The following is a 42,369-nucleotide window of genomic DNA, read 5'->3' as shown; positions in this document are numbered from 1 at the left end:
TCCCCCCACACCAAAAAATTATCTCCACCCCACCCCCCACCCCCCCGCGCGGCGGGGGCACTAAACAAACACAAACAGCACGGCGGGGGCGGGGCCCCCCCCCCCCCCCCCCCCCCCCCGCGCCCGGGGGGGGGCCCCCCCCCCGCTCCCGGGGACAACGCCTTCGCCGAGTGGCTCGCCGAAAAAACCGCCGCCGAGCTCGAACACTTCATGGCCAGGCCCGAGGCGCTCGCCTTTGCCGAGCTCATTCCCGCCGACCCGCTCCTTCTTCTTCCCGACCTCGTCGAGAAAGTCCAGGCGCTCGACACCTCCGCCGACGCGCCCGCCGACACCGCGCTCATCTGGACGCTCACCCGCGAAAACCCGCTCCACGAAGCCGGGCAAAACCCCGTGTTCGACGCCGTTGATGCCGCCCTCGCCGCCGCGCAAGCCGTCGCGCCCGGTGCCACGATTCGCTGGGCGGCGATCAGCCGCTTCGCCGCCGAAAGCAAACGCGGCATCATGCAAGAGCTGTTTGTTGGCACGCCGCTCACCCTGTTTGTCGTTCTCGGAATCGCCATCCTTTGCCTGCCGCGCATTCTCGGCGCGCTCAACCTCGCGCCGGTTGTTTTCGGCGCGCTGCTCGGCGCGTGCGTCGCGGTCACGCTGTGCTTCGAGCATGTGCATTTCCTTGTCTTCGTGCTCGGGCTGATGCTCGCGGGCGTCTCGATCGACTACGGATTTTATCTCTACCTGCAGCCGCAAAAAAATCCCGGCGAACCCTACGCCGCAAAAGTCCGCCGCCTGATGAAGCCGCTTCTCGGAAGCGCGCTGACAACCGTGCTCGGATTTTCGCTGCTCCTTTTTTCCGACCTCGCGCTCATCCGGCAGCTCGGCGTTTTTGTGAGCGCGGGGCTGCTCTGCGCGCTCGTCACCGCAGTGCTCTGGTTTGCGCAAATCAAAAACCCCAACATGCAAGCGCGCGCGTTCGCCAGCGCGCAACTCGCGCACACTCCGCGCACGCGCCGCGCCGCCATCGCGCTGCTTTGCGCCGGCGCGCTCGTGGCGCTGCTCGGCCCATGGCGTTTGCACTGGCACGACAGCACGAGGGAACTCCAGCCGCGCCTGCCGCGGCACGCCGACGAGGCCGCCGGCGTGCGCCAACTCTTCGGCGACTCGGCGGCGCGCACCGTTTATCTCACGCGCGGCGAGACAATCGCCGACGCTCGCGACTCGCTCGAAAAGTTCACCGCGTGGCACGGCGCGCAGTTTCCCGACGCCGCCACGGCCTCGCTTGGCTACGCGCTTCCGCTTCGCGCCGATTATGACGCGCTGCCGGCGCGCATCGAAACGCTGCGCGGGTTTCCCGACGCGCTGCGCGCCGCGCTCGAACGGCACGGTTTTGACGCGGCGGAATTCGCGCCGTTTTTTGCGGCGTGGGAGAAATTCTCGTCGTTCGAACGCGAGGGCGCGCGCAAGGCGCGCCCCTACGACGACGTTGTCGCCAATCTCTCCTCGTCGCTTCACGGGCAAACCGCGCTCCTCATGGCCGACACGCCCGGCGCGAGTTTTTTGCTCACCGTGGCCGACCATCCCGCGCCCGCCGACGATCCGCCCGCCGCGCTCGCCACCACGAGCCTCAACCAGCTCGAGTCGCTCAACAAACTCTTCGCGCGCTACCGGCTCTCCGCGCTGCGCCTCAGCGTCATCGGTCTCGTGCTCGTGGGCTTGAGCATGTGGGCGATTTACGGCGTGAGGCGCGGCACGCTCATTTTTACCACGCCGGTTTTTTCGTGCTTCTTCACCTTCGGCGTGCTCGGGCTGTGCGGCGTGACGCTGAACCTCTTTCATTTGCTGGGCGCGTTTCTCGGCGTCTGCCTCAGCCACAACTACGCCATTTTCACCGCCGAAAACGACGCGCGCAAGGAACGCCCGCCGCCCTCGATCCGCCTTTCCGCGTTCAGCACAGCGGGCTCGTTCGGCGTGCTCGCGTGCAGCGGCATCCCCGTCGTGTCCGCGCTCGGCGTCACCGTCGCGCTCATCGTGCTCTCCGCGCTCGCGATCGTTGAGTTGAAGCGCGCCGCAAAATCCGAACAACTGCAGCAAACGTAATCGAACTTTATGGAAACAAACCGTCCGCAGGGCGCCGCGCAGCCGCGCGTGTTGCTCGTCAACCTCAACACCTACGACCAGCCGTATCCCGTTTATCCGCTCGGGCTCGCCTACATCGACGGCGCGCTGCGCAAGGCGGGCTACGAGACGCGCCTTTGGGATTCGCGCACCAGCAGCGAGCCCGTCGATCAGTGCGCAGCGAAGATGAAACCCGACTATGTCGCGCTTTCGCTTCGCAACATCGACAACGCGCAAAGCCACAATCCGCTTTCCTTCGTGCGCAACCTCTCCGATTGCTGCTCGGTGTTGCGCAAGGTCACCACCGCGCCGCTCATCGTCGGAGGCAGCGCGTTTTCGCTTTTCCCGACCGAGCTCCTCGAGCTCACCGGCGCGGATTACGGCGTGCGCGGCGAGGGCGAGGCGCCGCTTGTCGAACTCCTTTCCGCGCTTCGCGACGGCCGCGCGCCCTCCGAAATCCCCGGAGTCGCGTGGAATGAATCCCCGCGCGACTCCCGTTGCAATGAATGCGCCGCCATGCAGGCCGGTTTCACCGCCGAGCCCGCGCACGATCCCGGCATCATCAGCGCCTATGTTTCCACCGGCTCGATCATCGGCGTGCAAACGCAGCGCGGCTGTCCGCTCAAGTGCTGCTACTGCGCCTATCCGCACATCGAGGGTCGCCGCAGCCGCTTCCGCACCGGCGCGCAAGTGGTCGAGGAGATGGCGCGCCTGCGCGCGCTTGGCGTGCGTTACACCTTTATCGTCGATTCCGTTTTCAACACCAGCGAGAGGCATATTGTCGATGTGTGCGAAGCCTTGATCGCCGCCAAGCTCGACATGGAGTGGGAATGTTTCCTGAGCCCGCGCGGACTCACGCGCGAACACCTGAAACTCATGAAACGCGCCGGCTTGAAGGACGTCGAGTTCGGCTCTGACAGCTTCAGCGACCCCGTGCTCGCGGCCTATGGAAAATCGTTCACTTTCGACGACATCCGGAGGGTGAGTGATGACGCGCAGGCCCTCGACATCAATTACAGCCATTATCTGATTTTCGGGGGGCCGGGGGAAACGCCCGGGAGCATTGAGGAAACCCTTGCCCGGGCCGCGGAAATGCCGCGCGCCTTCTTTTTCGCGACGCTTGGCATGCGCATTTATCCCGGCACGCGTCTTTGGGAAAAGCACGGTCCGCCCGCCACGGGCGAAACGCGCGAGGCTTTTCTCGCCACGCCGCGTTTTCACATTGAGCCGCCGCTTACCGTGCAAGGCATGTATGAGCGCTTGCGCGCCTTTCGCGAAACCGCGCCCAACTGGGTCGTGGGCGACCCGCCGCCGGCATTCGTGGCGACGATGAAAAAGCTCCGCGATCGCGGTCTCAGCGGTCCGCTCTGGGAATACATCGAATTGCTCCAGCGCTACCAGACACACGAGACACAAGGGTGACGTGGCGTTTGGCAGGGCGAACCCTGCCTGGTGAGCCGTAACTCGTAAGATGCGCCTTTCGTGAGCGTGAATTGTTTGTTCATTTGTCGCACGCCTTTGGCGTGCGGGAAACATAAAGCAAGCCAGCGCTTATGAGGGTGAGTCGTAACATTATCGGCTCACCCGGCGGGGTTTGCCCTGCCTTAAAATGCGACAGGGCAAATCAAGCCCGCGCTAACTTTCCACGCGCACTTCCTTGATGATTGCGTGCCCGGCGCCGTTGGTGGCGGCGATGTCGATGCGCACGGCTTTTGCAGTCACCGAATCGAAGGTGTGGACGCGGAGGTTTTGGTAATTGTTGCTCACCTCGGCGAGCGCGCGCTCGGAGCCGTCGGGAAGAATCGCGGTGATCGTGTAGTCGCGGACCAGTTCCGGCTGCACGCCCACGACCATGGTCTTGATCACGGATTGCTGGCCGGTTTGCGTGAGGCGTCTTTTGCCGCCGTCGAAGGCGAGGCGCACTTGGGAGATTCGCACGGGCGCGTCCCATTCCAGCTTGAGCCACGGTTTGGCGTCGGCGGTTGCGAGCCAGCGATTGTTGTTTGTTTTCGGACTGTCGAGCAGGGTTCCCGAAACCACGTTTTCGGGTTTCGATTCGAGCGCCGATTCCGAGGCGGTGACTTTCGCCTTCGGCGCGAGGTCGCGCGGGTCCTCGTTTTTGATGTCGAGGATGGTTTGGTTGTCGCGCAGGAGTTCCTGCTGAAGGCGTTTCACCATGGTTTTGTCGGCGCGCAGGCGGGCGGGCAAAATATTCGCGTCGAGACACATCGCGGCGGCGGTGCCCACGGCCTGGCCGATGGCGGCGCAGGTGGACATGACGCGCGTGGACGAGAAGGCCACGTGCGACGCGCTGATGTTGCGGCCCGCCATCATGAGGTTCGTGATTTTTTTCGAGTAGAGGCAGCCGAAGGGAATGTTGTAGTAGGGTTGTTTGCCGTGGATTTGACGGCAGCCGCGGCGGTCAGACGCCCAGAAGCCCTCGGCGGGATGGTCGTCCATGGGCCAGCCGCCGACGGCGATGGCGTCGTCGAATTGTTTCCAGCCGCCCTCGATGTCGAGCTGCGTCATCACGTGGTCGCCGACGAGCCGGTAGGTGTCGCGGCGACCGGGAACCATGCCGATGGTTTCGAGCACGCGGTTTGCGGCGTTGGGGAACTTGCCGCTGTTTTTCACGTAATCCCAAATGCCCATCACGATTGAGAGGAGTTCGAAGCGCAGTTGTTCATTGTCGCGGATGGCATCGTAAACGCCGCCGAGTTCGATCCACCAATAGCCGTATTCGAGGCTCTTGTCGGAGATGCGGCGGAGCTTGAGGTGCTCGGCGGTGATTTTTTTTGCCCATGTCGGCGGCTGGAACGGCATGGGTTTGTCGTATGCGCGCGATGTGATCATGAGCGTGGAGCCCTGGCGCGTGCCCTCGGGGTCGTAGCCCGAAAGCGATTCGCCAAATGTCTCCTTGGTCTCGCGGCCCGAGAACACCGGCGCGCCGGCTTCCCGTCCGAGCCGGCAGTCGCCCGTGGCATCGACGAAGAGCGCGGCCTCGATCCGGCAGGCGTTGAGCGTGGTGTCGCTGCGCGTCCAGGCGTGGGTGATTTTGTCGCCGCGCGTTTCCACGCGATAAACCGATGTGTCGAGAAGCAACTGGATGTTCGGCTCCGACACGACCTTGTCGTAGAGAATGAAGTCCCACACCTCCCAAGAGAGGCCGGGGTTTTTGCAGGCGTTTTCGAGTTTGAGCTCCTCGATGATGCCGCCCTCGCGCCAGCCGGTTTTGCGCGGATCGACGCCGAGCGGGTGCATTTTGATTTCGGATGAAGCGTTGCCGCCGAGTCGCGAGCGGTCCTGCACGAGAATGACTTTTTTGCCGCGCCGCGCCGCGGCCAGCGCGGTTGCGATTCCGGAAAGCCCGCCGCCGGCGACAAGCACGTCGCACTTGAGATCGAGCTGGCGCATCAACGGCTCGTCCGCGAGCGCCTTGTAGGATGCGTGGGCGCCGCCCTTGACGAGCGGCGGGAGTTTCGCGCTTTTGCCGCCGGACGCGGGTGTTGGCGCGGGCGCGCCGCCGCTTGCGGATGCCGCCGCGAGGGTTGCCGCGCAGAGTGTTTGCGGCGCGGTCACGGCAATCGTGCAGCCGATCGCGGAAACGGCCGATTGGGTTAGAAATTTTCTTCTGCTGATTTGGTTGGGTTTCATGAGGGGAAAGGGGAGGGTGTGAAGAGGGAATGTATTGGGGCGGTGAGTTGAGCGCGGCAAACAATTACTGGGCGGCGGATGAAAAAAGCCGCGGTTTTTATTGTTCCCCACGGGGGCTTGCAGACTCGACGCCAGGCGGTCGAATGGCAAGCTCGCCAGTCCCGCCGCCGGTTCCGGGCGGCGGTTTCTATTTCTCTGCCTGCATTTCGCGGAGGATCGACGTGATGTAGGGGAGGAGTTGTTTTTTGCGGCTGACGATTTCCGCGAGCTCGAAGATTTCGTTTTTCTCAAGGTGCGGGTAGGAAATGCGGCTGATGAGATCCTTGTCGCCGCGGACGAGCAGCAGCGAGTTTTGCGAGTTGATGTCGGTCACAAGCAGGCAGGCAAAGTCGAGGCGCTCGGTTTTGATCAATTCGCCGAGCGCGAGGGAAAGCTCCTTGGCGTGCTTCCAGAAGTTGGCGAAGCCGAGCTCCTCGACTTGCGAGACGGCAAAGTGGCTTCCGTTTTCCTCGTAGATTTTCAGGTCGGCGCGGATCACCGATTCGGGGGTGTTGGCGAGGATGACGGAGCCGGAGCTGAAAATCTCATCGGCAAGCGCGCGCGAATCCACGCCCGCGATTTCGGAAAGCCAGGCGAGCAGCTCGGTGTCCTTGGGCGTGGTGGTGGGGCTGTTGAGATGGAGTGTGTCGGTGATGATGCCGCTCATCATGAGCCCGGCGATGTCGGGCGCGGGGCGGAGGTTGTCGCGGCGGAAGAGGTCGGCGATGATTGTGCAGGTGGAGCCGACGGGTTCGTTTATGAAGAGGATGGGTTGTTGCGTGTTGAGCGGGCCGAGCCGGTGGTGGTCGATGATCTCGGTGATGGTGACTTCGTGCGCGCCGGGGACCGCCTGGTTCATTTCGTTGTGGTCAACGAGCACGAGGCGCGTTTGCACGGGTTTGATGACGTCGGATTTGGAGATGATTCCCTGAAGGCGTCCGTCCTCGCCCGTGACGAGATAGGCGGGGATGTTCGAGGAGGCCACGCGGCGGCGCAGTTCGCCGAGGGGCAGTTCGGCGGAGATCGAGGCGAATTTGCGGTCGAGGAGCGGTTCGATGGTGCCGGCGGTGCGCACGACCCACGCGGTGGTTGCGGAATCGTAGGGGCTGCTGATGACGCTGACACCGGCGGCCCTGGCTTGCTCGACCACCTCGGTGTCGATGGGGAGGTTGCCCGTCACGATGAGCGCGCGGACTCCGAACTGGATGGAGCGTTGCTGGATGTCCCAGCGGTCGCCGACGATGATGATTGTTTTGTTGATGGGGATGCTGCCGCTTTCGGTTTGCTTGCCGAAGGAGCGTATGTCCATGGCGCCGATGCGCACGTAGAGATCCTCGGTGCGGTCGGGGTCGTGCAGGTGGAGGATGTTGGCGTTGAGGGCGCGGGTGACGTGGGCGAGGGTGGTTTCGACCTTGCGCATGTCGCGCGGCGCGCGCAGGCGCGGGGTGAAGTAGCCGCCGAGTTGGAAAATGGAGATTGTGCCGAGCACGCGCTGGTCGCCGGTGGTGACGGGGAGCACGCGCACGTCATGTTCGTCGATCAGCTCGAGGGCCTCGGCGCAGGTGGCGGTTTCGGGAAGCGAAATGACGTCGCGCACCATGACGTCGTGCACGCGCGGGGTGACGTCGCTCAGGTAGAGGGGCAGGGGTGTGCCGAACTTGCGCAGGACGGTGTCGATGCGGGCGTTGGAATTGCCGCAGCGGGCGGGGATGTAGCCGTGTTCGCCGCGCGCCTTTTTGTAGGCGGCGTAGGCGATGGCGGAGCAAATGGCGTCGGTGTCGGGGTTGCGATGGCCGATGACGTAGGTTGCCGCGGGGGCGGAGTTGTCGGAAGACGGAGGCATTGAGCGGGTGTGTGATTGGAAGATTTGTCCCTGACTGTGCGGACAATGTGCGGGCCGATTGGCCGAAAATCAATAATTCTGGCGCGCCGTGGCGGCAATCGGGATTTTTTTACCGCGATCATGACGGTCTTGGTAGACCAAGGGCGCGGGGTTTTTTGAAAACTGAGACGGCCGCGTTCAAAATTTTACGCAAAAAACGCAAAAATAATGTGCCGAACAAACGGAAATCGAGGCTTCGCATACCCGCGTTTTTCTATCTAATCGGCGGCTTTCCATAATTCCAACCTATGCAACAAGCTCCCCTCTCAGCTCATCAACGGGTCGTAGTCACCGGTCTCGGCGCAATTACGTCGATCGGCCATGACGTGGATACGTTCTGGAATAACTTGCTCGCGGGCAAATGCGGCATCGACCGCATCACGCAGTTCGACGCGACGAATTACACCACGCAAATCGCGTCTGAAGTGCGCGATTGGAATATTGAGGACCACTGGGATCCCAAGGAGGCGCGCCGCAACGACCGCTACACGCATTTCGGCATTGTTGCCGCGAAACAGGCGTTTGCCGACGCCAAGCTCGACATGTCAAAGGAGGACCCCGACCGTGTCGGCGTGCTCATAGGCTCGGGCATCGGCGGCATGGCCACGCACGAGACGCAAATGGAGCGCCTCCTCAAACTGGGCCCGCGCAAGGTCTCCCCCTTTACGATTCCCTCGCTTATCAGCAACATGTGCAGCGGATTGTTCGCCATCGAAATCGGCGCGCGCGGCCCGAACTTTGGCATCGTTTCGGCCTGCGCCACGGGCACGCACAGCCTCGGCGAGGCCATGCACATGATTCGCCGCGGCGACGCGGAAGTCATGATCGCCGGCGGCGCCGAAGCCACGATCACACCCTTCTCGTGCGCGGCCTTCTGCTCTATGAAGGCCATGAGCACGCGCAACGACGACCCGTTGCACGCCAGCCGTCCCTTCGACGCCGGACGCGACGGCTTCGTGATGGGCGAGGGCGCGGGCGTGCTCGTCCTCGAATCGCTCGCCCACGCGCAGGCTCGCGGCGCGCACATTTATTGCGAACTCGTGGGCTACGCGGCCACATGCGACGCGCATCACATCACCATGCCCGATCCCGAGGGCAAGGGGCTCTCGATGGCCATGAAGCGCGCGCTCGCCTGCGCCGACATCGGGCTCGACCAAGTCGATTACATCAACGCGCACGGCACCTCCACGCCCTACAACGACAAATTTGAGACGCTCGCCATCAAGAAAGTCTTCGGCGACCATGCGCGCAAACTCGCGATTAGCTCGACCAAGTCGATGACCGGGCACCTCCTCGGCGCCGCCGGCGGCATCGAGGCGGTGGTTGTGGTCAAGACGATCCAGACCGGCCAGATCGCGCCCACGATCAACCTCACCACGCCCGACCCCGAGTGCGACCTCGACTACGTGCCGAACGCCAAGCGCGCCGCCACCGTGAAAATCGCCATGAGCAACAACCTCGGTTTCGGCGGCCAAAACGCCTCCGCGGTTTTCAAGGCGCTGTAAGGGCGGGATTATAATATTCAAACAATTCGCCCCCGGATGTGTTGATTCGGGGGCGATTTTTTTGCCCAAACCTTGGGCCGTTTCCCCGGGAAAAGGTTCGATTCTGTAACTGCCTTGGATAGGGCGGGCGCGCCGAGAAATACGAGAGGCGACCGTCCTACCCAGGACGTCCTCGTTTTATTAACTGGTCCAACTCGCGCGACGCATAGCGCGTGCTGTGTCGCGCAAACTCACAGCCGCGCTTTCACCGTGCGGCGATCCTGGTCGAGGCGACGGGCGGTTTCCTCGATGTTGCGCCCCGATTGCGCGTGGACTTGGCGCGTGTAGCGGCGCAGGAGGTCCTCGGCGGTGAGGCTGCCGTTTGCGAGCAGCGCGTTCCAGTCGCCGGTGTCGCCGCCGGACGCGTGCAGCGACGCGGGATGGTATTCGCCGCGCACGAGGAGGTTTCGCATGCACTGTTCGAGTTCGCGGAAATTGCCGGGCCACGCGTAGGCGGCGCCGAGGTGCTTGCGTATCCACGCGACCGACTCGCGTGCGAAGGCGGGCGCCTCGCCGTCGCCGAGCAACTGGCGCGCGATGTGCGCGGCGAGTGTTTCGAGCTCGGCGGGCGCGTCGTCGAGTTGCTCGCGCAGGGAGGGCGTGCGCACGACGTCGGAGCAGAGGCGGTAATAAAAATCCTCGCGAAAACGTCCGCCGCGGATTTCGGCGGGGAGGTCGCGATGCGTGGCGGCGATGATTTTTCCCTGAAAGGTGCGCGTGCCGGTGTCGCCGAGGCGCTGGAAGGCGCGCGACTGGAGCGTGCGCAGGAGTTTTACCTGGATGGCGGTGTCAACATCGCCGATTTCGTCGAGAAACACGGCTCCGTTTGCGGGGCAGATTTCAAGCCAGCCGGCGCGGTCGGCGAGCGCTCCGGTGAACGCGCCGCGACGGTGGCCGAAGAGTTCTGACTCGATGAGGGTGGGGGAGAGCGCGGAGAGGTTGAGCGGGAAAAACGCGCCCGTGTAGTCGTCGGCAAATTCGCCGCGCCGCGCGTCGAAGGGGATGTAGCGCGAGAGGCCGATGGCGCGCGCGACGAGCTCCTTGCCGGTGCCGGAGGGGCCGGTGATGAGCGTGGCGTAATCGTGCATGCGCGAGTAGAGCGCGCGGCGGTAGCGCCCGATGTCGCGCGTGAAAATGGACTCCCATATTTGCGCGCGCAGGCGCACCATCGGCCTCGAGCCGCCCGCGAGCGCGCGGTGGATGTGGTGAAAAGCGCGGCGCAATTGAAACGCATACGCGAACAGGTGCGGCGCGGGTTCCTCGTCGAGAATCGCGATGCCGGGCAGGCGGAGCAGGCGTTCGAGCGTGTTGCGAAACGCGCCGTAGAAATTGGGGCGGATGGTCAGCTTGCTCTCCGGCGCGGTTTCGGCGCGGGAGGTTTCCTGCTTGCTTGCGGCGGCGCGGCGGCGTTCCTCGGATTCCTGGATGAGCGCGTCAAACTGGAGCGCGTAGGCGTGGTAGAGCCAGAAGCTCGCGACGTCGATGTAGGCGACCATTTCCTCGCGCGTGATGCCGCGCCCGTCCTTCGGCCAGCGGGCGCGGATTTTTTCGGCGAGCGTCTCGGAGCGCTTGAGGAGCGCGACGATGTTCGGATGCGTCAGCGCGTTGTCGTCGGATATGTGCTCGTTCCAGGCGGCGCCCGATTCGGTGAACGCGGACCCCAGGGCCTCGCGCTCCAATTGCACGCGCTCCGGCAGAAAATGATTCGACGCGCTGATGCGCCCCACGGCTTGGGCGAAGCGCAATTCATCGGGGGAGAACAAGCGTTTCATGGGTGTCTGTGTGTGGATGTGTGTGGATTTCAGATTGCGTGGCGTTATTTTGGAGTGCGGTGGCAGAGGGAGCGTTGGCGACCGGCGACACCGCTTTCGAATGGCGGAAAATTTTGCGACATTTCCAAAGCGGTGTCGGCGCTTCGCTCTGCCACCGCACTCCAAAGTGAAGATGAGACAATCGTTCATGGCAAAAAATGTCAATCAATCATCATAAAATGTCTATTTGATAAAATGACGCTTTTATTCATGTATTTATAATCACTTGTAGCATAATGAATTAACAAATTATCAAAAAACTTGGCACGCCATTGGCTAAATGGGGAGGCGTCATGAAAACCACGATCAAAAACCTCTCACTTGCGCGGCCCCTTCGCTGGGCCACGTTCTTAATGGCCATGTTTTCGATGCTCCTGTCGCTGGCCGTCCTCACGGGGACGTTGCGGGCGGCGGGCACGCTGACGCCGCTCGGTTCCGCCGACGCGCCGATTCAGATCCGCGAACATCAGGTCAACGTCACCATCAACAACGGCTTCGCGCAGACCGAGGTGTTGCAGACGTTCTTCAATCCCAACGGCGCCGACCTCGAGGCGATCTACGCGTTTCCCGTTCCGAAGAGCGCGAGCCTTTCCGAGGTCACCATCCAAACCGGCGAGAAGACATTGCACGGCGAGGTGCTCCGCAAGGCCGACGCCGAAAAAATCTACGGCGAGGAAAAGGCCAAGGGCAACGATGCCGGGCTCGCCTCGAAAAACGGCTACCAGAATTACGAGTTTCGCGTGAGCCCCGTGCGCGCCAACGCCGAGGTTCACTTGCGCTTCGTGTATTACCAGTCGCTCGAAATCGACACGGGCGTGGGCCGCTATCTGTATCCGCTCGAGGAGGGCGGCACCGACGACATCGCGAGCTCGTTCTGGCAGCCGGCAAACGCGCAGGTCGAGGGACGCCTTTCGATCAACGTCGAGCTGAAATCCGCCTGGCCCGTCGAGGACTTGCGCTCCCCGGGCAACGAAGCCGCGGCGAATATCCAAAAACTGGATACAGGCCATTGGAAGCTCACGCTCGAGCGCGACCGCGCGCAACTCGCGCAGGACTTCGTGCTCTACTACCGGCTCGCCGCCGACCTTCCCGGACGCGTCGAAGTGATTCCCTACCGCGCGTCAGCGGACAAGCCGGGCACGTTCATGGCCGTCGTCACGCCGGGCCTGGACCTGCAGCCGATCAGCTCGTCGGATTATATTTTTGTGCTCGATATCTCGGGCTCCATGCAGGGGAAAATCGCCACGCTCGCCAACGGCATCGCAAAAGTGCTCGGCCAGATGAATCCCGGCGACCGCTTCCGCATCATCACCTTTAACCAAGGCTCGCGCGAAGTGTTTCCGCTGACGGCGGCCACGCCCGAAAATGTGGCGCGGGCAATCAAGGTCGTGCAATCGCTCCACGCAAACGGCAGCACAAACATTTACTCCGGCCTCAAGCTCGCGCTCGACAGCCTCGACGCGGATCGGGCGACGAGCGTCATACTCGTCACCGACGGCGTGACCAACGAGGGCATTGTTGATCCGAAGAAATTTTACGCGCTGCTCAAGAAAAACGACGTGCGCTTTTTCGGGTTCCTCATGGGCAGCAGCGCGAACTGGCCGCTCATGCGCGTGATGGGCGAGGCGACCGGCGGCTTCTACGCGGGTGTGTCGAACGCCGACGACATTGTGGGGCAAATCCTGCTCGCAAAATCCAAGGTCACCCACGAGTCGCTGCACCACGCCACGTTCAAGTTCAGCGGCGGCGCAACCTCGGGACTCACGGGCGATCTGCCCCAAAAAATCTACCGCGGGCAGCAACTCGTTATCTTTGGCCGCTACAACAAGGCCGGCCCCGCCACGCTCACGCTCAACGCCAAGCTCACCGGCGAGGACAAAACCTACGCGACCAAATTCAACTTCCCCGAGGTTGACACCGACAATCCCGAACTCGAACGCCTCTGGGCGCTCGCGCAAATCGAGCAGATTGAGTTGCTCGAAAACATAGGCCAGATGCCGCCGTCCGAGTCGAAGGACGCCATCGCCGACCTCGGCGTGATGTATCAACTCGTCACCGACCACACCTCGATGGTCGTGCTCGACGACGCCACGCACGCCGCGCGCGGGATCGAGCGTAACAATCAAAAACGCATCGCCCTCGAGCGCGCCGCGCAAAGCGTCCGCGCGCAGCAGTCCGCGAAAAATTACCAGGTGGACGCGCAACAACCCACTTACTCCGCGCCCGCCCCGCATGTCAGTCGCTCGCGTGGTTTCGGCGGCGGCGGTGGCGGTGCGCTGGAGTTCCGCGACGTGGCGCTGATGGCGCTGTTCGCCGGAGTAGTCGCGGCCCTCGCCGGCATGAGGCGCCGGACGGTGAAGCGGCAGAAAGAATAAACGAATATCGCGCCGAACCGTGGGGGCGCACCTTGCGTGCGCCCTCGTGTGCGAAAAACTATTTGCGAACGCAACCGCAGAGCCTGCGCGAACGAGGGCGCACGCAAGGTGCGCCCCCACACCTGCAAATTATTGTTCGTTCACCAATATCATGAAACCACATATTATAATTTTTCGATTTATTATATTAATCGCATTATTGTGCACGGCGATTTGTTTGTCGGGATGCGTTTCCGGAATGATTTTGATGACCAGAAAAAACGAGGCGTCGATTTTTAGCAGGGAGAACGCTGCAAAACTATACATTGAAAAACATCTCGGAAAACCCGTGTCTGTTTTAAAATACGAACAATCGATCACCATCGATGATGTTCGGACAATTAACTCGGATGTGCTTTCCACCGCTCATGAGTATTCCGGCACGCTTATTGCCGGAAGAGATGACAAATGCATATATCGCGAACTGTTTTTGAATGGCTGGTATTTTCAAGGCGAGCCAGGCAGTCCCCCAAAGGGCGCGCCTATTGTGGAATGTGTGACTTATGCATACAGGGGGCGCATAATCCCCAAAGGCATGATTCATGAGCGTATGGAAATGTGGGGATATTCATTCATGCTCAGCGAGATTGTAACGACTCCGGCAGCTCTCGTAACCGTCACCACTGGCTGGCGAATTAATAATATATTCAAAGTGTATTACGACGGGAGCGGGCACGCTTGGGCTTACACTTGGGACATTGTGAAATAAACAATCGAATGAAACGCCTTCCATTCATTACTCTTTCCCTCGCAGTCTTCGCGCTGATCGTCGGCGCGCTGCCGTCGTTCACGAGTGCGTTCGAGTTCACACGCGAATCCTTCGCGCGCGGCGAAATCTGGCGCGTGCTAACCGCGCATCTGACACATTTCGACGCGGCGCATTTGCGTTGGGATGTGTTTGCGCTGCTGCTCCTCGGCTCAATGGCGGAGTTGAAGTCGCGACGCGACTGGCTTGTGGCACTCGCGGTGTCCGCGCCGCTGATCACGCTGGCCGTTTGGATTCTCCAGCCGCATTTCGAGACGTATCGCGGTTTGTCGGGGCTTGATTGCGCGGCCTACGGCGTCGTGGCGGGGCATTTGTTGCGCGACGGCTGGCGCGAGCGTCACGCGCCCACGCTCGCGCTTGGCGTGCTTGCGTGCGGCGGCGCGCTTGCGAAGTGCGGTTACGAGCTGATCACCGGCAATCCGTTTTTTGTCGGCGAGACGGACGCGTTTGCGCCCGTGCCGCTGGCGCATTTGGTTGGTGCCTCAATTGGTGTGCTGACTGTGTTCGTGCGCGGTTTTGTCAGCGAGATGTGCACTGGATGCACGAATACTTCCGGTGGCGTGGCTGGTAGCGTGAGCACTGGATTGGCCCAGTAGGACTAAGCTATGGCCACCTTTGGGTGGGTTGTGTGATGGGGTTGACTCGCGTGTATTTGGAGGCCAGGCGCAAAGCGCCGCCCTTCCAAATATAATTTATCTATTGTAGATAAACATATTAGGCAATTTAAAGGACGTTTGAGGTTGGTAAATTATTGTGAATACAGCCCTCTTCTTAGAATGATTCTAAGTTTTTGTTGCATTTTAGACGCATTCTAATTTCATCCCGAAGATCAGAAATTCAGAAATCCTTACCATCTTCAATGGCTCACACGACGACACATCATTCTGACGACCTCGCGCAACGCCTCGCGGACAGCGGTTTGCGCAACACCCCGCAGCGTGAACTCGTTTACCAGAGCATTCTCGCCCGCCGCGACCATCCGACCGCCGAGGAGATTTTCGCGCGCGTCAAGGCCGAGATGCCCACCATCTCGCTCGCCACCGTTTACAACTGCCTCGAAACGCTCATCGAGTGCCGCCTCGTGCGCGCCGTGCATTTCGAGCGCGCCTCGACCCGCTACTGCCCGAACCTCGTCCCGCACGCGCATTTTCACGACAGCAAAACCGGCGTCACGCACGACATCGACCTGCCGGAGGAACTCCTCGCCGCCCTCAAAAAACTCCTCCCCGAAGGCTACACCGCCGACATGATCGACATCACCTACCACGGACGCGGGGCGGAAAAGCCTGAAAAACTAAAGGACTGAAAGGCTGAAAACAGAAACCAAACGCTTACACTCGCCACTTTTCCCACCATCACAACTCCGACCTTTAGCCTTCAGGCGTTCAGGTCTTCAGAACTTCACATCATGCACACGCTCGAAATCCGCGACCTCGTTGTCGCCCTCACTGAAACACCCGACAAGCCCATCGTCAAAGGCGTCAGCCTCACGATCAAATCCGGCGAAGTCCACGCCATCATGGGGCCCAACGGCACCGGCAAATCCACGCTCTCCAAGGCCGTCGCCGGCCATCCCGATTACACGATCACCGGCGGCGACGTCCTCCTCGACGGCAACTCCATCCTCGAAATGGAGCCCGACGAACGCGCCCGCGCGGGCATCTTCCTCGCGTTCCAGTATCCGAGCGAAGTCCCCGGCGTTTCCATTGCCAACTTCCTCCGCGCCGCGCTCCAGGCCCGTCTCGGCGAGGGCGAGGACCTCGACGCCGTCGGCTATTACAAAAGCCTCTACGCGAAAATGGACATGCTCAAAATCGACCGCAAGTTCACCTCGCGCGCCGTCAACGAAGGCTTCTCCGGCGGCGAAAAAAAGCGCTGCGAAATCCTCCAGATGGCCATGCTCGAGCCCGCCTTCGCGCTCATGGACGAAACCGATTCCGGCCTCGACATCGACGCGCTGAAAATCGTCGCCGAGGGCGTCAACCAGCTCCGCGGCCCCAAGCTCGGCGTCCTCCTTATCACGCACTACCAGCGCCTCCTCAACCACATCGTCCCCGACCACGTGCACGTCATGTATGACGGCCGCATCGTGAAGAGCGGCGACAAAACCCTCGCCCTCGAACTCGAGGAAAAAGGCTACGACTGGCTCAAGACGGAAACCGCCCCGGCGGTTTCCTAATGTGGAATGAATAATGTATAATGTAGAATCAGGCGACGAAAGCGCGCGCTCATTATACATTCTACATTCATCATTATACATTAGCTGCGCATTACCAAATAACACCTAATCACACTTTTCACATGCAACCGTTAGAACAACCAACCGCTCCCGATGCACAAGAAGCGGCGCAAGCCGCCGCGATTGGCATCGACCAGTCCGCGGGCGATTTTTCGTATGACATCAAATACGATTACGACGCGGGCAACGGCCTCACGGAAAACACCGTCCGCTACATCAGCGCCGTCAAAAAAGAGGCGCCCTGGATTCTCGATTTCCGCCTCAACGCGCTCAAAACATTTCTCGCCAAACCGCTTCCCACGCACTGGGCCACGCGCGATCTCGAAAACATCGACTTCGAAAAAATCCGCTACTACCTCGCGCAAGGCCAGAAGCCCAAGCGCACTTGGGACGAGGTGCCCGAGGACATCAAAAAAACCTTCGAACGCCTCGGCATTCCCGAGCAGGAACGCAAATACCTCGCCGGCGTCGAGGCGCAATTCGACTCCGAGGCCGCCTACTCCAACGTGAAGGAAATCGTCGCCAAGCAGGGCGTCATCTTCATGAACTCCACCGAGGCGCTCCGCGAGCACCCGGAGATTTTCCGCAAATGGTTCGGCAAAGTCATCCCGACCAGCGACAACAAATTCTCCGCGCTCAACAGCGCCGTGTTTTCCGGCGGCTCGTTCATCTACGTCCCGCCCGGCGTCAAGGTCGCGCAACCGCTCCAAGCCTACTTCCGCATCAACGCGGAAAACTTCGGCCAGTTCGAGCGCACGCTCATCATCTGCGACGAAGGCTCCGAAGTCACCTACATGGAAGGCTGCACCGCGCCGAAGTTCAGCACCGCCACGCTGCACTCCGCCGTCGTCGAACTCGTCGCCCTCAAGGGCGCGAAAATCCAATACATCACCGTCCAAAACTGGGCGTCCAACGTCTACAACCTCGTCACCAAGCGCGGACTCGCGCAGGAGGACGCCGAAATCAAATGGATCGACTGCAACATCGGCAGCCGCCTCACCATGAAATATCCCGGCGTCGTCCTCAAGGGCCGCCGCGCCCGCGGCGAAGTCATCTCCATCGCCCTCGCCAACGACGGACAGCACCAGGACACCGGCGCGAAAATGATCCACGCCGCCGACGAAACCACCTCGACCATCGTGTCGAAATCCATCTCCGTCGGCCAGGGCCGCGCCACCTATCGCGGCCAGGTTTACATCCCGAAGCACTTGAAAGGTTGCAAAAATAACACCGAGTGCGACGCCCTCCTCATCAACACCAACAGCCGCACCGACACCTATCCCGCGATCACCGTGCGCGGCGACAAGCACGCCACGCAACACGAAGCCAGCGTCTCGAAAGTCAGCGAGGAAATGATCTTCTACATGCAGCAACGCGGCCTCACCGAGGCGCAGGCGATGAGCCTCGCCGTCAACGGATTCATCAACGACCTCGCGAACCAGTTCCCGATGGAATACTCCGTCGAACTCAAGCGCCTCATCGAACTCGAAATGGAAGGCTCCGTCGGCTGAGGCCGCGCTTCACGCGACCTCAACCTAATGAAGAATGAAAAATGAATAATGTAGAATGAGACAGAAGCAGCCACTCACCGAAAGCACGCTTGCGCAAGGAGCGGCGACTTTCTAGCCGCCGGACGCGACACAGTCGCGCCCCATTCTCCATTTTTCATTATTCATTCTCCATTAGCTGCGCCTCACCAAATAACGACCAACCACATTTTGCACATGCAATCAGCAGAACAACAAAAAGCATTCACCTCCCAAGAAGCAGCGCCGCAATGGTGGCAGGAAACCCGCGCCGCCGCATGGGAACGCTACAACGCCGCGCCACTCCCGGCCCGCGATGACGAACGCTGGCGCTTCTCCGACATCGCCGCCATCACGCTCGACGGCTACAACCTGAAAGGCGCGGACGGCCAGCCCGTGGACGGTGCCGGCGTCGCCGCCCTGTCGCCATTCACCAAAACCAAATACGCCGCGTCGCTCACCTTCGTGAACAACCGCCTCGCGCACCGCGCGCCGCTCCCCGGCGACCTCGCCACCAAGGGCGTCATCTTTTGCCCGCTCGACGAAGCCATCGAAAAATATCCGCAACACATCCAGGCCTACCTGCAAAAACACGACGTCGCGCTCGGCAGCGAAAAATTCACCGCCCTCAACACCGCCCTCACCACCAGCGGCGCGCTCCTCTACGTCCCGAAAGGCGTCACCATCGCCACCCCGCTCCTCCTCAAGCACATCGCCGCCGGCGACGCCACCAGCGTCTATCCGCACACGCTCGTCATCCTTGAGGACAACGCCCGCGCCACCCTCGTCGAATACTTCGCCAGCGCCGAGCCCGGGGCCCGCCACTTTGCCAGCGGCGTCAACGACCTCCACGCCGGCCCCGGCGCGCACCTCACCTACATCGGCGCGCAAACCTGGTCAACGAACACCCTCGCGTTCCAAACCAACTCCATCGTCGCGCAACGCGACGCGCGCATCCTCTCGCTCAACGTCCACCTCGGCGGACGCCTCGCGCGCCACGAATCGCACTCCCGCCTCCAAGGCCCCGGCGCGCACTCCGAAATGCTCGCGCTCACCGTCGCCACCGGCGCGCAAAAATTCGACCAGCGCACCCTCCAAACGCACCAGGCGCCCAACACCTCCTCCAACCTCCTCTACAAAAACGCGCTCCTCGACACCGCGAAAACGATCTTCTCCGGCCTGATCGTCGTCGAACCCGACGCGCAAAAAACCGACGCCTACCAGTCGAACCGCAACCTCATGCTCAGCGACGACGCCGAGTCGAACAGCCTCCCCGGCCTCGAAATTCAGGCCAACGACGTCCGCTGCACGCACGGCTCCACCAGCGCCCGCATCCCCGCCGAGCAGGAGTTCTACCTCCAGTCCCGCGGCATTGATCCCAAAAGCGCCCACGAACTCCTCGTCGCCGGCTTCTTCGAGGAAGTCCTCGCCAAACTCGAAAACGAAGAAATCCAAACCGCCCTGCGCGCAATGATCGAAGGCAAATTTAAAAAATAAGAATTAACCACGGAGGACACGGAGAAACACGGAGAATACTGAGGGCGTTGCTTGCGACGCCCGGTTTTCCTAAAAATCTCCGTGCCACTCCGTGTCCTCCGTGGTTAAAAAATAAAATCCAACAAACCCACCCGCCATGTCCAAAGAACGCACCCTCTCCCGCGAAATCACCGCCACCCAAATCCCCAGTGGTGACAAGCAAACCCTCGCCGCCGGCACGAAAATTTTCCTGCACCAAACGCTGGGCGGCAGCTTCACCGTGCAAACCGATTTCGGCCTCTACCGCATCGACGGAGCCGACGGCGACGCGATCGGCGAATCCGTCGCCGACCACCGCGTGCACACCGAAACGCTTGAGGACGGCGCGCCCAACCCCGAGGCGATCTGGGACCAGCTCAAAAAAGTTTACGACCCGGAAATCCCGGTGAACATCGTCGATCTCGGCCTTGTTTACACGATGGACGTCGAAAAAATCGACCCCGTAGGGGCGTCGCTTACGACGCCCTCCGAAAATGGCGAAGGCACCCCGGGCGTCGCAAACGACGCCCCTGCATCGGCGGAACCCGCGCCCGCCCCGTCGCCTCCCGCCTACAAAGTCAGTGTCGCCATCACGCTCACCGCCCCCGGCTGCGGCATGGGCCCGGCGATTGCGGAGGACGCCAAAAGCAAAATCCTCCTCGTCCCCGGCGTGAGCGACGCCGAAGTCCGCATCACCTGGGAGCCGCCCTGGAACCAGTCCATGATCAGCGAAGAAGGCAAAATGAAGCTCGGCCTCATCTGATCGCGGAGGGTTTTTGTCTGTTCGGGCAGTAATCCGAATTGCGCAACACCCGCGCGCGGGCGCGCCCCGGTTTCGCTCACTCGTTCGCAAACGCCGGGCTCGAATAGCTTGTGTCCGGCGGGTTGGAACTGGGCACCGGAAAACCGAAAAACTCCGGTTGCGCCCCCAGCTCGCGCCACGCGCTTTTTCCGCCCCGGTTGACGCGTGTGCGATGCGTTATCATGCCCTTTCGAAGCATGTGTTTCAACTCGCCGACATTGTGCGGACCGAACACATTTCCATCCTCGTCCGCATACGTGAAAACATCATCGCTCTCTTGAATTTGCCTGAGGCTTTTTTTGTCGAAGGGCGACTTCGAGTAGGACCCCGGCGGCGGCGCCACATTGCCGGGAACCACCGTGAAGAATTCAGGGAATGAATACAGCTTGCCCCATCCGCCGTCCGTGTCCTTGCGCGCCAGGGTGTCGGGGCGCACGGTGCCGTTTTTTATCATTGTGCGAATTTCCACGGGGGTGAGCGGGGGGGAGTCCGTTCCATTTTTGGTTTTTATGATGAACATAGGGCAAAATATAAAAATGACGTTCGGGGCTCTGACAGCGTCATGAAACATCGGTTCTGTTTATTTGGGATTTACGTGCAAATAATCGCATGGATTTGCATTGCGGGGAACGCGCGCCGCATTCCAAAATTCGCCGGTTTTCTGTCAACTCGAAATGCCTCGATAATAGTCTTTATGCGCCAACAAATCGAGTTACACGTATTGGCAGCCAGCATCCGGCGTGGCGCATAATTATAAATTACAATCCGATCAACTTAATGCACTTGGACAATGAATCCCTCTTCACCCTGCTGCCGTGGCTTTCGCCGGCGCTGGTGTTTTTGGTGGGCGCATGCATCGGGAGTTTTCTCAACGTGTGCATCTACCGCATTCCCGCCGGCAAGTCGGTCGTGCGGCCCGGCTCGCATTGCGTTTGCGGCAAACCGATCGCATGGCATGACAACATTCCGATTCTCGGCTGGCTGGTCTTGCGCGGGCGCGCGCGCTGCTGCGGAGCCAGTGTTTCGCCGCGTTATCCCTTTGTCGAGCTGCTCACGGCCTCGCTTTTTCTCGCCTGCTGGCTTTTGTTTCCGCCGTTCAAGGCGCTAAGCGGCATGCTTATGGTGAGTTTTCTGATATGCGGGGCGTTTATCGACATCGACCACTTTGAGCTTCCCTCCGTGTTCACCATAGGGTTGGGCATCGCGGGGATAATACTTTCCTGCCTCGTGCCGTCGTTGCACGGCCAGTCGCACGAAATTTTTGCCCTCGCCGCCCTGCGCTCCGGGCTTCTCAGCCTGCAGGGCCTGCTGATTGGCTCGGCGGTGATCCTGTGGATCGCCCTCGTCGCGGAGGCGCTGCTCAAGAAGGAGGCCATGGGCTTCGGCGACGTGCTGCTGGTCGGCGGCATCGGCGCGTTTTGCGGATGGCAGGGGGCGGTGTTTTCAATTTTCGGCGGGGCGTTTCTGGGCCTGCTTTGCGTGGCGCTGGTCTTCGCGTGGAACGCGGTCGCCTCGAAAAAAATCCGCGTCAAGTCGCTCGAGTCCCCCGAAAAGGAGGACGAGCTGAACAGGAATTCCCACATTCCCTTCGGCCCGATGCTCGCCGCGGGCGGGCTTGTTTATTTTCTTCTTGCTCACAAATGGATTGATCCGGTGCTCGCCAGTATAAACGCGATTATCTGGAAATAATATAAGCGGATTTCCGTTTTGCCGCGGCGGGCGGTCGCGAATTATATAAAATAATAATCATTTAATTGTCGATCACCACGCGCAGTCCGCGCCAAGGCGCAGCGTGTAGCCGTCGAATTTGCCGCCGGCGCGCGCGGTGACGGAGGCGGAAGCCGCCCAGCGCCCGCCGCCGCGCCAAATCAGGCCGGCGTCAAGCTCGGCGCTCAAGCCGCCAAAGTCGGCTTTGATTGCATCCCCGGCAATGGCCATCCGGGTTTCCCCGTCGAATTCGTGCAGGGCGCTGAGGCGGACGCGCGGAATCAAATGCCCGCGCTTGAGCGGCCATGCGCGATCAAAGGCAACGGCAAGGCGCGCGGCCAGGCTCGTGAAATCGGCAATTTCATACATGCGCCCAAAGCGGTCGGTTGTGTTGTCGATGTCGTGGCACTGGTGCTCGAAGGCGGCGAGCGGTTCGACGCGCCAGCCCGATTTAGTGCCGAAGGCGCGGCCGATTTGGATGGTCGCGCCTATGTCGTCGCCATCGGTCGAAAAAGTGGAGGCCCCGGGAGCGCTGATGTCGTAGCCGGCCCTGGCCCCTCGCACGATGACGGCGGCGTTCCAGGCCTGTCCGGCGAGTGCCGCGTAGAGGCCGGCGCCGCGAATGTCAGCCTTGGTTCTTGTTCCGCGCGAGAGTTCCATTTCGGCGTCGAGGAGATCGGCAAAGAGTCCCAACCTGAATGTGCGACTTCCGGTTTTGCGGACAAGTCCCGCGCCGGCCTGCAAGCCGGCGATCTCAATGGACGCGCCGGTGTAAACGGTTTGGTTGGCGCGATCCCTCCGATAGGCGAGGCCGGCCCAGAGGTCGGCGTTGCGGGCGCGGGGATTTTCGGAAATACGCAGATCGTCGAGGCGCGCGAGGAGCGTGTCGAAGGCGGCGCGACCGGCTTGCAGCGCGATGGCGTCGGTGCCGGCGACGGCGGGAAGCTCGGGCGAAAAGTTATCAAGCACAAGACGCCATTCGCGAGCGGCGGCGGCGTTGTCGGGAAGGAGCAGGTAATCGTATGCGCCGACGACAAAACGCGCCCCGCCGGCGAGCGCAAAGGCGTCCCCGGGGCTCGCCGCCCCGACGGTGATGAGCGCGGGTGTGGAGGCGGGCAGCGGCGAGCGGTCGGCGGTGGCGCGCGTATCCGTTAATTGGATACGAACCGTCGTTTGTCCCGACACGGAACCGGAGATGACGAGCGAGCCGGCTTGCGGCTCCGCGCCGTCGGCAAGCAGGAGGTCGAGCGCGAGCGTGCCGCGCGCGGCGCCGTAGTCGCCCGCGATGGCAAGGCGCGCGGTGGAGAGGTTGACGAAGCCGCGGTTGCTGATGAGCGCGGCGATGACCTGGTCGTGGCCGGCGAGGTCGAGCGCAGCGCCGGATTGCACGGTGTGGCGCGAGTCGCGCGCAAACACGTTTGCGGCGGCGGCGCGCAGCGTGCCGGTTTGGACGAGCGTGGCGCCCCTGTAATCGGCGGACGCGGCGAGCGTGAGCGTGCCCGCGCCCGCCTTCGTGAGCGCGCCCGAGCCGATGATTGCGCCGCGAATGACGAGCGTGCCGCCGTCCGCGGTTGCGATGGCGGCGGTTGTTTCGGGAGCGATTGATATCGGCGCGGTGATCTCTACTTCGGCGGAGGCGGCGAGCGAGAGTGTGCCGTTGCCGGTTATGCCGATGGCGGGGGTGTCGAGTTGCGCGGCGCGCGTGAATGCGATGACGCCGCCCTCAAGCGTGATGCCGCCGTGAAATGTGTTGGCGGCGTTCTCAAAGGCGAGCGTGCCCGCGCCGGTTTTGAGGAGGCGTCCTGTCGCGCCGGCGAGCGTGCCTGTGACAACACTCGCGGCATTGGCGGTGATGGTGTCGCCGGTGAAGGTTGTCGTGACGTTCCCCGAGACGATGATGTCGGAAACGGTGACGGCGGTCGGAATGTCGATTGCCGCCGCGGTGTTTTGAAAGGTGACGCGGTCGCCGTCGGCGAAGCGCGTGACCGTGCCGGTGTCGGTCCATTGGCCGGCGTGCGCGCCCGTCCAGAGGTTCGCGGTCGCGCCGGTGCCGCCCGTCCATGCGAGCGCGCGCGACATGTCCACTTGCGTTTCGACGAGAAGGAGGCTGCCGCTGGTTTTGAGCACGGCCTTGCGCCGGAAGTCGTCGAGTTGCTCCGCGCCATCGACGGTGAGGGTGACGGCGGGCGCGAGCGCGGCGAGGTTGCCGAGGTTGTAGGTGCCGCTTTGGATGTGTCCGCCAACGTCGATTGTGTTCGCGCCCGTGATGTTGAGCGAAGCGGCGAGGATGCGGTCGGATTCGAGATAACCGTCGGACGCCTCGCCGTCGTAAAGCGTGAACGCGAGCGTGGCGTTTTCGAGCGCGAGCGCGCCGCCGAGCGTGAGCGTGGCGGGCGCGGTGGAGCCGCCGGCGGTGGCGAGCCGCATGGAGCCTTGCGCGACGCGGAGCGTGCCGAGAAACGCGGTGGCGTCGGCGTCGAGAAAGATGAGCGCGCCCGCGCCGGTTTTTGTGAGCGTGGAGTCGGCGGCGGAGGCGAGCGCGCCGGAAAGCGCGAGCGTGTTTGCCCGCGTGTCGATGATGCCCGACGAGGCGGGCGCGAGCGTGATGGTGTTGGCGAGGGTTTGTTCGTTGGCGTCGATGCGGAGCGTGGCCCCGCTCGCGGAGGCGAAGCGGATTTCGTTTGTGGTCGCGCCGAGTTGCGCGGCGTTGGAAATGGCGAGCGTGCCTCCGGCGAGCATGACGCCGCCGGTGAAGGTGCTGTCGGCGTTCGCAAGAAGGAGCGTGCCGGAGTCGCGTTTTTCGAGCACGCCGCCGCCGGTGAGCGCGGCGGCGAGGGTGAGCGTTTTTCCCGCGCCAACGGTCGCGGCGATGGCGCCGGCGTCGAGTTGGAGCGTGTTGTTTTCGCCGGCCAGGACGAGCGTGCCGGAGCCGCCGATTGCCGCGCCGTCGCGGAGTGTGACGCCGGTTGTCGCGGTGGTGACGATGGTGAGAAGACCGCCATCGACGAAGAGCGTGGAGGTGGCGAGAAACGCGGCGGAGCCCGAGAGCGCGCCGATGCCGCCGAGCGCGCCGCCGCCGACAGTGTATGCGGAGGCGTTGAGTTTTGCGCCGGCGTTGCCGAGGAGGAGCGCGCCACCGGCGATGTTGATTGCGCTTCGGTAGTTGGAGTTGTCGGCGTTGAGAACGAGCGCGCCGTCGCCGGTTTTGTTGATAACATGGCCGATGGCCGCGCCGCTTGAGCCGCCGTCGGCAATGGTGTCGAGCGTGCGGTCGGCGGCGTTCGCATCGCCGATAACGTAGCGCGTGTCCGGGCCGGTGATGTCGAAGTTCACGATGGCGTTGGTGCCGGTGATGTAGAGAAAGCCGCCGCTCGCGCCGGTGGTGCCGGAGGATTTGTTGCCGGTGCTGGTGGCGGATGTGGTGGCGCGGATTGTGAGCGTGCCGCGATTTGTGAATATCGCCCCGCCGTTGCCCGCGGCGGTGTTGTCGGTGAACGTGACGTCGGTGAGCACCACCGAGGCCGCGGTGCTGGCGTTGACCGCGCCGCCGTGCGACGAGGCCGCGACGTTGCCCTTGAACCGCGCGCGTTCAACGACGACCGTGCCGCTGTTGGCAAAGAGCGCGCCGCCGGCGTTGGCCGAGTTGTCCGCAAACACAACATCCGTCAAAAAGGAACTGGTGTTTGCGCCGGTGTTGTAAATGGCGCCGCCATTGGTTCCGGCGGTGTTGTTCGAGAATGTGCCGCCGGTGAGGATGAGCGTGTTGCCGCCGCGGTAAACCGCTCCGCCGTGGGTCGCGGCAGTGTTGCCGTCGAAATGGCTTTGCGTGATGGTGGCGTAACCGGTGCCGTAAAACGCCCCGCCGCTCGCGCCCGCTGTGTTGGAGGCAAAAACGGCGTTATGGATGCGCGAGGTGCCGTTTGTGATGAGCGCGCCGCCGTTGCCGGAGCCGGTGGAATTGAGGTCGAAGGTGACGTTGGCGAGCGCGAGGAGGACGCGGTTGTTGGTGATGCCGATGGCGCCGCCGTGTTTGTCGGCGCGATTGTTTTGAAACCTCACCGCGCCGTTGCCGGCGATGGCGGCCGGGTCGGGCGCGAAGTTGAGCACCATGCCGGACGCGGAGCCGTTGTAGGCGAACACGCCGCCGTCGGTGCCGGTGGCGCCGAGGCCGTTGATAAAAGCAAGCACCGCGCTGTCGGCGATGAGGTAGGTGCCGGAGGTGTTGAGCGTGCGCGGGGCGGGATCGATTGTCGTGCTGGTTGTTATCAGCATTTGCGCGGAAGCTGCCGGGGAAAACAGCGGCACGCACATTGCAAACACATAGAACGCGAAACTATGAAGGCGGATTGGCGGCATGACGAAGACGCGAAAGCAAGGGTTGCGAGGCGGGGTGGGTTCTGAAAACGCGGAAACTGTATTGCAGTGAATATATGGCCGTCCGGTAATCGACAAGCCCAAGTTGCGGGGTGCGACCAGAAGTTATGTCAAATGAACGAAACCCGAGGTGTAAGCGAACAATTCCGGGGAGCGCACGCGTCCCGCGTGCCGGTAGCGACGTCCCGTCGCTACCTCATGCCAGAAAAGTCCGGCGGGACACCGGACTTCGCACGCGAGACGCGTGCGCTCCCCAGAAAAATATCTCCGCAATACCCCGTAAATTGTCGTCGCCTCTGCCTTGCTTACTCAACTTCTGGTCTCACCCCAAGTTGCGGGGTGTCTTTTCACGCTATTGCGCCGCGCGGGGTTTTTCCCATAGTCGGGGAAAATTTTCATCTCATGAGCGAGCTCAACGATCTCTACCAATCGGTCATCCTCGACCACAACAAGCGCCCGCGCAACCGCCGCAAGCTGCCCGCCGCCACGCGCGTCGCCACGGGCGACAACCCGACTTGCGGCGACCAGTGCACGGTGTATGTGCGCATGGACGCGGACCGCATCGGCGAGATCACTTTCGAGGGTTCCGGCTGCGCGATTTCGCAGGCGTCGGCCTCGCTCATGACCACGCAGCTCAAGGGCAAAACCGCCGCCGCCGCGGAGACGACGTTTAACGAATTCGCCGAAATCGTGAAAACCGGCAACGCCCCCGAGGAGTTTTCCGAGCTGGCCGCGTTTGCGGGAGTGCACGCCTTTCCCGCGCGCATAAAATGCGCCACGCTCGCCTGGCACGCCGCCCTCGAGGCGCTCAAGCAGCCCGACAAAACGCCGGAGCCCCAACAATAAACCCGCGATTGCGCCGCCTTCCCATTTTCGAAATGACTTCACTCGCACACACCCGCGCCGATTTTCCCGCGCTCAACCAAAATGTCGGCGCGCATCCGCTCGTCTATCTCGACAACGCCGCCACCTCGCAAAAACCGCGCGCGGTCATCGACGCGATCTCGCGCTATTACGAACGCGACAACAGCAACGTCCACCGCGGCCTCCACGCGCTCTCCATGCGCTCGACCGACGGCTATGAGGCCGCCCGCAAGCGCGCCGCGCAATTCATCAACGCCGCCGATCCCGCCGAGATCATTTTCACGCGCGGCACCACCGAGTCGGTCAACCTCGTCGCGCAAAGCTGGGGCGCGGCAAACCTCCGCGCCGGCGACGTCATCCTCATCACGGAAATGGAGCACCACTCCAATCTCGTGCCGTGGCAGCAAATCGCGCGGCGCACCGGCGCCACGCTCCGCTACGTGCCCGTCGCCGGCGAAAACGCGCAGCACGGGCTCGCCCTCGACGCGCTCGACAAACTCCTCACGCCCGACGTGAGGCTGTTCGCCTTCACGCACATCTCAAACACCCTCGGCGTCATCAACCCCGTCGCCGAACTCTGCGCGCGCGCGAAAAAAATCGGCGCGCTCACGCTCGTTGACGCCGCGCAGTCAATCGGACACGAACCGCTCGATGTCCGCGCGCTCGATTGCGACTTCCTCGCCTTCTCCGGACACAAAATGTGCGGCCCCACCGGCATCGGCGTTCTCTACGGACGCCGCGCGCTCCTCGACGCGATGCCGCCGTGGCAGGGAGGTGGCGGCATGATCGCCAGCGTCGAATATTTCAACACCACCTACAAACCCTCGCCCGAGCGCTACGAGGCCGGCACGCCCGATGTTTCCGGCGCCATCGGCCTGCACGCCGCGATGGATTACCTCGACGCCATCGGCCGCCCGCTCATCGCCGGGCACGACAACAGCCTCGCCGCGCAGGCCCGCGCCGCGCTCGCCGAGCTGCCCGGCATTCGCATTCTCGGCCCCGAGCAAAACAGCAAACGCGGCGGCTTGGTGAGTTTTGCGTTCAAGGAAGTGCACGCGCACGATGTCGTCACCTTCGCCGACCAGGACGGCGTCGCCCTGCGCGGCGGCCATCATTGCAACCAGCCCCTCATGCGCAAACTCGGCCTGTCCAGCACCACGCGCGCCAGTTTTTATATCTACAACACGCCGGAGGAAATCGACGCCTTGATAAAATCCCTCCACAAAATTCTGAAATTCTTCGGCAGTTAGTATTATTATTTAACCACGGAGGGCACGGAGAGACACGGAGACAGACAGAGCACAAATATTTCACCTCCGTGCTTCTCCGTGTTCTCCGTGGTTAATAAAAATTTCGAACAAACCATCCATGTCATCCGCCACCACCCCAGATAAACACCAAAGAACATGATATGCATGAAGCCTCATTTATTACCCCATTACGCCCTGCTCGCGTTCACTTTTCTCTGGGCGTTCATGACCACGGTTTTAACAGCGGCACCAGCCGGACGTCTTACCGCGATATACCACGACATTGAGTGCGAGTTCTCGCCGGGGCAGGAAACTTTGGCGCAAGAGCTGGCGCGCCGTTTGAACCAATATCACCACGAGACACCGGCAAGCACTGTCGCAGAAGAAACAGAAAGCAAGGAGCCGCTCAGTCCCGCTGAAATGCGGGCTCACCGCGATGATTATCTTCGCCATATTGCGTCACAGTTGAACCTGAAAAAGCCAACGGACTGGCAGGAGGAATGCTATGACGAATTTTTGAAAAATTACGAGGCGACTATGCGCGGTTATGCGGAAATGAGAAATTTTCCCACATTTATCAAAACGTGCGGGCGCATTACGATTTGGAACCGGCCTGAACTGATGCGCAGACTGGAGGCCGGAGAAAAGATTTCCGGCATGAGTTACGATCCAGTTGCGAAAAAAGTGGGGGCTAAATTTAGCTTTTTTAGTGAAACGCAAAAGAACATGGAGACTTTGTCTGTCGAAAGGGATTCTTTGCGCGCAGAATATCAACTGCTGCTTGATGGCGACAGTGACCACGTTTCTTATCGTGGGCGGGTGACGACAAAAAAACGCAACGCGTCACCTGCAAAAACGTCACCATCGAAAACTAAAAACACCGCGTCCAAGGAAAATACAGGATGGTTCCCGGTAATTATCCCCGATGTGGATGTTGATGCTCCAGTCCATGAACTTGCCGCCAAACTATGGAACGAATCTTTCATAAAGCTGTTCGAAGGTGTTGAGAGTATTCGCATCCCCCTTGTTGATTATCGTATCGCCAAAATCGTTCTGCATGAGACTGCGGAGATCGGCATTATAGATCATTACTATCGCAAGTCGGACAGGCGTTGGTTTTGCGATGGTGTGGCCAATTATATTTCCTGGCGGGTAGTTCGCGACATGCACGGTGAGTCTATCGCGACATCCGTCTATGATGTGCGCTCCCAGCTGACACGCTATGACAATCTGCGCGCCAAGATTGATCTGCGCAAATGGCCTGTTGCGGCAAAACAAACCGAAAAGGACCGCAAAAGTCGCCTCAACTCCGCGAATTACACCTTCGCCACGCAAGCGGTCTTTTTAATGAATCAAAAAGCAGGGAATGATATTCTGCCCCGCTTGTTTGCGGAGATCGGCAAAACACCCATAAGAAAAGTGTCGATGAAAACTGTGGAAAGCGCGTGGAAAAAACTAACCAATGGCAACTTGAGCGCCATTCTTGCCGAAGCGGTTGGTCAGCCCAATCCCAAAAATGAATCAACTCGCCCGTAATTCAGTTTGGCGAAAACTCCGAATATCTTGAATCGCGAGCCTTAACTAATACACACACATCTTACCACGGATTTATATATGATTGATACCACAACCACCCTCGTCGCGCTCCTTCACGGCCCGGACCAGCCCGGACTCGTCGCCAAAACCTCCGGCTGGATTTATGAAAACGGCGGCAACATTCTCCATGCCGACCAGCATCGCGATATGCAGGCCGAAATTTTTTTCCAGCGCATCGAGTGGACCGCCACAACCGGCAAGGGGCTCGCCTCTGATGGCACGCTCTTCAAGCGCTTCGCCGAAAACCTCGGCATGAACGTCCGCGTCGCCAACGCCTCGCACCGCACGCGCGTCGCCATTTTAGTGTCGAAGTTCGACCACTGTTTTCACGACCTCATCCTCCGATGGAAATCGGGCGACTACCACTGCGACATCGTCGCCATCGTATCAAACCACCGCGACCTCGAAGCCGCCGCGCAAAACTACGGGCTGCCCTTTCACCACATTCCCGTAACGGCGGAGACGAAACCCGCAGCCGAGGCCGCGCAACTCGCGCTCTGCGAAAAACTCGGCGTCGAACTCGTGATCATGGCGCGTTACATGCAAGTGCTCTCCGCCGATTTTCTGGGCAAGGCGACGTTTCCCGTCATCAACATCCACCACTCGTTCCTCCCCGCCTTCGCCGGCGGCAAACCGTATCACCAGGCGCACACGCGCGGCGTGAAACTCATCGGCGCGACCGCCCACTACGCCACGCCCGTGCTCGACGACGGCCCGATCATCCAGCAGGACGTCGCCCGAGTCACGCACCGTCACTGCGTGGAGGATTTGATTCGAAAGGGCCGCGACCTGGAAAAAATCGTCCTCGCCCAAGCCGTCCGCTGGCACCTCGACCACCGCGTGCTCATCTACGGAAACAAAACCGTGGTGTTTGATTGATCCGAGTGGAATGCCAGGCACAGCGCAATCAAGGTGGCACGCCATCGATTTATTCACACCAAGACTTGGCCAATTGCTGGATTGATTCAGCGATTGGCCAAAGCACAAAGCCGCCTCAGGCCAATATGAAAACCCTCGCGGACGATTGACCCACATGAAATCCGACGCCTGCCTCCAGTCGCAGATCATCACCTGCATCGGCAACAAGCGCGCGTTGCTGCCGTTCATCGGTGAGGGGCTCGGCATTGTCAAAAGGCGGCTCGGGCAAAACTAACCGCGCTCGCTCGGTTTGTTTTCGGGCACAGGAATCGCGGCGCGTTACCTCAAGCGGCACTTCGGCAGATAATCGCCAACGATCTCGAAAACTACAGCCGCATCACAAACGAATATTATCTCTCGAAACAAAAATATAACACCTTCCTCGCCAGCCGAAACTTGGGCAGCCGTCCTAAACACGTCCGGGAGTTTTTGTGTTTGCTGGAGAAACAATAAAGATCACGAGCCTGCCGGGCCGGGTTGGGGACGCGCTTCCCGCGCTGTTTGCAAATACCGCGCCACCAGCGTCAATCCCGGGAGCGTTTCGCCGAGTTTGGCGCGAACCGTGTGGCCGTTGCCGGGGGCGGTTTCGACGGGCTGGCCTTCGGTGTTTTCGAGTGCGCCAAGCGTCATGTCGCGGTCGCCGTCGGGCGAGATGATTTCCAAGCGGTCTCCGACGGCGAAGCGGTTTTTCACGTCGAGCGTGGAATAGCCTGTCGCCGCATCATAGGCAGTCACCTCGGCGACGAATTCCTGCGTGTCGGTGCGTGATTCGCCGCGTTCGTAGTTTTGCGTTTCGCGCGCCTCGTGGCGTCCGAGAAAACCGTCCGTGTAGCCGCGGTTTGCGAGGCCGTCGAGTTTGGCGAGGAGCGCGGGATCGAAGGGGCGGCCCGCGACGGCGTCGTCGATGGCGCGCTTGTATAGTTGCGCGGTGCGGGCGGCGTAGTAGTGCGACTTGGTGCGGCCCTCGATCTTGAGCGAGTCAACGCCGATCTCGACGAGACGGCGCACGTGCTCAATGGCGCGGAGGTCGCGCGAGTTCATGATGTAGGCGCCGTTTTCGTCCTCGAAGATTTCCATGTATTCGCCGGCGCGGCGGGCGGTTTCGTCGATGAGCCAGGGTTGTTGCGCGAGCGGATGCGGATGGTAGGCGGGATCGGGGGTGAAGGCGTCTTGCGGGCGCGCCTCCGCGGACGGGGCCGGGGCAATCCCGTATTTCCAGCGGCAGGAGTTGGTGCACGCGCCTTGGTTTGAATCGCGACTGCTGAAATAACCGGACAACAAACAGCGGCCCGAATGCGCGATGCAGAGCGCGCCGTGGACAAACACCTCCAGCTCCATGTCGGGGCACGCCTGGCGGATTTCGGAGATTTCATCGAGCGAAAGCTCGCGCGAGAGGATGATTCGGCGCAGTCCGAGCTTTTGCCAGAAGCGCACGCTCGAGGAGTTCATCGTGCTTGCCTGCACGGAGAGATGCACGGGCATTTCGGGCCAGCGTTTGCGCACGAGCATGATGAGCCCGGGGTCGGCCATGATGAGCGCGTCGGGTTTTTGCGCGTTGTCGAGGATGGGCGCCATGTCGTCGATGAAGGTGCGCACTTTGCGGTCGTGCGGGACGAGGTTGACGGCGAGGAAGAATTGTTTGCCGGCGGTGTGCGCGGTCGCGATGCCCTCGGCGAGGGCGGCGGCGTTGCGAAAGGTGTTTTTGCGCACGCGCAGGCTGTAGCGCGGCAGGCCCGCGTAGACGGCGTCGGCTCCGTAGGCGCAGGCGAAGCGCAGGGCTTTCAGCGAACCGGCGGGGCTGAGGAGTTCGGGACGGCGTGGTTTGTTCATGCGCGCCATGAGAAGACGGCGCGGTGTGTGTTGCGAGGTGCAAAATCGCGCCGCGTTAAAAGGATTTCCAAATGTCGCCGCGCCCGCCAATAGTTTCCGGCGTGTCCCAGCCTTCCAACTCATCACGCGCCCGTGACGGTGTCGCAAATCGATCCGCCGGTTTGTCGCGAATCGTCCTCGCGACCGCAATCGCAACGGTCGTGCTGCTTGCTCCCGCGCTGGCGGCATGGGTTGCCGACTGGCAGTGGGCGCCCGAAAACAAATCGTGGGTTTCCGCGGCGGTAATTGTGACGGACACCGCGGGGTTTCCCTTCGCGATCGCGACATGCGCGGCGCTGGCGGCGTTGTTTGTCTTGTTGATCAAGCCGTCGTGGCCGCGCGGCGCGCTCATGGTTGTGCTGCTGTGCGCGGCGGCGGTTTGCGGCGGCCAAATCGTCAAGACGGTGTTGAAGAATTTATTTCAGGAACCGCGTCCGTATGTCGAATGGCTTGCGCAAAATCACGGGCTGAAAAGCGAGCAGTTTTACGCGATGAAGCGTGGTGAGCGCGCGGAATGGTTGCGGGAAAACATCGCCGCCGACCCGCGAGTGCCCGAAGCGCTGCGCGAACATTGGGAGGCGGAAACGGGGTATTCGTTTCCTTCGGGGCACACGGCCTTTGTCGCAGTTTGGGCGTTGCTGGGCGTGACGTTGTTGCGGGGGCGGGGGTGGGGCGGGCGAGTGTGTTGCTGCGCCCTAGTTGCATGGGCGCTGCTCGTGGAAATCACGCGCCTTGCGCTCGGCATGCACTGGCCCGGCGATGTGGCGGCGGGTGTGTTGCTGGGCTGGGTGGTTGTTGCGGGTCTTGTCGCGGTTTGCCGAAATCGCATGACACCGCCCGCGGGGCGCGCCGGCTCTTAAACCGTCATTGGCGGCGCGCGGATAGTTCGCGCCTTGTCACCACGGCATTTGCACCCACGGGCTGTCCTCGTCCTCGAGCAAATAATCGGCGATCTCGGCAATGTCGCTGTTGTCGCAATCGGCGCCGCCCCAGAGCGCGCGGCCGATCACATAACTCTTCGCGTATTCTTTCCACGAGCCGAAGGTTTGCCCCGCAATTTGGTGGGCGGCCTCAATGTAATTCCAAGTTTGCTCGTCGTTGATGTAACGCATCTCGCGGCACAGTCGCGCCAGATACACAAGCCGCCCGCAATCCCATCCGGCGACTCCGTAGCGCTCGATGCTCGCGCTTGCCGTCGAGTCGATCACGCCGTCCTCCACGAGCTCATCAAGCGTTTCGTTGAGGTGGGAAATTTGAGCCAGCGTTTTTTCGCGATCCTCCTCGCTGTCGGGAAACGCGGCCGCGACGATGCGTTTTTGTTCCGCGGCGGGTTCGCGATAGGCGCGCATCACGACGGGGAAATAATGGCGAAATCCCTTGTCGCGCAGGTAATCGAGCGTGGTGGCCGCATCATCAACGCCCGCGATTCCCCACCATTCGCCGACAACGCGCCGGACTTCTTTTTTGGGGAGGCCGGTGTCGAGTGTGTTCAGCCACGCCTTTTGCTGCTCGCTGTAAATCGCGCCGAGGGAGAGTTTTTTATACTGTTCGGGCGGTAGCGCGACATCGGGATCATCGTTGTAATAAATCATGCGATCCTCGTCGTCCTCGTCCTCATCATCATACTCGTCGTCCTCCTCGTCATCGCCGGCTTCGCGAATCGGGCTCGGGCGGCCTTGCAGCGCGGGAAGTATTTTGACGAAGAAAAAGTAACTCGCCGTGACCGTAATGATGAACGCGGCGATGTATGGCGTGGCCGAGTCGGGGATGGTGATGGCAATTTGCAGCAGGGGCATGATTGGCGAAAAATACAAAAGGGATGCGTTTAAAAGCAATGTGAATAAGTTTTTGCGCCGGGACTTGGCAGTCCGTTTCGCGGCTCCCATATATGACGCGCATGTCCACTCGCGACGAACTCCGCCGCCTTCATTTCATCAATTCCCTTTTCGCGCACGTCACGGGGCGCGACCTCTATCTGGCCGGGCAGATCAAGGCGGCCATCGCGTTCAGCCTCGCCGAGCTCGAGCAGCAAACCGCCGAGCATCCCGAGATGGCCGCCAAATACGACGCCGCGTTCACCGCCGCCGCCGCGCAATTGCTGGAGAAGTTTTTCCACGAGCACGAGAGGCACGGGTTTTATCATTGGGACGCCGCCAAGTCGCTCGAGTCGGCCACGCCGCTTTTCGCGCGCAACGAAGTCATGGCCGGCTTGAGACATCTCGCGCCCTACGACGAATCGACGCTCCTCATCACCAACATCCGTCCCGCCCTCCTGCCGCCCGAGCGCCGCAAGACGCCCAGGCGCGTGCGCGACTACGAGGAGTTGCTCGACTTTATTCGCGAGCTCGCCGCCGCGCGCACCCCGCGCAACGCGAAGCTGCACCTCTTGTTTTTGTAGGAATTTTTTCCCGGAGGGTTTAGCCCGCCAAAAGACGCCAAAACGGGGCGCGCGCAAGGCCCGCCGCCTCATGGAAATCGGCGTTTTTCCTTATAAAAAAATCTTTCGTGCTTGTCGCTTGGGAACTCCGCGCCTTCGTTTTGAACCATGCCCGACACCGACAACAACGATCCGATCGCGCTTTTCAAAAAATGGCAGGACGACGCCGCGCGGACCAAAACCTGCGACCCGACGGCCATGGCGGTTGCCACGACCGACGCGCAGGGTCGCCCGTCCGTGCGCGTGGTGCTGCTCAAGGCGCTCGATGAGCGCGGGTTTGTTTTCTACACCAACCTCGACAGTCCGAAGGCCGCCGACTTGCGGGCGCATCCCCGCGCCGCGCTTTGTTTTCACTGGCACGCAATCGACCGGCAGGTGCGAATCGAGGGACCGGTCGAGCCGGTGGCCGACGCGGAGGCCGACGCGTATTTCGCCACGCGCGCGCGGCTCAGCCAGATCGGCGCGTGGGCCTCGAAACAATCGCGCCCGATGGAAGGTTATTGGGAGCTCGAAAAAGCGGTCGCCGCCACGCTGCTGCGTTTTCCAATCGGCTCGGTGCCGCGTCCGCCAAACTGGTCCGGCTTTCGCGTGAAGCCGCTGCGCATCGAGTTTTGGTGGCAGAAGCCCTTCCGCCATCACCAGCGCTTTGCCTACGAGCGCCCCTCGACCGACGCGCCCTGGGGCGGGGAGCAGTGGTTGTATCCATAATCATGTTTGCGCGCGCCGGCACACCGCCCATATTTGCCCGTCCTTTTCACCAAAATAAACGCACCACAATCACGCACACTTTTTAAGTCATGTCTTCACAAGCACCACATCGCCGCACAAGGGAGGAACTCCAGAAGCTCTACATGGACGCGCTCGAGCAACAAGGCTACCGCCCCGAGCTGGACCAGGACGGCGACGTGCGTTTCCGCCACGAGGGCAACAGCTACTTCATCGAGGTGCGCGAGGATGACCCGATGTTTTTCCGCGTCGTCATGCCGAACTTCTGGGACATCGAATCGCCCAAGGAGCGCGCGCGCATCATCGAGGCGGCCAACATCACCTGCAGCGACATCAAGGTCGCCAAGGTCTTTATCGTGCGCAACGACACCTGGTGCGCCGTCGAGTTGTTTTTGCCCGAACAGGAGCTTTTCGCCCCCATCCTCCAGCGCTGCCTCATCGCAATCCGCGCCGCCGTCAACACCTTCACCGAGCACATGCGCAGCCAGTCAAAACCGCCGCCCCTGCCTGGCGCCGACGATGACGACGACGACGCTGGCTTCAACTGAACGCAGCGGAAAGTAAACCACGCCATGAAAAATCACACACCCGAATCGCTCGCATCGCTTCGCAACACCATCACGGAATACATGTCCGCGGAGGGTTACCGCCCCTCGGTCAACGCCGACGGCGAAATCATGTTCCATTTCGAGGGCAAGGTTTGTTATCTCCAAACTGTTGAGAAGGATCGCGAGATGCTGCGCATCGTGATCATCAATTTTCATCCCCTCGAGGACGAGGCCGCGCGTGCCAAGGCCACCGCCGCCGCGCAGGAAGCCACCGCCTCGACCAAGGTCGTGAAAATTTTCACCCTCGATGATGACACTTGGTGCGTGGCCGAGCTGCTCATGCCGGAACCCGAGCGCTTCACCGCGATTCTCGGGCGCACGCTCTCCGCAATCCGCGCCGCCCTGCGCACCTTCGAAAAGGCGCTCGCGGGCGAAACCTGACAAAGTCCGGGGGAACCCTGGCCGCCTGTTTTCTGTCAGGCAGTTCGAGTTTTTACATCGCATGTTTAGTATTACAGAAACCGTGACTCCGAGCCGGACGGGTGAAGACTGCCGGCTGAAATTTGTTTCCGCGCTTCGAATGATGCAGGATTGCTCGGAACTGTGGATTGATTCCGAGCCCGCATACAGGGATTACTTTCGCGCCAACAACATCGCGCAGCTGCTCGTCTCGCGCCAGGTCGATGTGTTGCGCGTTCCCCGCATCAAGGAAAAGCTGACCATCACAACCGGCGTGTTTGGCTGCGCGGGCGCGTTCGGGCATCGCAATACGATCATATATGATGAATCCGGCGCGCCCTGTTATGCCACATGGTGTGTTGGAGCGTTCGTAAACCTCAACACGGGGCGCATGTCCAAAATACCGGCGGAGGTTGTGAACTCGCTGGTTATCGACGCAAAATACGGCATGGAATACCTCGACCGGAAAATAACCGTTCCCGCCGGGGAGTCTGCAAACTACGCGCCGGTGGAGGTGCTCAGGGACGACATCGATTACAACCGCCACATGAACAACGCACAGTATGCGCGCATCGCCGCCGAGTTGCTGCCGCCTTCGTTTGAGATTAAAAGATTCAGGGTTGAATACAAAATCCCCGCCAAGCTCGGCGAAACCCTGCATCCGCAAACCCTGGCGACTGAAAACGGTTGCATATACACGCGGCTAAAAAACAAATCGGGGCTGAGCCACGCGGTGCTGGAGTTTTGCGACCGGTAAGTTGTCGCAAGAAAATGCTTTTTGGGTAGGGCGAACCGTCCCGGTGAGCCGGGAATGTTTCGGCTCACCGGGACGGTTCGCCCTGCCTCAAATCAGCCGAGAACCCGCTCGAACTTTTCCGCATCCTCCGGCGTGTCCACGCCGATGCTCGCGTCCTTCGTGAAACCGACCGCGATTTCGTAGCCGTTTTCGAGCACGCGCAGTTGCTCCAGCTTTTCGATCTGCTCCATCCGGCTCAGAGGCAGGGTCGCAAACCGTTCCAGCAATTCCGCCTTGTAGGCGTAGAGGCCGAGATGCCGGTAACACGGGTTCGCAGCCACCCACGCATCATCGACCTGTCCCGCCCGGTCCCGCGCATACGGCATCGGCGAGCGTGAAAAATACAGTGCGCGCCCGTCATTGCGCACCACGACCTTCACCTGGTTCGGATTCGCAAAATCCGCCGCGCGCGTGAACGGCGTCGCAAGTGTCGCCATGTCCGCCGGTCCGGCGATCAACTCCGCCAGCGTGCGAATCTGCGCGCCCGTCACCAGCGGTTCGTCGGCCTGCACATTCACGATGCGCTTGGCGCGCACGGTGGTGTTTGCCTCGGCGATGCGGTCAGTGCCGCTCTGGTGTTTCACGCTTGTCAGGATTGTTTTAAATCCTGATGTCTCAAGAGGTTTCGCGAGCAACGGGTCGTCCACGGCAAAAAAGAGGGGCAGTTCCGGAGCCTCGCTGGCGATTCGTTCCGCGACCCACAATATCAAGGGTTTGCGTTTTATTTCATGCAAAAGCTTGCGCGGAAACCGCGTCGATTCGAGCCGGCAGGGGACGATGATTGCGACATCAGGGAACATGGTTGGCACACTTTGTGGCATGTTTTTGAGATTGCAAGCTGCGCCATCAATCCAACCATGGGCAACTCTCCGCACATAACACACCTTAATGGAAAATACAGAAACGTCATCATCCGCGACCGCCAGCCCGCTGGTAAAAGAGCTCGTCGTGCAGAACAAAATGGGCATTCACGCCCGTCCTGCCGCCATGATTGTGCGTATCACGAACAAATATAAGGCCGATGTGTTCATGGAAAAGGACGGCGAACAGGTGAATGGCAAAAGCATCATGGGCCTCATGATGCTTGCCGCGGGCAAAGGCTCGAAGATCAAGTTCACCGCCAGCGGCGCCGACGCCTCGCAAATGCTCGTCGAGCTCGAGCAGCTCTTCGCCCGCAAGTTCGACGAGGCATAGACCGCGGCGTGGACGCCGCGGTAAATTCCAATAACCAATAGACAAATTCCAAAAGTCAGCGCTGCTGAGCGCCCTCTTCCTCGCGCAATTTTCGTAGCGCGGGCCGCCGGGTTTCGCAGCGGCTCGATTTTGGAATTTTGGGGTCGAAATTTTTTTGGAGTTGGCATTTCGCAATTTTGGAATTTCCCCCTCCAGCACTTCTCGCTTTCCAACCCCGCCCCCAACCGCTACCGATTTCCACTTTTCCATTTACCATGTCGAACAACACCACGCTTAAATTCGCCGTTCTTCCCGGAGATTACATCGGACCCGAGGTCATGACCGAGGCCCTTCGTGTGCTCGAACACGCCACGAAACCCGCCGGCCTCGCGCTCTCCTACAAAATCGCCGACGTCGGCGGCGCGGGCATCGACAACCACGGCAAGGCCCTTCCCGAATCCACGCTCGAAGTCTGCCGCGAATCCGACGCCATCCTCTTCGGCAGCGTCGGCGGTCCCAAATGGGAAAAACTCCCTCCCAAGGAGCAGCCCGAGCGCGCCGCGCTCCTCCCTCTGCGCAAGGCCTTCAACCTCTTCGCCAACATCCGCCCCGGCCTGCTTTACTCCGAACTCGCCGACGCCTCCCCGCTCAAGTCCGAGCGCATCCCCAACGGCATCGACATCGTCTGCATCCGCGAACTCACCGGCGGCATCTACTTCGGCCAGCCCAAGCAAACCATCACCCTCGACAACGGCGAACTCCAAGCCTGCGACACGATGGTTTACAAAGTCTCCGAAATCGAGCGCATCGCCGAAACCGCCGCGGCCACCGCAAAATCGCGCGGCAAAAAAGTCTGCTCCGTTGACAAGGCCAACGTCCTCGAAACCTCCGTCCTCTGGCGCAAAACCGTCACCGACTACTTCGCGAAAAACCACCCCGACATCGCCCTCTCGCACATGTATGTGGACAACGCCGCGATGCAGCTCGCCCGCGACCCGAACCAATTCGACGTGCTCTTCACCGAAAACATGTTTGGCGACATCCTCTCCGACGAGATGGCCGTGATCTGCGGCTCGCTCGGCATGCTCTCCTCCGCCTCGCTCGGCACCGGCAAAAACTCCCTCGGCCTTCCCTTCGGCCTCTACGAACCCGCCGGCGGCACCGCGCCCGACATCGCCGGCAAAGGCCTCGCCAATCCCTGCGCCCAAGTCCTCAGCGCCGCGCTCATGCTCCGCCACAGCTTCGGACAGGAGGCGCTCGCCCAAAAAATCGAGGCAGCCGTCCGCAAAACCGTCACGCAAGACGGCATCCGCACCGGCGACATCGCCTTTGGCCGCCCGACAGTCGGCACCAGGCAAATGGCCGACGCGATCATCAAAAACCTCTGAGTTTTTTGTTCACCACGGAGACACGGAGAAGCACGGAGTTCAAATATGAGTCTGGATCGGGATGATTTGGCAGGGCGTGTTATTGGGGCCGCGATCGCCGTCCACAAACACCTCGGTCCGGGCTTGCTGGAATCGGCGTATGAAACGTGCCTCGCCATTGAGCTCCGCCATCTTGGAATCCCGTTTGAACGGCAAAAAATCCTCCCGATCACCTATCGCGACGAAGACATAAACGACGCCTATCGGATCGACTTTGTCATCAACAACGAACTCATCCTCGAGCTAAAAGCCGTCGAGACGCTCATGCCCATCCACACGGCGCAAACGCTCACCCACCTGCGCCTCGCCAACATCAAAACCGCGCTCCTAATCAACTTCAACGTCCCGCTCCTCCGCGACGGCATCAAACGCCTCTCCCTCTAAAAAAACGCACCTCCGATCTCCGTGCCCCTCCGTGTCTCCGTGGTGAATAAATAAATTCCATTTCAACATGACCGCCTCCGAAATCCGCCAATCCTTCCTCGACTACTTCGCCTCGCAGCAGCACAGCATCGTCGCGTCGTCCTCGCTCATGCCCGACTCGCCCGGCCTGCTCTTCACCAACGCCGGCATGAACCAGTTCGTCCCCATCTTCCTCAACGAACGCAAACCCGACGCCGCGCACCGCCCCAACACCCTCCGCCCCGCGCTCGACACCCGCGCCACCGACACCCAGAAATGCATCCGCGCCGGCGGCAAGCACAACGACCTCGATGACGTCGGCTTCGACACCTACCACCACACCATGTTCGAAATGCTCGGCAACTGGTCGTTCGGCGATTACTTCAAAAAAGAATCCCTCGCCTGGGGCTGGGAACTGCTCACCAAAGTCTGGGGCATCCCCGCCAAGCGCCTCTTCGCCACCGTCTACTCCCCCGACAAATCGAAAAACGATCCCGCCGACTTCGACCAGGAAGCCCACGACATCTGGGCCGGCCTCTTCCGCGCCGCCGGACTCGACCCCGCCGTCCACATCGTCAACGGCAACAAAAAAGACAACTTCTGGATGATGGGTGACACCGGCCCCTGCGGCCCCTGCTCCGAAATCCACTTCAACCTCCTCCCCTCCGACGACGAAGCCGCCGGCCGCGCCCTCGTCAATTCCGGCTCCCCCCGCTGCATCGAAATCTGGAACCACGTCTTCATCCAGTTCAACGCCGGCGCCGACGGCAGCTTCTCGCCGCTCCCCGCGCGCCACGTTGACACCGGCATGGGCTTCGAGCGCGTCGCCGGCATTTACGCCACCACAAAAGCCTTCACCGATTTCACGCCCGAGCCCTCCAACTACAACGCCGACATCTTCACCTCGCTCTTCGAGGCCATCGCCAAACTCTCCGGCAAAACCTACACCGGCACCGTTCCCGCCACCCGCGAAAACCTCACCGCGCAACAACGCACCGACATCGCCTTCCGCGTCCTCGCCGACCACGCTCGCACCGTCTCATGCGCCATCGCCGACGGAATTTTGCCGAGCAACGAAGGCCGCAACTACGTCATCCGCCGCATCCTCCGACGCGGCATTCTCTACGGACGCAAAGACCTCGGCCTCTCCACCGGCTTCTTCACGAAACTCGTCCCCGCCGTCGTCGCCTCCCTCGGCGGCACCTTCCCCGAACTAAAAGAGCAGCAGACGCTCATCGAAAAAGTAATCCGCAACGAAGAGGAAAACTTCGGCAAAACGCTCGACCGCGGCATCGCACAATTTAACCAAGCATGCGAAACCCTTCTGGGGAGCGCACGCGTCTCGCGTGCCGTGGCGGGGGGGCCCCCCCCCCCCACCCCCCCCGCCCCCCCCCCCCCCCCCCCCCCCCCCACACCCACCCCCCCCCCCCCCCCCCCCCCCCCCCCCCCCAACCCCCCACCCCCCCCCCCCCCCCCGAAAAATATCTCGATTTGCTCACCCAGGTTTGAAAGGCGACAAGGC

34 protein-coding genes are annotated in these 42,369 nt (G+C 61.3%); 26 read left to right on the top strand and 8 right to left on the bottom strand.

Annotation, left to right across the window (positions count from 1 at the left end; genetic code table 11):
* Positions 1 to 210: 210 nt before the first annotated feature.
* Together M2447_RS12310 and M2447_RS12305 are read left to right on the top strand one after the other, a co-directional pair.
* Complete coding sequence (locus M2447_RS12310) at positions 211 to 2,091, top strand: MMPL family transporter (RefSeq protein ID WP_277558852.1); 1,881 nt, start codon at positions 211 to 213, stop codon at positions 2,089 to 2,091.
* Between the two features lie 9 nt (positions 2,092 to 2,100).
* On the top strand, positions 2,101 to 3,531 hold the full coding sequence (locus tag M2447_RS12305) for a lipid biosynthesis B12-binding/radical SAM protein (RefSeq protein ID WP_277558851.1): 1,431 nt from the start codon (positions 2,101 to 2,103) through the stop codon (positions 3,529 to 3,531).
* A 213-nt stretch (positions 3,532 to 3,744) separates the two neighbouring features.
* On the opposite strand, the gene M2447_RS12300 is transcribed toward M2447_RS12305, so the two are convergent.
* A complete protein-coding gene (locus M2447_RS12300) occupies positions 3,745 to 5,763 on the bottom strand; it encodes an FAD-dependent oxidoreductase (protein ID WP_277558850.1) in 2,019 nt (672 codons plus the stop codon).
* A gap of 187 nt (positions 5,764 to 5,950) precedes the next feature.
* Positions 5,951 to 7,645: a putative manganese-dependent inorganic diphosphatase gene (locus tag M2447_RS12295; RefSeq protein WP_277558849.1), complete on the bottom strand. Its 1,695-nt coding sequence runs from the start codon at positions 7,643 to 7,645 to the stop codon at positions 5,951 to 5,953.
* Between the two features lie 287 nt (positions 7,646 to 7,932).
* Between M2447_RS12295 and fabF the strand changes: the two genes are divergently transcribed.
* Complete coding sequence (fabF, locus tag M2447_RS12290) at positions 7,933 to 9,189, top strand: beta-ketoacyl-ACP synthase II (protein ID WP_277558848.1); 1,257 nt, start codon at positions 7,933 to 7,935, stop codon at positions 9,187 to 9,189.
* A 230-nt stretch (positions 9,190 to 9,419) separates the two neighbouring features.
* Here the strand turns inward: fabF and M2447_RS12285 are convergent, their stop codons facing one another.
* The gene (locus M2447_RS12285; RefSeq protein WP_277558847.1) at positions 9,420 to 11,000 is read right to left on the bottom strand and encodes a sigma 54-interacting transcriptional regulator; all 1,581 of its coding nucleotides are present in this window, start codon (positions 10,998 to 11,000) and stop codon (positions 9,420 to 9,422) included.
* A gap of 332 nt (positions 11,001 to 11,332) precedes the next feature.
* On the opposite strand from M2447_RS12285, the gene M2447_RS12280 reads away from it, so the two are divergent.
* The 8 genes from M2447_RS12280 (at position 11,333) to M2447_RS12245 (ending at position 20,262) form a co-directional block, all read left to right on the top strand.
* Complete coding sequence (locus M2447_RS12280) at positions 11,333 to 13,414, top strand: VIT and VWA domain-containing protein (protein ID WP_277558846.1); 2,082 nt, start codon at positions 11,333 to 11,335, stop codon at positions 13,412 to 13,414.
* Positions 13,415 to 13,565: 151 nt separating this feature from the next.
* Positions 13,566 to 14,162: a hypothetical protein gene (locus M2447_RS12275; RefSeq protein ID WP_277558845.1), complete on the top strand. Its 597-nt coding sequence runs from the start codon at positions 13,566 to 13,568 to the stop codon at positions 14,160 to 14,162.
* An 8-nt stretch (positions 14,163 to 14,170) separates the two neighbouring features.
* Positions 14,171 to 14,815 carry a rhombosortase gene (rrtA, locus tag M2447_RS12270; protein ID WP_277558844.1) on the top strand — a complete coding sequence of 215 codons (645 nt, stop codon included), beginning with the start codon at positions 14,171 to 14,173 and terminating at the stop codon, positions 14,813 to 14,815.
* 263 nt (positions 14,816 to 15,078) lie between these two features.
* Positions 15,079 to 15,525 (top strand): transcriptional repressor, encoded by a 447-nt coding sequence (locus M2447_RS12265; RefSeq protein WP_277558843.1) that lies wholly within the window; start codon positions 15,079 to 15,081, stop codon positions 15,523 to 15,525.
* A gap of 102 nt (positions 15,526 to 15,627) precedes the next feature.
* Positions 15,628 to 16,398: a Fe-S cluster assembly ATPase SufC gene (sufC, locus tag M2447_RS12260; protein ID WP_277558842.1), complete on the top strand. Its 771-nt coding sequence runs from the start codon at positions 15,628 to 15,630 to the stop codon at positions 16,396 to 16,398.
* A 122-nt stretch (positions 16,399 to 16,520) separates the two neighbouring features.
* Positions 16,521 to 17,969 (top strand): Fe-S cluster assembly protein SufB, encoded by a 1,449-nt coding sequence (gene sufB / locus M2447_RS12255; protein WP_277558841.1) that lies wholly within the window; start codon positions 16,521 to 16,523, stop codon positions 17,967 to 17,969.
* A 213-nt stretch (positions 17,970 to 18,182) separates the two neighbouring features.
* Positions 18,183 to 19,481, top strand: a complete 1,299-nt coding sequence (sufD, locus tag M2447_RS12250; protein WP_277558840.1) for a Fe-S cluster assembly protein SufD — start codon at positions 18,183 to 18,185, stop codon at positions 19,479 to 19,481.
* A gap of 136 nt (positions 19,482 to 19,617) precedes the next feature.
* Positions 19,618 to 20,262: an iron-sulfur cluster assembly protein gene (locus M2447_RS12245; RefSeq protein WP_277558839.1), complete on the top strand. Its 645-nt coding sequence runs from the start codon at positions 19,618 to 19,620 to the stop codon at positions 20,260 to 20,262.
* Between the two features lie 76 nt (positions 20,263 to 20,338).
* On the opposite strand, the gene M2447_RS12240 is transcribed toward M2447_RS12245, so the two are convergent.
* Positions 20,339 to 20,755: a GYF domain-containing protein gene (locus tag M2447_RS12240; RefSeq protein WP_277558838.1), complete on the bottom strand. Its 417-nt coding sequence runs from the start codon at positions 20,753 to 20,755 to the stop codon at positions 20,339 to 20,341.
* Positions 20,756 to 21,078: 323 nt separating this feature from the next.
* Between M2447_RS12240 and M2447_RS12235 the strand changes: the two genes are divergently transcribed.
* The gene (locus M2447_RS12235; protein WP_277558837.1) at positions 21,079 to 21,990 is read left to right on the top strand and encodes an A24 family peptidase; all 912 of its coding nucleotides are present in this window, start codon (positions 21,079 to 21,081) and stop codon (positions 21,988 to 21,990) included.
* Between the two features lie 72 nt (positions 21,991 to 22,062).
* Here the strand turns inward: M2447_RS12235 and M2447_RS12230 are convergent, their stop codons facing one another.
* Positions 22,063 to 26,364, bottom strand: coding sequence for an autotransporter domain-containing protein (locus M2447_RS12230; RefSeq protein WP_277558836.1), 4,302 nt, complete (start codon positions 26,362 to 26,364; stop codon positions 22,063 to 22,065).
* A 420-nt stretch (positions 26,365 to 26,784) separates the two neighbouring features.
* Here M2447_RS12230 and sufU point away from each other — a divergent pair, with 420 nt between their 5' ends.
* From sufU to purU, 4 genes are all read left to right on the top strand, one after another.
* Positions 26,785 to 27,228 (top strand): Fe-S cluster assembly sulfur transfer protein SufU, encoded by a 444-nt coding sequence (gene sufU, locus M2447_RS12225; RefSeq protein WP_277558835.1) that lies wholly within the window; start codon positions 26,785 to 26,787, stop codon positions 27,226 to 27,228.
* A 32-nt stretch (positions 27,229 to 27,260) separates the two neighbouring features.
* Positions 27,261 to 28,496 carry a cysteine desulfurase gene (locus M2447_RS12220; protein ID WP_277558834.1) on the top strand — a complete coding sequence of 412 codons (1,236 nt, stop codon included), beginning with the start codon at positions 27,261 to 27,263 and terminating at the stop codon, positions 28,494 to 28,496.
* Positions 28,497 to 28,661: 165 nt separating this feature from the next.
* Entirely contained in the window at positions 28,662 to 30,032 is a 1,371-nt protein-coding gene (locus M2447_RS12215) for a hypothetical protein (protein WP_277510147.1), read from the top strand.
* Positions 30,033 to 30,110: 78 nt separating this feature from the next.
* On the top strand, positions 30,111 to 30,971 hold the full coding sequence (gene purU / locus M2447_RS12210; RefSeq protein WP_277510148.1) for a formyltetrahydrofolate deformylase: 861 nt from the start codon (positions 30,111 to 30,113) through the stop codon (positions 30,969 to 30,971).
* A gap of 495 nt (positions 30,972 to 31,466) precedes the next feature.
* On the opposite strand, the gene yegQ is transcribed toward purU, so the two are convergent.
* Positions 31,467 to 32,840 carry a tRNA 5-hydroxyuridine modification protein YegQ gene (gene yegQ / locus M2447_RS12205; protein WP_277558833.1) on the bottom strand — a complete coding sequence of 458 codons (1,374 nt, stop codon included), beginning with the start codon at positions 32,838 to 32,840 and terminating at the stop codon, positions 31,467 to 31,469.
* 101 nt (positions 32,841 to 32,941) lie between these two features.
* Here yegQ and M2447_RS12200 point away from each other — a divergent pair, with 101 nt between their 5' ends.
* A complete protein-coding gene (locus tag M2447_RS12200) occupies positions 32,942 to 33,739 on the top strand; it encodes a phosphatase PAP2 family protein (RefSeq protein ID WP_277558832.1) in 798 nt (265 codons plus the stop codon).
* A 36-nt stretch (positions 33,740 to 33,775) separates the two neighbouring features.
* On the opposite strand, the gene M2447_RS12195 is transcribed toward M2447_RS12200, so the two are convergent.
* A complete protein-coding gene (locus tag M2447_RS12195; protein WP_277558831.1) occupies positions 33,776 to 34,675 on the bottom strand; it encodes a DUF1266 domain-containing protein in 900 nt (299 codons plus the stop codon).
* Between the two features lie 101 nt (positions 34,676 to 34,776).
* Here M2447_RS12195 and M2447_RS12190 point away from each other — a divergent pair, with 101 nt between their 5' ends.
* From M2447_RS12190 to M2447_RS12170, 5 genes are all read left to right on the top strand, one after another.
* The gene (locus M2447_RS12190) at positions 34,777 to 35,277 is read left to right on the top strand and encodes a hypothetical protein (protein WP_277558830.1); all 501 of its coding nucleotides are present in this window, start codon (positions 34,777 to 34,779) and stop codon (positions 35,275 to 35,277) included.
* A gap of 147 nt (positions 35,278 to 35,424) precedes the next feature.
* A complete protein-coding gene (pdxH, locus tag M2447_RS12185; protein WP_277510154.1) occupies positions 35,425 to 36,024 on the top strand; it encodes a pyridoxamine 5'-phosphate oxidase in 600 nt (199 codons plus the stop codon).
* An 89-nt stretch (positions 36,025 to 36,113) separates the two neighbouring features.
* Positions 36,114 to 36,590: a hypothetical protein gene (locus M2447_RS12180; protein WP_277510155.1), complete on the top strand. Its 477-nt coding sequence runs from the start codon at positions 36,114 to 36,116 to the stop codon at positions 36,588 to 36,590.
* 24 nt (positions 36,591 to 36,614) lie between these two features.
* On the top strand, positions 36,615 to 37,031 hold the full coding sequence (locus M2447_RS12175; RefSeq protein ID WP_277510156.1) for a hypothetical protein: 417 nt from the start codon (positions 36,615 to 36,617) through the stop codon (positions 37,029 to 37,031).
* Positions 37,032 to 37,092: 61 nt separating this feature from the next.
* Positions 37,093 to 37,806: an acyl-ACP thioesterase domain-containing protein gene (locus tag M2447_RS12170; protein ID WP_277558829.1), complete on the top strand. Its 714-nt coding sequence runs from the start codon at positions 37,093 to 37,095 to the stop codon at positions 37,804 to 37,806.
* 92 nt (positions 37,807 to 37,898) lie between these two features.
* On the opposite strand, the gene kdsB is transcribed toward M2447_RS12170, so the two are convergent.
* Complete coding sequence (kdsB, locus tag M2447_RS12165; RefSeq protein ID WP_277558828.1) at positions 37,899 to 38,666, bottom strand: 3-deoxy-manno-octulosonate cytidylyltransferase; 768 nt, start codon at positions 38,664 to 38,666, stop codon at positions 37,899 to 37,901.
* A 67-nt stretch (positions 38,667 to 38,733) separates the two neighbouring features.
* Here kdsB and M2447_RS12160 point away from each other — a divergent pair, with 67 nt between their 5' ends.
* The 4 genes from M2447_RS12160 to M2447_RS12145 form a co-directional block, all read left to right on the top strand.
* Positions 38,734 to 39,039, top strand: coding sequence for an HPr family phosphocarrier protein (locus tag M2447_RS12160; protein ID WP_277510159.1), 306 nt, complete (start codon positions 38,734 to 38,736; stop codon positions 39,037 to 39,039).
* A 254-nt stretch (positions 39,040 to 39,293) separates the two neighbouring features.
* A complete protein-coding gene (gene leuB, locus M2447_RS12155) occupies positions 39,294 to 40,406 on the top strand; it encodes a 3-isopropylmalate dehydrogenase (RefSeq protein WP_277558827.1) in 1,113 nt (370 codons plus the stop codon).
* Positions 40,407 to 40,451: 45 nt separating this feature from the next.
* Positions 40,452 to 40,829 carry a GxxExxY protein gene (locus M2447_RS12150; protein WP_277558826.1) on the top strand — a complete coding sequence of 126 codons (378 nt, stop codon included), beginning with the start codon at positions 40,452 to 40,454 and terminating at the stop codon, positions 40,827 to 40,829.
* A gap of 67 nt (positions 40,830 to 40,896) precedes the next feature.
* A partial coding sequence (locus tag M2447_RS12145) for an alanine--tRNA ligase-related protein (protein ID WP_277558825.1) occupies positions 40,897 to 42,369 on the top strand: 1,473 nt, incomplete at its 3' end.

The organism is Ereboglobus sp. PH5-10 (assembly GCF_029504735.1).
In the GTDB taxonomy this organism is placed as follows: domain Bacteria; phylum Verrucomicrobiota; class Verrucomicrobiia; order Opitutales; family Opitutaceae; genus Ereboglobus.
This window is presented reverse-complemented; position numbering and strand designations above follow the sequence as displayed.

Coding starts and splice junctions, on each gene's coding strand:
- M2447_RS12310 (WP_277558852.1), top strand. CDS start 211: ATGGCCAGGCCCGAGGCGCTCGCCTTTGCCGAGCTCATTCCCGCCGAC.
- M2447_RS12305 (WP_277558851.1), top strand. CDS start 2,101: ATGGAAACAAACCGTCCGCAGGGCGCCGCGCAGCCGCGCGTGTTGCTC.
- M2447_RS12300 (WP_277558850.1), bottom strand. CDS start 5,763: ATGAAACCCAACCAAATCAGCAGAAGAAAATTTCTAACCCAATCGGCC.
- M2447_RS12295 (WP_277558849.1), bottom strand. CDS start 7,645: ATGCCTCCGTCTTCCGACAACTCCGCCCCCGCGGCAACCTACGTCATC.
- fabF (WP_277558848.1), top strand. CDS start 7,933: ATGCAACAAGCTCCCCTCTCAGCTCATCAACGGGTCGTAGTCACCGGT.
- M2447_RS12285 (WP_277558847.1), bottom strand. CDS start 11,000: ATGAAACGCTTGTTCTCCCCCGATGAATTGCGCTTCGCCCAAGCCGTG.
- M2447_RS12280 (WP_277558846.1), top strand. CDS start 11,333: ATGAAAACCACGATCAAAAACCTCTCACTTGCGCGGCCCCTTCGCTGG.
- M2447_RS12275 (WP_277558845.1), top strand. CDS start 13,566: ATGAAACCACATATTATAATTTTTCGATTTATTATATTAATCGCATTA.
- rrtA (WP_277558844.1), top strand. CDS start 14,171: ATGAAACGCCTTCCATTCATTACTCTTTCCCTCGCAGTCTTCGCGCTG.
- M2447_RS12265 (WP_277558843.1), top strand. CDS start 15,079: ATGGCTCACACGACGACACATCATTCTGACGACCTCGCGCAACGCCTC.
- sufC (WP_277558842.1), top strand. CDS start 15,628: ATGCACACGCTCGAAATCCGCGACCTCGTTGTCGCCCTCACTGAAACA.
- sufB (WP_277558841.1), top strand. CDS start 16,521: ATGCAACCGTTAGAACAACCAACCGCTCCCGATGCACAAGAAGCGGCG.
- sufD (WP_277558840.1), top strand. CDS start 18,183: ATGCAATCAGCAGAACAACAAAAAGCATTCACCTCCCAAGAAGCAGCG.
- M2447_RS12245 (WP_277558839.1), top strand. CDS start 19,618: ATGTCCAAAGAACGCACCCTCTCCCGCGAAATCACCGCCACCCAAATC.
- M2447_RS12240 (WP_277558838.1), bottom strand. CDS start 20,755: ATGATAAAAAACGGCACCGTGCGCCCCGACACCCTGGCGCGCAAGGAC.
- M2447_RS12235 (WP_277558837.1), top strand. CDS start 21,079: ATGCACTTGGACAATGAATCCCTCTTCACCCTGCTGCCGTGGCTTTCG.
- M2447_RS12230 (WP_277558836.1), bottom strand. CDS start 26,364: ATGCCGCCAATCCGCCTTCATAGTTTCGCGTTCTATGTGTTTGCAATG.
- sufU (WP_277558835.1), top strand. CDS start 26,785: ATGAGCGAGCTCAACGATCTCTACCAATCGGTCATCCTCGACCACAAC.
- M2447_RS12220 (WP_277558834.1), top strand. CDS start 27,261: ATGACTTCACTCGCACACACCCGCGCCGATTTTCCCGCGCTCAACCAA.
- M2447_RS12215 (WP_277510147.1), top strand. CDS start 28,662: ATGAAGCCTCATTTATTACCCCATTACGCCCTGCTCGCGTTCACTTTT.
- purU (WP_277510148.1), top strand. CDS start 30,111: ATGATTGATACCACAACCACCCTCGTCGCGCTCCTTCACGGCCCGGAC.
- yegQ (WP_277558833.1), bottom strand. CDS start 32,840: ATGAACAAACCACGCCGTCCCGAACTCCTCAGCCCCGCCGGTTCGCTG.
- M2447_RS12195 (WP_277558831.1), bottom strand. CDS start 34,675: ATGCCCCTGCTGCAAATTGCCATCACCATCCCCGACTCGGCCACGCCA.
- M2447_RS12190 (WP_277558830.1), top strand. CDS start 34,777: ATGTCCACTCGCGACGAACTCCGCCGCCTTCATTTCATCAATTCCCTT.
- pdxH (WP_277510154.1), top strand. CDS start 35,425: ATGCCCGACACCGACAACAACGATCCGATCGCGCTTTTCAAAAAATGG.
- M2447_RS12180 (WP_277510155.1), top strand. CDS start 36,114: ATGTCTTCACAAGCACCACATCGCCGCACAAGGGAGGAACTCCAGAAG.
- M2447_RS12175 (WP_277510156.1), top strand. CDS start 36,615: ATGAAAAATCACACACCCGAATCGCTCGCATCGCTTCGCAACACCATC.
- M2447_RS12170 (WP_277558829.1), top strand. CDS start 37,093: ATGTTTAGTATTACAGAAACCGTGACTCCGAGCCGGACGGGTGAAGAC.
- kdsB (WP_277558828.1), bottom strand. CDS start 38,666: ATGCCACAAAGTGTGCCAACCATGTTCCCTGATGTCGCAATCATCGTC.
- M2447_RS12160 (WP_277510159.1), top strand. CDS start 38,734: ATGGAAAATACAGAAACGTCATCATCCGCGACCGCCAGCCCGCTGGTA.
- leuB (WP_277558827.1), top strand. CDS start 39,294: ATGTCGAACAACACCACGCTTAAATTCGCCGTTCTTCCCGGAGATTAC.
- M2447_RS12150 (WP_277558826.1), top strand. CDS start 40,452: ATGAGTCTGGATCGGGATGATTTGGCAGGGCGTGTTATTGGGGCCGCG.